The sequence below is a fragment of the Pseudomonas graminis genome, assembly GCF_900111735.1.
GTDB classification, from domain to species: domain Bacteria; phylum Pseudomonadota; class Gammaproteobacteria; order Pseudomonadales; family Pseudomonadaceae; genus Aquipseudomonas; species Aquipseudomonas graminis.
The window spans coordinates 1-57671 of sequence record NZ_FOHW01000020.1 but is presented as its reverse complement, the minus strand read 5'-3'; the positions used below and the strand labels follow the sequence as shown (position 1 = coordinate 57671).

General features: G+C 60.7%; 39 protein-coding genes and 1 pseudogene (1 of these 40 running past the window's edge). 25 read left to right on the top strand and 15 right to left on the bottom strand.

Translation table 11 applies throughout. The features are described from left to right. Positions 1–1208 carry the 5' portion of an arginine--tRNA ligase gene (argS, locus tag BMY98_RS15935; RefSeq protein WP_074890790.1) on the bottom strand. It extends 538 nt beyond the left edge of the window, so only the first 1208 of its 1746 coding nucleotides appear in the window; it begins with the start codon at positions 1206–1208; the stop codon falls past the left edge of the window. A 120-nt stretch (positions 1209–1328) separates the two neighbouring features. Beyond that, entirely contained in the window at positions 1329–3548 is a 2220-nt protein-coding gene (locus BMY98_RS15930) for a primosomal protein N' (protein WP_074890788.1), read from the bottom strand. A 168-nt stretch (positions 3549–3716) separates the two neighbouring features. Between BMY98_RS15930 and rpmE the strand changes: the two genes are divergently transcribed. The 3 genes from rpmE to BMY98_RS15915 all read left to right on the top strand — a co-directional run bounded on the left by rpmE (position 3717) and on the right by BMY98_RS15915 (position 6225). Further along, positions 3717–3950 carry a 50S ribosomal protein L31 gene (gene rpmE, locus BMY98_RS15925; protein WP_065986634.1) on the top strand — a complete coding sequence of 78 codons (234 nt, stop codon included), beginning with the start codon at positions 3717–3719 and terminating at the stop codon, positions 3948–3950. Between the two features lie 23 nt (positions 3951–3973). Next, on the top strand, positions 3974–4774 hold the full coding sequence (locus BMY98_RS15920; protein WP_074890787.1) for a thermonuclease family protein: 801 nt from the start codon (positions 3974–3976) through the stop codon (positions 4772–4774). 182 nt (positions 4775–4956) lie between these two features. Continuing rightward, entirely contained in the window at positions 4957–6225 is a 1269-nt protein-coding gene (locus tag BMY98_RS15915) for a malic enzyme-like NAD(P)-binding protein (RefSeq protein ID WP_074890785.1), read from the top strand. A gap of 124 nt (positions 6226–6349) precedes the next feature. On the opposite strand, the gene BMY98_RS15910 is transcribed toward BMY98_RS15915, so the two are convergent. Further along, a complete protein-coding gene (locus tag BMY98_RS15910; protein ID WP_425438883.1) occupies positions 6350–8824 on the bottom strand; it encodes a penicillin-binding protein 1A in 2475 nt (824 codons plus the stop codon). Positions 8825–9033: 209 nt separating this feature from the next. Between BMY98_RS15910 and BMY98_RS15905 the strand changes: the two genes are divergently transcribed. The 11 genes from BMY98_RS15905 (at position 9034) to hemE (ending at position 24984) form a co-directional block, all read left to right on the top strand. Beyond that, positions 9034–10098, top strand: a complete 1065-nt coding sequence (locus BMY98_RS15905; protein ID WP_074890782.1) for a pilus assembly protein PilM — start codon at positions 9034–9036, stop codon at positions 10096–10098. Continuing rightward, complete coding sequence (locus tag BMY98_RS15900) at positions 10098–10667, top strand: PilN domain-containing protein (protein ID WP_074890780.1); 570 nt, start codon at positions 10098–10100, stop codon at positions 10665–10667. The genes BMY98_RS15905 and BMY98_RS15900 overlap by 1 nt, the downstream gene beginning before the upstream one ends. Beyond that, positions 10664–11311, top strand: coding sequence for a type 4a pilus biogenesis protein PilO (gene pilO / locus BMY98_RS15895; protein ID WP_074890778.1), 648 nt, complete (start codon positions 10664–10666; stop codon positions 11309–11311). Before BMY98_RS15900 ends, pilO begins: the two co-directional genes overlap by 4 nt. Continuing rightward, on the top strand, positions 11308–11835 hold the full coding sequence (locus BMY98_RS15890) for a pilus assembly protein PilP (RefSeq protein WP_074890777.1): 528 nt from the start codon (positions 11308–11310) through the stop codon (positions 11833–11835). The genes pilO and BMY98_RS15890 overlap by 4 nt, the downstream gene beginning before the upstream one ends. Before the next feature lie 53 nt (positions 11836–11888). Then, a complete protein-coding gene (locus tag BMY98_RS15885; protein WP_074890847.1) occupies positions 11889–13973 on the top strand; it encodes a type IV pilus secretin PilQ in 2085 nt (694 codons plus the stop codon). Positions 13974–13977: 4 nt separating this feature from the next. Beyond that, entirely contained in the window at positions 13978–14496 is a 519-nt protein-coding gene (aroK, locus tag BMY98_RS15880; protein WP_065986620.1) for a shikimate kinase AroK, read from the top strand. A gap of 130 nt (positions 14497–14626) precedes the next feature. Continuing rightward, entirely contained in the window at positions 14627–15730 is a 1104-nt protein-coding gene (gene aroB / locus BMY98_RS15875; RefSeq protein ID WP_074890775.1) for a 3-dehydroquinate synthase, read from the top strand. 10 nt (positions 15731–15740) lie between these two features. Then, the gene (locus BMY98_RS15870) at positions 15741–17360 is read left to right on the top strand and encodes an SPOR domain-containing protein (RefSeq protein ID WP_074890773.1); all 1620 of its coding nucleotides are present in this window, start codon (positions 15741–15743) and stop codon (positions 17358–17360) included. A gap of 358 nt (positions 17361–17718) precedes the next feature. Further along, entirely contained in the window at positions 17719–22164 is a 4446-nt protein-coding gene (gltB, locus tag BMY98_RS15860) for a glutamate synthase large subunit (RefSeq protein WP_074890771.1), read from the top strand. 122 nt (positions 22165–22286) lie between these two features. After that, positions 22287–23705 (top strand): FAD-dependent oxidoreductase, encoded by a 1419-nt coding sequence (locus tag BMY98_RS15855; protein ID WP_065986613.1) that lies wholly within the window; start codon positions 22287–22289, stop codon positions 23703–23705. Positions 23706–23919: 214 nt separating this feature from the next. Next, the gene (hemE, locus tag BMY98_RS15850; protein ID WP_074890769.1) at positions 23920–24984 is read left to right on the top strand and encodes a uroporphyrinogen decarboxylase; all 1065 of its coding nucleotides are present in this window, start codon (positions 23920–23922) and stop codon (positions 24982–24984) included. A 271-nt stretch (positions 24985–25255) separates the two neighbouring features. Here hemE and BMY98_RS15845 read toward each other — a convergent pair whose 3' ends face one another. Then, positions 25256–26521 (bottom strand): MFS transporter, encoded by a 1266-nt coding sequence (locus BMY98_RS15845; RefSeq protein ID WP_074890767.1) that lies wholly within the window; start codon positions 26519–26521, stop codon positions 25256–25258. A 116-nt stretch (positions 26522–26637) separates the two neighbouring features. On the opposite strand from BMY98_RS15845, the gene BMY98_RS15840 reads away from it, so the two are divergent. After that, complete coding sequence (locus BMY98_RS15840) at positions 26638–27528, top strand: LysR family transcriptional regulator (RefSeq protein ID WP_074890764.1); 891 nt, start codon at positions 26638–26640, stop codon at positions 27526–27528. Between the two features lie 82 nt (positions 27529–27610). Here the strand turns inward: BMY98_RS15840 and BMY98_RS15835 are convergent, their stop codons facing one another. Further along, positions 27611–28099 (bottom strand): DUF3261 domain-containing protein, encoded by a 489-nt coding sequence (locus tag BMY98_RS15835; RefSeq protein ID WP_074890762.1) that lies wholly within the window; start codon positions 28097–28099, stop codon positions 27611–27613. 353 nt (positions 28100–28452) lie between these two features. Here BMY98_RS15835 and BMY98_RS15830 point away from each other — a divergent pair, with 353 nt between their 5' ends. Beyond that, a complete protein-coding gene (locus BMY98_RS15830; RefSeq protein WP_074890760.1) occupies positions 28453–29235 on the top strand; it encodes a ParA family protein in 783 nt (260 codons plus the stop codon). 3 nt (positions 29236–29238) lie between these two features. Here the strand turns inward: BMY98_RS15830 and BMY98_RS15825 are convergent, their stop codons facing one another. Continuing rightward, positions 29239–29616, bottom strand: a complete 378-nt coding sequence (locus BMY98_RS15825) for a PAAR domain-containing protein (protein ID WP_074890758.1) — start codon at positions 29614–29616, stop codon at positions 29239–29241. Between the two features lie 136 nt (positions 29617–29752). Continuing rightward, positions 29753–30187 carry a thioredoxin TrxC gene (gene trxC / locus BMY98_RS15820; protein ID WP_074890756.1) on the bottom strand — a complete coding sequence of 145 codons (435 nt, stop codon included), beginning with the start codon at positions 30185–30187 and terminating at the stop codon, positions 29753–29755. 399 nt (positions 30188–30586) lie between these two features. Between trxC and BMY98_RS15815 the strand changes: the two genes are divergently transcribed. The 3 genes and pseudogenes from BMY98_RS15815 (at position 30587) to BMY98_RS15805 (ending at position 32301) form a co-directional block, all read left to right on the top strand. After that, complete coding sequence (locus tag BMY98_RS15815) at positions 30587–31531, top strand: hypothetical protein (protein WP_074890754.1); 945 nt, start codon at positions 30587–30589, stop codon at positions 31529–31531. Positions 31532–31609: 78 nt separating this feature from the next. Then, a pseudogene (locus BMY98_RS15810) lies at positions 31610–31903 on the top strand (type II toxin-antitoxin system HigB family toxin). After that, positions 31900–32301: a helix-turn-helix domain-containing protein gene (locus tag BMY98_RS15805; protein ID WP_074890752.1), complete on the top strand. Its 402-nt coding sequence runs from the start codon at positions 31900–31902 to the stop codon at positions 32299–32301. Before BMY98_RS15810 ends, BMY98_RS15805 begins: the two are co-directional and overlap by 4 nt. Before the next feature lie 17 nt (positions 32302–32318). Here BMY98_RS15805 and selO read toward each other — a convergent pair whose 3' ends face one another. From selO to BMY98_RS15790, 3 genes are read right to left on the bottom strand one after another with little or no spacing between them, the layout of a single operon-like run. After that, entirely contained in the window at positions 32319–33782 is a 1464-nt protein-coding gene (gene selO, locus BMY98_RS15800; protein WP_074890750.1) for a protein adenylyltransferase SelO, read from the bottom strand. 48 nt (positions 33783–33830) lie between these two features. Beyond that, positions 33831–37199, bottom strand: a complete 3369-nt coding sequence (mscK, locus tag BMY98_RS15795) for a mechanosensitive channel MscK (RefSeq protein WP_074890748.1) — start codon at positions 37197–37199, stop codon at positions 33831–33833. A 36-nt stretch (positions 37200–37235) separates the two neighbouring features. Beyond that, positions 37236–38978: a potassium/proton antiporter gene (locus BMY98_RS15790; protein WP_074890747.1), complete on the bottom strand. Its 1743-nt coding sequence runs from the start codon at positions 38976–38978 to the stop codon at positions 37236–37238. A 232-nt stretch (positions 38979–39210) separates the two neighbouring features. Here BMY98_RS15790 and BMY98_RS15785 point away from each other — a divergent pair, with 232 nt between their 5' ends. After that, positions 39211–41835, top strand: coding sequence for a dermonecrotic toxin domain-containing protein (locus BMY98_RS15785; RefSeq protein WP_342742117.1), 2625 nt, complete (start codon positions 39211–39213; stop codon positions 41833–41835). A gap of 20 nt (positions 41836–41855) precedes the next feature. Here BMY98_RS15785 and BMY98_RS15780 read toward each other — a convergent pair whose 3' ends face one another. Together BMY98_RS15780 and putA are read right to left on the bottom strand one after the other, a co-directional pair. Further along, complete coding sequence (locus BMY98_RS15780) at positions 41856–43658, bottom strand: acyl-CoA dehydrogenase (RefSeq protein WP_074890744.1); 1803 nt, start codon at positions 43656–43658, stop codon at positions 41856–41858. A 218-nt stretch (positions 43659–43876) separates the two neighbouring features. Next, complete coding sequence (gene putA, locus BMY98_RS15775) at positions 43877–47830, bottom strand: trifunctional transcriptional regulator/proline dehydrogenase/L-glutamate gamma-semialdehyde dehydrogenase (RefSeq protein ID WP_074890742.1); 3954 nt, start codon at positions 47828–47830, stop codon at positions 43877–43879. Between the two features lie 432 nt (positions 47831–48262). Here putA and putP point away from each other — a divergent pair, with 432 nt between their 5' ends. Next, positions 48263–49747 carry a sodium/proline symporter PutP gene (putP, locus tag BMY98_RS15770; RefSeq protein ID WP_074890740.1) on the top strand — a complete coding sequence of 495 codons (1485 nt, stop codon included), beginning with the start codon at positions 48263–48265 and terminating at the stop codon, positions 49745–49747. 57 nt (positions 49748–49804) lie between these two features. On the opposite strand, the gene BMY98_RS15765 is transcribed toward putP, so the two are convergent. Continuing rightward, positions 49805–50476: a polysaccharide lyase family 7 protein gene (locus BMY98_RS15765; protein WP_074890738.1), complete on the bottom strand. Its 672-nt coding sequence runs from the start codon at positions 50474–50476 to the stop codon at positions 49805–49807. A gap of 301 nt (positions 50477–50777) precedes the next feature. On the opposite strand from BMY98_RS15765, the gene BMY98_RS15760 reads away from it, so the two are divergent. Genes BMY98_RS15760 through BMY98_RS15750 form a run of 3 tightly spaced genes read left to right on the top strand, consistent with a single transcriptional unit; the run spans position 50778 to position 53820 of the window. Continuing rightward, complete coding sequence (locus BMY98_RS15760; protein ID WP_425438880.1) at positions 50778–52934, top strand: putative bifunctional diguanylate cyclase/phosphodiesterase; 2157 nt, start codon at positions 50778–50780, stop codon at positions 52932–52934. A gap of 57 nt (positions 52935–52991) precedes the next feature. Next, positions 52992–53492, top strand: coding sequence for a YgjP-like metallopeptidase domain-containing protein (locus BMY98_RS15755; RefSeq protein WP_425438882.1), 501 nt, complete (start codon positions 52992–52994; stop codon positions 53490–53492). Between the two features lie 31 nt (positions 53493–53523). Further along, entirely contained in the window at positions 53524–53820 is a 297-nt protein-coding gene (locus BMY98_RS15750) for a winged helix-turn-helix domain-containing protein (RefSeq protein ID WP_074890732.1), read from the top strand. Between the two features lie 79 nt (positions 53821–53899). On the opposite strand, the gene BMY98_RS15745 is transcribed toward BMY98_RS15750, so the two are convergent. After that, complete coding sequence (locus BMY98_RS15745; protein ID WP_074890844.1) at positions 53900–54358, bottom strand: GNAT family N-acetyltransferase; 459 nt, start codon at positions 54356–54358, stop codon at positions 53900–53902. Positions 54359–54563: 205 nt separating this feature from the next. On the opposite strand from BMY98_RS15745, the gene BMY98_RS15740 reads away from it, so the two are divergent. Continuing rightward, a complete protein-coding gene (locus BMY98_RS15740; protein WP_074890730.1) occupies positions 54564–55301 on the top strand; it encodes a substrate-binding periplasmic protein in 738 nt (245 codons plus the stop codon). On the opposite strand, the gene yccS is transcribed toward BMY98_RS15740, so the two are convergent. Continuing rightward, positions 55282–57489, bottom strand: a complete 2208-nt coding sequence (gene yccS, locus BMY98_RS15735) for a YccS family putative transporter (RefSeq protein ID WP_074890728.1) — start codon at positions 57487–57489, stop codon at positions 55282–55284. The two genes, BMY98_RS15740 and yccS, sit on opposite strands and share 20 nt — an antisense overlap. Between the last annotated feature and the right edge of the window lie 182 nt (positions 57490–57671).

Here is a 57671-nt window from a genome sequence, read left to right as displayed (position 1 = left end):
GCGCGTTCTTGCGCTTCGTCGAGCAGGTCGACCAGCTTGACCGTGCCGCCATCGCGGGTCTTGAACGGACGGCCATCGGCGCCGTTCATGGTGCCGAAGCCCATGTGCTCCATTTGCATGTCGTTGGTGACGAAGCCTGCCCGGCGCGCCACTTCGAAGACCTGCTGGAAGTGCAGGGCCTGACGCTGATCGACGAAATACAGCGAGCGGTCGGCTTTCAGCACGTTGCTGCGGTAGCGAATGGCGGCGAGGTCGGTGGTGGCATACAGATAACCGCCACCGGCCTTTTGCACGATCACCGGCAGCGGCGTGCCTTCAGCGGTTTTGAATTCTTCGAGGAACACGCACTGCGCGCCGTTGCTCTCGACCAGCAGGCCGGCTTTCTTCAGATCGGCGACGACATTGGCGAGGTCGTCGTTGTAGGCGCTTTCGCCCATGACGTCCTTCGGCGTGAGTTTGACGTTCAGGCGCTCATACACTTCCTGGCAGTGAGACAGGGAGATGTCCTTGAAGCGCGTCCACAGGCTAAGGCACTCGGCGTCGCCTGCTTGCAGCTTGACCACCAGCCCACGTGCGCGCTCGGCGAACTCCTCGGACTCGTCGAAACGGCCTTTGGCGGCGCGGTAGAAGTTTTCGAGGTCAGCCAGCTCGTCGCTGGTCGCCGGGGTTTCCTGGAGATAGGCCAGCAGCATGCCGAACTGAGTGCCCCAGTCGCCGACGTGGTTCTGACGGATCACGGTGTCGCCAAGGAACTCAAGAACGCTGGCCACGCCGTCGCCAATGATGGTCGAGCGCAAGTGGCCGACGTGCATCTCTTTAGCCAGATTCGGTGCAGACAGGTCAACCACAACGCGTTGAGCGGGGCCGTTCTTGCGCACGGACAGGGTCGCGTCGGCGAGGGCTTCGTCAAGGCGCGAAGCCAGAGCCTGGGTGTTCTGGAAAAAGTTGAGGAAGCCGGGGCCGGCAATGTCGACCCGGGTGATTTGCTCGTCAGCGGGCAGCGCGGCGACGATTTTCTCGGCCAGATCGCGCGGTTTCATGCCTGCAGGCTTGGCCAGCATCATCGCGATATTGCTGGCGAAGTCGCCGTTTTTCTTGTCCTTGGCGTTCTCCACCTGAATCGCCGGCGTCAGCCCTTCCGGCAAGACGCCATCGGTGACGAGTTGGCTCAGAGCTTGTTGAATCAGCTGGCGGATGGTGTCTTTCATGGTGCTCTCTTTCGACCGCAAGCGCGGCCGCGCCTGGATGCGCGGGTGGAAAAACTGGGCATTATCCGTGGCCGGAGCCGCCTTGCCAACCGCGCTGGATGCGCGGTCAGCCGATGCGAATCAATAAAGGTCCACCGGATCCACGTCCAGCGACCATCTGACCTGGCGCCCGCTTGGCATGTTTTCCAGCGTCAGCAGCCAAGTCGCAAGCAGCTTGTGCAGCGGCGCGCGGGCGTTTGCCTGAACCAGCAATTGAGCGCGATAGCGTCCGGCGCGTCGTTCCATCGGTGCCGGAACCGGCCCCAGCAGCTCGATGCCGCCCAGCGCCATGTCCTTCAGCAATCGCTCGGCTTCGGTGCAGGCTTCATCCAGAAAGCCTTCGGCCTGACCCGGCTTGTGCGCTTCTGCGCGCAACAGCGCCAGGTGTGAAAACGGCGGCAGCCCGGCGGCGCGACGTTCGCTCAAGGCCTGCTCGGCAAAAGCGAAATAACCCTGCTCGGTGAGTTGAATCAATAAAGGATGGTCGGCCAGGTGGGTCTGGATGATTACCTTGCCCGGCTCTTCGGCGCGCCCGGCTCTGCCTGCGACCTGCACAATCAATTGCGCCATGCGCTCGCTGGCGCGGAAGTCGCCGGAGAACAGCCCGCCATCGGCGTCGAGAATCGACACCAGCGTCACGCGAGGGAAGTGATGCCCTTTGGCGAGCATCTGGGTGCCCACCAGAATGCACGGCTGGCCTTTCTGGATGGTCGCGAACAGCTGATTCATCGCGTCCTTGCGCGAGGTGCTGTCCCGATCGACGCGCAGCACCGGATAGTCGGGGAACAGAATCGCCAGCCGCTCCTCGGCACGCTCGGTCCCTGCACCGACCGGGCGCAGATCGACCTTGCCGCATGCCGGGCAATTGCGTGGCACGCGCTCGACATGGCCGCAATGATGGCAGCGCAGCTCACCCGAGCGTTGGTGAACGGTCATGCGCGCGTCGCAGCGAGGGCATTCCGACAGCCAGCCACAGTCGTGACACAACAGCGTCGGGGCAAAGCCGCGTCGGTTTAGGAACACCAACACCTGTTGACCCGCCGCCAGGGTCTGGCCGATGGCTTGCTGCATGGGGCCTGAAATGCCGCTGTCGAGGGGGCGGCTTTTCACGTCCAGCCGCAGGAAGCGGGGTTGCTGAGCGCCGCCCGCGCGCTGATTCAGGCGCAGGAGCGCGTATCGACCAGTGTGGGCGTTGTGCAGGCTTTCCAGTGAAGGCGTCGCCGAGCCGAGCACGATCGGGATGTCCTCCTGATGCGCCCTCACCAGCGCCAGGTCCCGTGCGTGGTAGCGCAGGCCTTCCTGCTGTTTATAGGAGCCGTCGTGCTCCTCGTCGATGATGATCAGCCCGGGGTTTTTCATCGGGGTGAACAGCGCCGAACGGGTGCCGATGATGATGTCGGCTTCGCCATCGCGTGCTGCCAGCCACGCGTCGAGCCGATCCCGATCGTTGACTGCCGAGTGCAGCAGCGCGATGCGTGCGTTGAATCTCTGCTCGAAACGCGCAAGGGTCTGTGGGCCCAGGTTGATCTCCGGAATCAGCACCAGCGCCTGCTTGCCCGCTTCCAGCGTTTCGCGGATGAGCTGCAGGTACACCTCGGTCTTGCCGCTGCCGGTGACCCCCGCCAGCAATGAGGCGTGAAAGCTGCCGAACCCCGAACGAATGGCTTCAAAGGCGGCCCGCTGTTCGGTGTTGAGCGGCAGTTCCGGCTGCGCCAGCCAGTGTTCGTGCCGCTCGACCGGTCCATGACCGCGCACCTCGACGGTCACCAGTCCCTTGGCGAGCAGCAGATTCAGGCTGTCCCGGTTAAGCATCAGCTTGCTCAGCAATTGATGAGCCACGCCGTGGGGGTGTTGGGCCAGCGTGCGCAGCGCTTCTTTTTGTTTCGGCGCCCGGGCGATGCGCGGGTCATCGATGCTGGCGTCAGGAGCCGCCTGCCAGAACCGCTCTTGTCGGGCTTCCGCCGGTTCGCCCTGGCGCAGCAGCACCGGTAACGCCCAGCTGAATGTGTCGCCCAGGCTGTGCTGGTAATACTGTGCAGTCCACAGGCACAGCTTGAACAATGCAGGCGGCAATGGCACGTCGGCGTCCAGCACCGCAATCGCCGGCTTGAGCTTGTCGGCCGGCACTTCGCTGTGGTCAACGACCTCCACCAGCACGCCAATCATCTCCCGACGGCCGAACGGCACGCGCAGGCGCATCCCTGGCTGCAAGGCACTGCGCGGCACACCTGCGGGGGCAAGGTAGTCGAACAGGCGGCGCAGCGGCGAGGGCAGGGCGAGGCGCAAGATGGCGTCGGACACGCGGGGGATATCCTGTTACGGAGTATGACGAAGGGCGCGATCTTAGCAGACGACCGGCGTTAACGTTCCCTTGCGTGATTGGCGTTGTCTGTTAATATGCGCGGCCTAATTCCGTGCGGTATTCAACAATAGTGTTGGGTGGCGGCACGATAGCCTGAGGAAATACCCATGAAAGCTGATATCCATCCAGTTTACGAAGCCATTGACGCAACCTGCAGCTGCGGCAATGTCATCAAAACCCGTTCCACACTGGCCAAGCCTCTGAGCCTGGACGTTTGCAACGAGTGCCACCCGTTCTACACCGGCAAGCAAAAAACTCTGGACGTCGGCGGTCGTGTCGACAAGTTCAAGTCGCGTTTCGGTGCGTTCGGTCCTACCAAAGCTCCTGCTGCTGCAGAGTAAGGTTGGCCGTTCTGGAGTCGCCGATGCGTTTCTCCAGGCTGCTTAAAAAGGCGTCCCTCGCGGGCGCCTTTTTTATGTCCGCGATTTGGCTTTCGGCGGCCCAGGCTTTGTGTCCGGCCCCGGCGTCGCTGCCTGTGGCTCAGGTGCAGCGAGTGGTCGACGGCGACACGGTGCGTCTGATCGATGGTCGCAGCGTTCGCATGATTGGCCTGAATACGCCAGAAACCGGCAAAAAGGGTCAGCCCGCCCAGCCGTTTGCCGAAACGGCCAAGCGTCGTTTGCAGGCGTTGGTGGAGGCCAGCGACGGGCAGGTCAGGCTGCGCGTCGGTGAAGAGCCGACCGATCACTACGGACGCACGCTCGCTAACGTCTATGGCCGCGATGGCGCCAATCTCGAGGCGCAACTGCTCGCCGAAGGCCTTGGCTATCTCGTCGCAGTCTCTCCGAACGTTGCGCTGGTCAGCTGCCTGCAGGCCGCAGAGAAGTCAGCTCGCCAGGCCGGCCTGGGCTTGTGGCGCAATTCGCCGGTTCAGCCGGTCGAGCAGATCAACGCCGGCGGGTTCGCGTTGGTCAGCGGGCGCGTGACCCGCGTGCAGCGCAATGGCGGCGGCCTGTGGATCGAATTCGGGGATTCGCTGGTGCTGCGCATTGCGCCCAAACTGCTCGGCCAGTTTGACACTTCCGCGTTGCAGCGCTTGAAGGGGCAGCGCATCGAAGCCCGTGGCTGGGTGGTTGATCGTTCTCGTCGGGGCGGCCTTAGAGCAGATCAGCCTCGCTGGATGATGCCGATCACTCATCCTGCAATGTTGAATACAATTAATTAATAAATTGTAGACATTTTATTGCGCAAACTGTCTCAGCTGGAGACCTTGTGTCCTACGGCTCTACGCTGAAAGTCGTAGATGCGGCCTCTTGACACAGGTGACCCGCCAGTCTTGTTAGGACTTTATGACTTGCGTATGCTCGGCGGTCCGTCTTTCCAACAGTAAAAAAGCGGAATGCCCCCATGTCAGATTTGAAAACTGCCGCTCTCGAATATCACGCTCATCCCCGTCCAGGGAAACTCAGCGTCGAGCTCACCAAAGCCACTGCAACCGCTCGCGATCTGTCGCTGGCTTACAGCCCGGGTGTGGCTGAGCCGGTCCGCGAAATCGGTCGCGATCCGGAGCTTGCCTACAAGTACACCGGCAAAGGCAACCTGGTAGCGGTCATCTCTGATGGCACCGCGATTCTGGGTCTGGGTAACCTCGGGCCTCTCGCGTCCAAGCCGGTCATGGAAGGCAAGGGCGTGCTGTTCAAGCGCTTTGCCGGTATCGACGTGTTCGATATCGAAGTCGACTCGGAGAGCCCGCAGGCCTTCATCGACACCGTGCGCCGCATCTCCATCACGTTCGGTGGCATCAACCTGGAAGACATCAAGGCGCCTGAGTGCTTTGAAATCGAAAAGGCGCTGATCGAGCAGTGCGACATTCCGGTTTTCCATGATGACCAGCACGGCACCGCGATCGTTACCGCAGCCGGCATGATCAACGCGCTGGAAATCGCTGGCAAAACCCTGGAAGCGGCGAAGATCGTCTGCCTGGGCGCTGGTGCTGCGGCCATCTCCTGCATGAAGTTGCTGGTGAGCATGGGCGCGAAGATCGAAAACATCTTCATGATCGACCGTAGCGGCGTGGTTCACGACGGGCGTACCGACCTGAACCAGTACAAGGCCCAATTCGCTCACTCCACCGACAAGCGCACGCTGGCCGACGCCCTGGAAGGCGCTGACGTGTTCGTTGGTCTGTCCGGTCCGAACCTGCTGAGCGCTGAAGGCCTGAAGTCGATGGCGGCCAACCCGATCGTGTTCGCTTGCTCGAACCCGGATCCGGAGATCTCGCCAGAACTGGCTCACGCTACCCGCGACGACGTGATCATGGCGACCGGCCGTTCGGACTACCCGAACCAGGTCAACAACGTGCTGGGCTTCCCGTTCATCTTCCGTGGCGCACTGGACGTCCGCGCCAAGCGCATCAACGAAGAGATGAAGATCGCCGCGGCCAACGCTCTGCGAGAACTGGCCAAGCTGCCGGTGCCTCAGGAAGTTTGCGATGCCTATGGCGGCATCGCCCTGGAATTCGGTCGCGAGTACATCATCCCGAAACCAATGGACGCGCGCCTGTTGGGCCTGATCTCCGATGCAGTTGCCAAGGCAGCCATCGAGAGCGGCGTCGCAACCCTGCCGTATCCGAAGCACTACCCGCTGAAGAGCGTGGATGAAGTGTTCAACGGCTGATACAAGCGCCCATAAAAAACCCAGCCAAGTGCTGGGTTTTTTTATGGCTGGAGGCTGCCAGCAGTGCAACTGATCGCCGCTGCTTTTACTTGGAGCTTGCCGCTTGAGGCTTGCGGCTGCTCCCCTAGAACAGATCGATCGGCGCTGATTCATCCGCCGGCAGCGGGCTGCCTGGAGGTGGGCTGCCGCCAAGTTCGTTCACGCTAGGCGGCGTATCTTCGCTCTTGAACAGCTCGAAGAACGCCCCTGGCGTACTCGGCGTGGCGGAGCGGCCGCTGACAGGGTCGATACGCAGGCTGAGGATGCCGTCCGGTTCGGCCTGAACGTGTGGCGGCTTGTCCTTCAGCGCGGCGCTCATGTACTTCATCCAGATCGGCAGCGCGACCGTGCCGCCGAACTCATGGCGACCGAGGCTTTCTGGCTGATCGAAACCGGTCCAGACCGTTGTCACGTAATCGGCGTTGTAACCCGTAAACCACGCATCTTTCGATTCGTTGGTGGTACCGGTTTTGCCTGCGATGTCCGGACGGTTCATCGCCAGGGCGCGGCGACCGGTGCCGCGTTTGATCACGTCCTGCAGCATGCTGTTGAGAATGTAAACCGTGCGACCGTCAACAATCCGCTCCGCGACCACAGGGGCCGGCGCTGCGCCCGAAGTATCCAGCGCGTTCGGCACGACATTGGCAGTCAACGGCGGGGCTTCTGGCGCTGCATAAGTCGATGCATTGCTGATGGCGGCCTCGCTGACCGCTTTCGGGTTCGGGTCGTTGGCAGGGACTGTCGGAGGGTTGGCGACGAAAAGGGTTTTCCCCTCACGGTCCTCAATCTTCTGGATCAGGTACGAGCTGACCTTGTAACCGCCGTTGGCAAATGCGCTCCAGCCGCTGACGATCTCCATCGGTGTCAGGGTTGCCGTGCCGAGGGCCAGGGACAGGTTTGGCGGCAAGTCCTGCTTGTTGAAGCCAAACCGAGTGATGTAGTTGATCGCGTTGTTCACGCCCAGGCTTTGCAGCAGGCGGATGGACACTAGGTTGCGCGACTTGTACAGCGCCTCGCGCAGCCGAATCGGACCGAGGAAGGTGCCCGTGTCGTTCTTCGGGCGCCAGACTTTGTCGATGGTTTCGTCGACGAATACGATCGGCGCGTCATTGACCAGGCTGGCGGCGGTGTAGCCGTTATCCAGCGCTGCCGAGTACAGGAACGGCTTGAAGCTGGAGCCTGGCTGACGCTTGGCCTGCATTGCCCGGTTGTAGTTGCTCTGCTCGAACGCGAAGCCGCCGACCAGCGCGCGAATCGCGCCGTTCTGCGGATCCAGCGAAACCAGCGCGCTTTGCGCCACCGGAAGCTGGCTGAACTTGAGCGAGTTGTCCGGCTGACGCTGCAAACGCACCAGATCGCCGACGTGGGCGACATCACCAGGCTGCTTGGGATTGGCGCCGACGCTGTTGGTGTTCAGGAACGCCTTGGCCCACTTCATGCTGTCCCAGGCGACGGTTTCTTCGTTCTCGCCGCTGCGGGTCAGCACGCGGATGCCGGTCTTGTCGACCTGGGTGACGATGGCCGGCTCCAGACCGCTGATCGGACGCTGTTTGCTCAGTTCCTGCACCCAGCCCTCGCGGGTCAGGCCTGGGAATCGGCTCTCAGGCCCGCGATAGCCATGGCGCTGGTCGTATTCGATCAGGCCGTCCTGCACAGCCTTGTTGGCGTCTTCCTGCAGGCCGCTCGGTACGGTAGTGGTGACGCGGAAACCTTCTGTGTAGGCTGCGCTGCCATAACGACCCACCATTTCGGCGCGCGCCATTTCAGCGATATACGGCGCGTTCACTTCAGGGCTCTGAACGTGGTAGCTGGCGTTGATCGGCTCGACAAGAGCGGTCTGGTAGGTGTTCTGGTCGATTTTTCCCAGCTTGAACATGCGGCCCAGAATCCAGTCGCGGCGCTCTTTGGCGCGCACCGGGTTGGCCAGTGGGTTGAATCGTGACGGCGCCTTGGGCAAACCGGCAATCATTGCCATCTGCGCGACGCTCAGGTCGCGGATGGATTTGCCGTAGTAAACCTGCGCTGCGGCCTCGATGCCGTAGGCGCGGTTACCCAGATAGATCTTGTTGACGTACAGCTCGAGAATTTCGTCCTTGGTAAGTTGGCGCTCGATTTGCAAGGCCAAGAGAATCTCGGTGGTTTTGCGCGAAAAACTGCGCTCGCTGGTCAGGAAGTAGTTTTTCGCGACCTGCATGGTGATGGTCGAGCCGCCGGACTGGATATGACCGCTCTTGACCAACTGGCTGGCCGCGCGCATCAGGCTGCTCGGGTCCACGCCATAGTGATTCTCGAAGTTATCGTCTTCGGCAGAGAGCAGGGCGTGAATGAAATTGGGGGGAATGTCGGCGAAACGGATGGGAGAGCGGCGCATTTCGCCAAACTCTGCGATCAGTTTGCCGTCGCTGCTGAACACCCGCAGCGGGATCTGCAGCTGGATGTTACGCAGCGCATCGACCGAGGGCAGGTTCGGAGCCAGGTAGAGAAAGGCGCCGCTCAGGCCGAGCAGCAGCCCGCAGACGACCGCGACGATGGACCACCAGACGAACTTCAGCAGGCGTATCAAGGCTTTTGGATTTCCAGAAAAAAGAATGAGTTAGACGCAGGCATTTACAAATGAACACGCCTTGAAGCTTCGCTACACGAAAAAAACGCTGGGCATTATAAGCATTTTTCGTCGTCGAGCGTTATTTGCGCTACTGTCAAGTCAGCCGACAGTGGCACTGGACTAGAAATCATCCGTAAGTGACGGAAACGCATAGGGAATCGGTTGTGTTCGAACTCTTCAGTAAGAAGGCCAACACCCTTCTAGGGATCGATATTAGCTCCACCTCGGTCAAGCTCCTGGAGCTAAGTCGGTCCGGCAACCGTTACAAGGTCGAGTCTTATGCGGTCGAGCCACTGCCCGCCAACGCAGTGGTCGAAAAGAACATCGCGGAGCTCGAAGGCGTCGGCAGTGCATTGACGCGTCTGCTGGTAAAAGCCAAGAGTAACGTCAAAATTGCGGCGGTTGCCGTCGCAGGTTCGGCGGTTATCACCAAGACCATCGAGATGGATGCAGGGCTTTCCGACGACGAGATGGAAAACCAGCTCAAGATCGAGGCCGATCAATACATTCCCTATCCGCTGGAAGAAGTGGCCATCGACTTCGAGGTTCAGGGGTATTCGGCGCGTAATCCCGAGCGCGTCGAAGTATTGCTGGCCGCGTGCCGCAAGGAAAACGTAGAAGTGCGCGAAGCCGCGCTGGCACTGGCCGGGCTCACCGCCCGCGTGGTCGATGTCGAAGCTTATGCCCTGGAGCGCTCGTTCGGTCTGCTGTCTGCCCAGTTGGGTCAGGACCACGAGCAGTTAACCGTCGCCGTCATCGACATCGGCGCGACCATGACCACCCTCAGCGTGCTGCACAATGGCCGCATCATCTATACCCGCGAACAATTATTTGGCGGTCGCCAGTTAACCGAAGAAATCCAGCGCCGTTATGGCTTGTCCGTTAGCGAGGCCGGGCTTGCGAAAAAGCAGGGCGGGCTCCCCGACGACTACGTCATGGAAGTGCTGCAGCCGTTCAAAGACGCTGTGGTGCAGCAGGTGTCCCGTTCGCTGCAGTTTTTCTTCGCGGCCGGCCAGTACAACCGCGTTGACTACATCATGCTGGCCGGTGGCACAGCTTCTATTTCCGGTCTTGATCGGCTGATCCAGGAACGCCTGGGCACGCCGACGCTGGTGGCTAACCCCTTTGCTGACATGGCGCTGAGCGTCAAGGTCAATGCTGGCGCGCTCGCCAGCGATGCTCCTGCACTGATGATCGCGTGCGGTCTGGCCCTGAGGAGCTTCGACTAATGGCACGGATCAACTTACTTCCCTGGCGCGAGCAGCAACGCGAAGAGCGAAAGAAGCGCTTCATCCTGGCGCTCGTCGGGGTGCTGGTGCTTGGCATCGGCGCCATTCTTTTGGCTGATCAATATTTGAGCAGTGCCATCGCGCATCAGAACAGCCGCAATCAATTCATCAGGACCGAAATCGTTCAGCTCGACGCGCGTATCAAAGAGATCAGCGAGCTCAAGGCGCGTCGCAAGCAATTGCTGGAGCGGATGAAGATCATTCAGGACCTGCAGGGCAACCGGCCGATCATCGGGCGCATCTTCGATCAAATGGCGCGCACCCTGCCCGATGGTGTCTATTTCAACGACGTGAAGATGACCGGGCAGATGATCAGCATTTCCGGCGCTGCCGAATCCAATAATCGGGTCTCGGATCTGCTGCGTAATCTGGATGCGTCTGACTGGCTGGAGTCGCCGAGTCTGACCGAGGTCAAGGCCAACACTGCGGCGGGTGGTGTGGATCAGACCAACACCTTCCAGTTGACGGTGCGTCAGACGCAGCCAGCAGTTGAGGGGGTCAAGCCATGAGCATGAATGATTGGCTCGATAGCCTGAAAAAGATCGACCTCAACGACCTGGACATCAATAACCTGGGTTCATGGCCCGCCGCAGTGAAGACCATTGCCGGCGCGCTACTGTTGGCACTGGTTCTGGCCGGCGGGTACTTCTTCTATATCCAGGACATGCAGGCTCAGCTGGATCAGGCCCGAGGCGAAGAGACGGCGCTGAAAGAGCAGTTCGCGACCAAGGCTTATCAGGCTGCCAACCTCGCGGCGTACAAGAGCCAGATGGTGGAGATGGAAAATACCTTTGGCGCGTTGCTGCGACAGTTGCCGAGCGACACCGAAGTCCCTGGCCTGCTTGAAGACATCACCCGCACCGGTCTGGGCAGTGGCCTGGAGTTCGAAGAGATCAAGCTACTCCCTGAAGAGGCCCAGCAGTTTTATATTGAATTGCCGATCCAGATTACCGTGACAGGCAGTTATCACGACCTCGCGACCTTCGCCAGCGGCGTCGCCAGCCTGCCGCGAATCGTGACGCTGCATGACTTCGAGATCAAACCGCTGGACGCCAAGTCCCCCGGAAAGCTGCGCATGAGCATCCTTGCCAAGACCTATCGCTATAACGACAAAGGTCTTCAGAACGTTGATACGAAAGGGCCGGCGAAATGAGGGCGATGCGTTGGTTGTGCGTCGGCGTCACGCTGATGGGGCTCGCGGGTTGCGACAGCTCGAATGAATTTGACGATCTCAAGCAGTTCATGGCCGAGGTACGCGCACGGCCGGTTGGCACCATCGAGCCGATGCCTAAATTCCGGCCGTATGAGGCCTTTACGTATGCGGCGGCCAGTTTGCGCAGTCCGTTTCAGCCGCCGATCAAGATTGATCTGGTCAACCGTCCAAAGGGCTCGCACCTGGTGCAGCCTGATCCGACGCGGGTGAAGCAGTTTCTCGAAGGCTTCAACATCGATTCCTTCGAGATGGTCGGCACGTTGAGCAATGAGACCGGCACGTTCGCGCTGCTTCGCGGGGCGGGTGGCGTGCATCGGGTGAAAGTGGGCGATTACCTGGGGCGTAACGATGGCCGGATTACGGCGATCAGCGACTCGGCGGTGCAAGTGATGGAAATCGTTCCGGATGGAGAGGGGGCCTGGCTTGAGCGTCCGCTCAGTATTTCCCTAAAGGAACGCTCATGAAGACGGCAAGCAAGCGAAGCACCTTCGGATCTGCACAGTGGTGGAATGTGAACATGAACAGGATTCTTTCGATTATCGGCCTGTCGCTAGGGATGGCGATGCTTTCACCGGTTGTCCAGGCGGCTAACCTCAAGACGCTGGATGTCGCCGCATTGCCGGGGGATCGAGTCGAACTGAAACTGTCCTTCGACGGTCCGGTGGCGGCGCCGCGCGGTTACACCACCGAGCAACCGGCGCGCATTGCGCTGGACCTCCCGGGGGTGACCAGCCAGCTGGCGATCAAAAGCCGTGATCTGGGTTCAGGTAACGCCCACAGCGTTGTGGTCGTCGAAGCCAAGGATCGCACGCGGGTGATCATCAACCTCACCACGCTCGCGCCTTACAGCTCGCGTGTCGACGGCAACAACCTGTTTGTGGTCGTGGGACAGGGCGCCGCTGCGGCTCAGGGCTCGCAGCCGAGCACCGCCACGGGCGCGGCGCGAGTGAGCGTGCCAAGCGGACCTGCCGCCCAATCGAAGCCCGTTGCCCGCTCGTATGCGCCAGGCCCACGGTCGGTGAAAAACGTCGACTTCCAGCGCGGCGAGTTGGGTGAAGGCAACGTCATCATCGAGCTGAGCGACACCGGCATTGCCCCGGACATTCAGGAGCAGGGCGGCAAGATCCGCGTCGACTTTGCCAAAACGCAATTGCCTGAGCCGCTGCGCGTGCGTCTGGACGTCAAGGATTTCGCCACCCCGGTGCAGTTCGTCAATTCCAGCGCCACGGGTGACAAGGCCAGTATCTCCATCGAACCGTCCGGTGCGTTCGATTACTCCGCCTACCAGACCGACAACAAGCTGACCATCAGCGTGCGTCCCCTGACCAACGAAGATCAGGAGCGGCGCAACTCGGAAAAACTGGTCTACACCGGCGAGAAGCTGTCGCTGAACTTCCAGGACATCGATGTGCGCTCGGTGCTGCAACTGATCGCTGATTTCACCAACCTCAATCTGGTGGCCAGCGACACCGTGCAAGGCGGCATCACCCTGCGCCTGCAGAACGTGCCGTGGGATCAGGCACTGGATCTGGTGCTCAAGACCAAGGGCCTGGACAAGCGCAAGATCGGCAACGTCTTGCTGGTCGGTCCGGCTGACGAGATCGCTGCGCGCGAGCGCCAGGAGCTGGAATCCCTCAAGCAGATTTCCGAACTGGCCCCGCTGCGTCGCGAGTTGCTGCAAGTGAACTACGCCAAGGCCGCTGACATCGCCAAGTTGTTTCAGTCGGTGACGAGCGCAGAATCCAAGACCGACGAGCGCGGTTCGATCACCGTCGATGAGCGAACCAACAACATCATTGCCTACCAGACCCAGGATCGTCTGGACGAGCTGCGCCGCATCGTTTCGCAGCTGGACATCCCGGTGCGCCAGGTGATGATCGAGGCACGCATCGTCGAGGCCAACGTCGATTACGACAAGTCTCTCGGCGTGCGCTGGGGCGGTTCGAGCAACAGGGGCAACTTCACCGCCGGCGGCAACGGCACCGTCTCGGGCGCCTCGGCAACCAATGGTCCCTACGTCGACATGGGCGTGACCAATGCTACCTCGTCGATCGGCCTGGGCTTCCTGACCAACAACACCATTCTCGACCTCGAGCTGACGGCGATGGAGAAGAGCGGCAACGGCGAAGTGGTCTCGCAGCCAAAGGTCGTTACGTCGGACAAGGAAACCGCGAAAATCCTGAAAGGTACGGAAGTGCCTTATCAGGAAGCGAGTTCCAGCGGCGCGACGTCGGTGTCGTTCAAAGAGGCCTCGCTGTCCCTGGAAGTGACCCCGCAGATCACGCCTGACAACCGCATCATCATGGAGGTCAAGGTCACCAAAGATGAGCCGGACTACGTGAACACGGTGCTGGGTGTGCCGCCGATCAAGAAAAACGAAGTCAACGCCAAGGTGCTGGTGGCCGACGGCGAGACCATCGTAATTGGTGGCGTGTTCTCGAATACGCAGAGTAAAGTCGTCGACAAGGTGCCATTTTTAGGCGATGTGCCGTATGTTGGCCGCCTTTTCCGGCGCGATGTGGTTTCGGAGTCAAAATCCGAGCTGTTGGTGTTTCTCACTCCGCGTATCATGAACAACCAGGCGATTGCTGTGAGTCGTTGATTCTGTGCGAAATTTAATTCTTGTGGGGCCGATGGGGGCTGGCAAAAGCACCATCGGTCGCTTGCTGGCCAAAGAGCTTCGACTGCCGTTCAAGGATTCCGACAAGGAAATCGAGCTGCGAACGGGCGCCAATATTCCCTGGATCTTCGACAAGGAAGGTGAAGCGGGCTTTCGCGACCGCGAACAGGCCATGATCGCCGAGCTCTCCGCACTGGACGGCGTAGTCGTAGCCACCGGCGGGGGCGCAGTCATGCGTGAAGAAAACCGTCGCGCCCTGCACGCCGGCGGTCGGGTGGTGTATCTGCATGCGTCGGTTGAGCAGCAAGTGGGCCGGACCTCGCGGGATCGTAACCGACCGTTGTTGCGCACGGCTGACCCGGCGCGCGTGCTGCGCGAACTGCTGGCGATCCGCGATCCGCTGTACCGCGAGATCGCCGATGTCATCATCGAAACCGATGAGCGGCCCCCGCGAATGGTGGTTATCGACATACTCGCCCTGCTGGCCGAGCTTCCTCCCCGTTAAAGCGCAGACGGAAATGCGCTATCCTCGGCGACCATAAAAAGTGGGGTCGCTACATGGCCTTGCGCCATAGCCGGTGTCGGCGTCTTTCAAGACGCGCACAGGCAACCAATTGTTAACAGCGTGGGGACACATGCAGACACTCAAGGTCGAGCTTGGCGAACGCAGCTACCCGATCCATATCGGCGAAGGCTTGCTGGATCAGCCCGAGTTGCTCAAGCCGTACATTGCCGGTAAACAGGTGGCGATCGTTTCCAACGCCACCGTTGCGCCGCTCTACATGGAACGCCTGACCCGATCCCTCGCCGGTTACAGCGTCTTGCCGATCGTGCTTCCCGACGGTGAAGCCTTCAAGAACTGGGAAACCCTGCAAACCATCTTCGACGCGCTGCTTACTGCACGCCATGATCGCCGCACCACTGTGATTGCGTTGGGCGGCGGCGTTATTGGCGACATGGCCGGCTTTGCCGCTGCCTGTTACCAGCGCGGCGTCGAATTCATTCAAGTGCCGACCACACTGCTCTCCCAGGTCGATTCCTCGGTCGGTGGCAAAACCGGCATCAATCACCCGCTGGGCAAAAACATGGTGGGCGCTTTCTATCAGCCCAATGCGGTGCTGATCGACACGTTATCGCTGAACACCCTGCCTGAACGCGAACTGTCCGCCGGTCTTGCCGAGGTTATCAAATACGGTTTGATCTGTGACGAACCGTTCCTGACGTGGCTCGAAGAGAATGTGGATAAGCTGCGCGGGCTGGATCAGGTCGCGCTGACCACGGCAATCGAGCGCTCGTGCGCCGCCAAGGCGGCGGTCGTCGGTGCCGATGAGCGAGAGTCTGGTGTGCGTGCCACGCTGAACCTCGGCCACACCTTCGGCCACGCCATCGAAACCCACATGGGTTACGGCGTATGGCTGCACGGCGAGGCGGTGGCGGCAGGTACGGTGATGGCGCTGGAAATGTCGGCGCGTCTGGGCTGGATCAGCGAGCAGGAACGTGACCGCGGCGTCCGTATTTTTCAGCGCGCCGGCTTGCCGGTGGTTCCGCCGCAAGACATGACACCCGAGCACTTCCTCGAGCACATGGCGGTGGACAAAAAGGTCATTGACGGTCGTTTGCGCCTGGTGCTGTTGCGTCGCATCGGTGAAGCAGTGGTAACAGACGAATATCCACAAGAAGTACTACAGGCCACACTGGTCGCGGACTACCGCGCCTTGGTGGATCAGCTTAGAGGTTAATGAGAAATCCATGACTAGTTTGCACGCCGATGAGGCCTTCCTCGGTCATTACCAGTTGAGTCATGACCCCTTTGCAACGCGGGTTCCCGGCTTCAAGTTCTTCCCCGCACAGCGCAAGCCCGTGCTGGGCCAGCTGCATCACCTTGCGCGCTACAGCCAGCTGTTGCTGGTCGTGACCGGGCCTCAGGGCAGCGGCAAAACGCTGTTGCGTCAGGCATTGGTGGCGAGTACCAACAAGCAGTCGGTGCAGAGCGTTGTGGTGTCGGCGCGTGGCGCCGGTGATGCGACGGGCGTGCTGCGCCAGGTTGCCCAGGCGCTGAACGTCGCTCAAGCGGAAATGCGCCCGATCCTGGCGCAGGTCGTGCAGTTGGCGCTGACCGGTCAGGAAGTCTACATCCTGGTGGACGATGCCGAACAACTGGGCGAATCCGCACTCGAAGCGTTGTTGGGATTGGCAGCAGGCACCCCGGAAGGGCGTCCGCATGTCTTCCTGTTCGGCGAGGCTTCGATCATTGATCGCCTGGATCAGCTGTGCGCCGAGAGCGGTACCGAGGAAGAACGCTTCCACGTTATCGAGCTGGCACCGTATACCGAAGAAGAAACCCGTGAGTATCTGGCTCAGCGTCTCGATGGCGCAGGGCAGGGCGTTGAGTTGTTCAGCGCCGCGCAGATCACTGATATCCACGAGCAGTCCGGTGGATGGCCAGGCGCGATCAACCAGGTCGCGCGCGATTCGATGATCGAAGCCATGATTGCCAGCCGCTCTGCGGTCAAGCGTCCAAGTATGGGGTTCAAAATGCCTAAGAAACACGTGTTGGCTTTGGGTGGGGTTGTTGTCGCAGCCGTTCTCGCGGCGTGGCTGATTCCAGGCCGCAGCAACGCACCGGCCACTGCGCCAGCCAACTCTCAGGCGCAACTGCCTCTGGGTCAGGGCCAGGCGCCCGCGCAACAATCGAACAACGGTGGCCCGGCCATCGAGTTCGCCGGTAATTCGCAACCGATGCCGCTGCCGATGAACGGCTCGCAACCGGCGACCCGCGCGCCGTTGGCGGAAGCGGCGGGATCGGGCGAGGGTGACGGCGAAGATGGCGGCCCTGCGGCTAATCAATCGCTGCAGCCGCCGACCGTGACCACCACTGCGCCACCGGCAGGCGCGACGGCAAGTCCTGCTCCGACCATGGCACAGCAACCGGTTCCGGCAACGCGTCCGGCCCCGGCCGCCAAGCCAGCGCCTGCTCCGGCCCCTGCCGCGAAACCTGCCCCAGCGCCGACTCAGGTGGCCACCGCCAAACCTGCCCCGGCGCCGGCGGCCAAACCAGCAGCTGCAGCGCCTGGCGCGGCGGGCAGCGGCTGGTACGCAGGTCAGGCACCCACGCATTACGTGGTGCAGATCCTCGGCACCAGCTCTGAAGCCACCGCTCAGAGCTACGTGAAAGAGCAGGGCGCCGAGTACCGTTACTTCAAGAAAACCCTGCAGGGCAAGCCTCTGTTCGTGGTGACTTACGGCAGCTTCGCTGACCGCAATGCGGCACTGACCGCTATCAAGGCCTTGCCAGAGAAGGTTCAGGCTGGTAAACCTTGGCCTCGTACTGTCGGCAGTATCCAACAGGAACTCGCCGCCGCCCGCTGATGACGCAGGGACCTTATCCAGGTCCCTCGCTTGGCCCTCCCGATATCATGCATGAGCGTGCTGCCAACGAGCAGCGCGCCTTGCGGTGTCTGCGTCTCAGGCGCGCATTGATCTTCGGGCTCTCATTGGTCAGACTCGCAAAAAAGCTCTGACTAGCACGAGAATCGATATAAAACCTTTCATGAATGCGACATAAATTTGCGACACTTCGTCGTCAAATTTGTGAGGACTTGTGTCGCTGTGTACAATGACCTCCCTTTTGCTCCCGCAAAGCCGGCATACGTTCGGCGTGGATGGTAAATGGTTGAATTGAAAAGAAATTTGCCTCGATAAGGGGCAGCCTGGTGAGAATGTGTCTATGAAAGCAGGTCTGTACCATCCAGAAGAATTCAAGGATAACTGTGGTTTCGGCCTGATCGCCCATATGCAAGGCGAGCCCAGTCATCACCTGTTGCAGACGGCTATCGAAGCCCTGACGTGCATGACCCACCGTGGTGGTATCAACGCCGACGGCAAGACCGGTGACGGCTGCGGGCTGTTGATGCAAAAACCTGACACCTTCCTGCGTGCGGTGGCCACCGAGCACTTCGGCGTCGAGCTTCCGCGCCAGTATTGTGTTGGCATGGTCTTCCTCAATCAGGACGACGCCAGGGCCGAAGCGGCCCGCGAAAACATGAACCGTGAAATCCTGGCGGCCGGCCTGACCCTGATCGGCTGGCGTCAGGTGCCGATCGACACCAGCGTATTGGGCCGTCTGGCCCTTGAGCGTCTGCCGAAGATCGAGCAGGTGTTCATCGGTGGCGAAGGCCTGACCGATCAGGAGTTCGCGATCAAGCTGTTCTGTGCACGTCGTCGCTCCTCGGTGGCCAACGCCGCTGACACCGACCACTACATCTGCAGCTTTTCCCACAAGACCATCATCTACAAAGGCCTGATGATGCCGCGTGACCTCACGGCATTCTTCCCGGACCTCAACGACGAGCGCCTGCAGACCGCGATCTGCGTATTCCACCAGCGCTTCTCGACCAACACCCTGCCGAAATGGCCGCTGGCTCAGCCATTCCGCTTCCTCGCCCACAACGGCGAGATCAACACCATCACCGGTAACCGCAACTGGGCCCAAGCCCGTCGCACCAAGTTCACCAACGACCTGATGGACCTCGACGAGCTGGGCCCGCTGGTCAACCGCGTGGGCTCCGACTCCTCCAGCATGGACAACATGCTCGAGCTGATGGTGACCGGCGGCATCGACCTGTTCCGTGGCGTACGTATGCTCGTGCCGCCGGCGTGGCAGAACGTCGAAACCATGGACCCGGATCTGCGCGCGTTCTACGAATTCAACTCCATGCACATGGAACCGTGGGACGGCCCGGCCGGCATCGTCATGACCGAAGGTCGTCACGCCGTCTGCCTGCTGGACCGCAACGGCCTGCGCCCTGCGCGCTGGGTGACTACCAAGAACGGCTACATCACCCTCGCGTCGGAAATCGGCGTTTGGAACTACAAGCCTGAAGACGTCATCGCCAAGGGCCGTGTCGGTCCGGGCCAGATCTTCGCCGTGGACACCGAAACCGGACAGATCCTCGACACCGACGCCATCGACAGCCGTTTGAAGTCGCGCCACCCGTACAAGCAGTGGCTGCGCAAGAACGCCCTGCGTATTCAGGCGACGCTGGAAGATCACGACCACGGTTCGGCGTTCTACAACCCGGATCAGCTCAAGCAGTACATGAAGATGTTCCAGGTCACGTTCGAAGAGCGTGATCAGATCCTGCGCCCGCTGGGTGAGCAGGGTCAGGAAGCGGTCGGCTCCATGGGTGATGACACGCCGATGGCGGTGCTGTCCCGTCGCGTCCGCACGCCGTACGACTATTTCCGTCAGCAGTTCGCGCAGGTCACAAACCCGCCGATCGACCCGCTGCGTGAAGCCATCGTCATGTCGCTGGAAGTCTGCCTCGGGGCCGAGCGAAACATTTTCCAGGAGTCGCCAGAGCACGCTTCCCGCGTGATCCTCAGCTCGCCGGTCATTTCCCCGGCCAAGTGGCGCTCGCTGATGACCCTGGATCGTCCGGGCTTTGATCGTCAGATCATCGACCTGAACTACGACGAAGCCATGGGCCTGGAAGCGGCCGTGCGCAACATCGCGGACCAGGCTGAAGAAGCCGTGCGTTCGGGCAAGACCCAGATCGTCTTGAGCGACCGCCATATCGCGCCGGGCAAACTGCCGATTCACGCGTCGCTGGCCACCGGTGCGGTGCATCACCGTCTGACCGAAAAAGGCCTGCGCTGCGACAGCAACATTCTGGTCGAGACAGCAACGGCTCGCGACCCGCACCATTTCGCCGTGTTGATCGGCTTCGGCGCCTCGGCGGTCTACCCGTTCCTGGCCTACGAAGTGCTGGGCGACCTGATCCGTACCGGCGAAGTGCTGGGCGATCTGTACGAAGTCTTCAAGAACTACCGCAAAGGCATCACCAAAGGCCTGCTGAAGATCCTGTCGAAGATGGGCATTTCGACCGTCGCGTCCTACCGTGGAGCGCAGCTTTTCGAAGCCATTGGTCTGTCCGAAGAAGTCTGCGACCTGAGTTTCCGTGGCGTGCCGAGCCGCATCAAGGGCGCGCGCTTCGTCGACATCGAAGCCGAGCAGAAAGCCCTGGCCTTCGAAGCCTGGAGCGCGCGCAAGCCGATCCAGCAGGGCGGGCTGCTGAAGTTCGTCTACGGCGGCGAATACCACGCGTACAACCCTGATGTGGTGGCGACGCTGCAAGCCGCCGTTCAACAGGGTGATTACGCGAAATTCAAGGAATACACAGCGCTGGTGGACAACCGTCCGGTGTCGATGATTCGTGACCTGCTCAAGGTCAAAGAGCTCGACACGCCGCTGGGCATCGATGAAATCGAGCCGCTGGAAGGCATTCTCAAGCGCTTCGACTCGGCGGGCATCTCGCTGGGCGCGCTCTCGCCGGAAGCACACGAAGCGCTGGCCGAGGCGATGAACCGCCTGGGGGCGCGCTCCAACTCCGGTGAGGGTGGCGAGGACCCGGCGCGGTACGGCACCATCCGTAGCTCCAAGATCAAACAGATCGCAACCGGCCGTTTTGGCGTGACGCCCGAGTACCTGGTCAACGCCGACGTACTGCAGATCAAAGTGGCGCAGGGCGCCAAGCCAGGTGAGGGCGGGCAACTGCCAGGCGGCAAGGTCAACGGCCTGATCGCCAAGCTGCGTTATGCAGTGCCTGGCGTGACGCTGATTTCGCCGCCGCCGCACCATGACATCTATTCCATCGAAGACTTGTCGCAGCTGATCTTTGACCTCAAGCAGGTCAACCCGGCCGCGCTGGTCTCGGTCAAGCTCGTAGCGGAAGCAGGCGTGGGCACGATTGCGGCCGGTGTGGCCAAGGCCTACGCCGACCTGATCACCATTTCCGGCTATGACGGCGGCACCGGTGCGTCGCCGCTGTCATCGATCAAATACGCGGGCTCGCCATGGGAAATCGGCTTGGCCGAAACCCACCAGACCTTGCGCGGCAACGACCTGCGCGGCAAGGTTCGGGTGCAGACCGACGGCGGCCTGAAAACCGGCCTGGACGTGATCAAGGCGGCCATCCTTGGCGCCGAAAGCTTCGGCTTCGGTACCGCGCCGATGATCGCGCTGGGCTGCAAATACCTGCGCATCTGCCACCTGAACAACTGCGCCACCGGCGTCGCCACTCAGAACGAAAAGCTGCGCAAGGACCACTACATCGGCACCGTCGACATGGTGATCAACTTCTTCACCTACGTGGCTGAAGAGACCCGCGAATGGCTGGCCAAGCTGGGCGTGCGTTCGCTGGAAGAACTGATCGGGCGTACCGACCTGCTGGAAATCCTGCCGGGTGAAACCGCCAAGCAGCAGCATTTGGATCTGACGCCGCTGCTGGGCAGCGACCACATTCCGGCTGACAAACCGCAGTTCAGCCAGGTCGAGCGCAACCCCCCGTTCGACAAGGGCCTGCTGGCCGAGAAAATGGTCGAACTGGCGATCTCCGCCATTCAGTCCAAGAGCAGCGGCGACTACGAACTGGACATCTGCAACTGCGACCGCTCCATCGGCGCGCGGATTTCCGGCGAAATCGCCAAGCTCCACGGCAACCAGGGCATGAACGATGCGCCGGTGACCTTCCGCTTCAAGGGCACGGCCGGGCAGAGCTTCGGTGTGTGGAATGCCGGCGGCTTGAACATGTACCTGGAAGGCGACGCCAACGACTACGTCGGCAAAGGCATGACCGCCGGCAAGCTGGTGATCGTGCCGCCGAAAGGCAGCCCGTTTAAAACCCAGGACAGCGCCATCATTGGCAACACCTGCCTGTACGGCGCGACCGGCGGCAAGCTGTTCGCAGCGGGCACGGCGGGCGAGCGTTTCGCGGTGCGTAACTCAGGCGCCCACACCGTTGTGGAAGGCACGGGCGACCACTGCTGCGAGTACATGACTGGCGGTTTCGTCTGTGTGCTGGGCAAGACCGGCTACAACTTCGGCTCAGGCATGACCGGCGGTTTCGCCTACGTGCTCGATCAGGACAACACCTTCGTTGACCGGGTCAATCACGAACTGGTCGAGATTCAGCGCATCAGCGGTGAAGCGATGGAAGCCTATCGCAGCCACCTGGAGCGCGTGCTGGCCGAATACGTGACCGAAACCGACAGCGAGTGGGGCCGCAATCTCTGGGAAAACCTCGACGACTACCTGCGCCGCTTCTGGCTGGTGAAGCCGAAGGCCGCGAGCTTGAAGTCGCTGTTGTCCAGCACCCGCGCGAATCCGCAATAACAGCAGCTGCGAGCGGCAAGCTTCAAGCCGCAAGTTAACGGCAGCGCGCGAGTGCCTGCGAACATGATTTTCTTGCAGCTTCAAGCGTGGCGCTTGGGGCTGTAGTCAGGAGTTCTAACACCATGGCTGAACGTCTCAGTAACGACTTCCAGTTCATCGAAGTCGGGCGTAAAGATCCGAAGAAGAAACTGCTGCGTCAGCGCAAGAAAGAGTTCGTGGAAATCTACGAACCTTTCAAGCCCCAGCAGTCCGCCGATCAGGCGCACCGTTGCCTGGGTTGCGGCAATCCGTACTGTGAATGGAAATGCCCTGTGCATAACTTCATTCCCAACTGGCTGAAGCTGGTGTCCGAGGGCAACATCCTCGCGGCGGCCGAGCTGTCGCACCAGACCAACACCCTGCCGGAAGTCTGCGGCCGCGTGTGCCCGCAGGATCGTCTGTGCGAGGGCGCGTGCACCCTCAACGACGGCTTCGGTGCGGTCACCATTGGTTCGGTCGAGAAGTACATCACCGACACGGCCTTCGCCATGGGCTGGCGCCCGGACATGTCCCGCGTCGTGCCCAACGGCAAGCGCGTGGCCATCATCGGCGCAGGCCCGGCCGGCCTGGGCTGCGCCGACGTTCTGGTGCGTGGCGGCGTAAAGCCGGTGGTGTTCGACAAGAACCCGGAAATCGGCGGTCTGCTGACCTTCGGTATCCCCGAGTTCAAGCTTGAAAAGAGCGTGCTGAGCAATCGCCGCGAAGTGTTCACCGGCATGGGCATCGAGTTCCGTCTCAACACCGAGATCGGCAAGGACATCACCGTCGAGCAGTTGCTGGAAGAGTACGACGCGGTGTTCATGGGCATGGGCACGTACACCTACATGAAGGGCGGCTTCCCCGGTGAAGACCTGCCGGGCGTGCATGACGCGCTGGATTTCCTGATCGCCAACGTCAACCGCAACATGGGCTTCGAAAAGTCGCCGGAAGATTTCGTCGACATGAAGGGCAAGAAGGTTGTGGTACTGGGCGGTGGCGATACGGCGATGGACTGCAACCGCACGTCGATCCGCCAGGGCGCCAAGTCAGTGACCTGCGCCTACCGCCGGGACGAAGAAAACATGCCGGGCTCGCGCAAGGAAGTGAAGAACGCCAAGGAAGAGGGCGTAAGGTTCCTCTACAACCGTCAGCCCATCGCCATCGTGGGCGAGGATCGGGTCGAAGGCGTGAAAGTCGTCGAAACGCGCCTGGGCGAGCCGGATGCGCGAGGCCGTCGCAGCCCCGAGCCGATCCCAGGCTCCGAAGAGATCATCCCGGCGGATGCCGTGGTTATCGCGTTCGGTTTCCGTCCGAGCCCGGCGTTGTGGTTCGATCCGCAGGGTATCCAGGTCGACAGCCAGGGCCGTGTCGTGGCGCCGGAGCAGGGCCAGTTCAAGCACCAGACCAGCAACCCGAAGATCTTCGCCGGTGGCGACATGGTGCGCGGGTCTGATCTGGTGGTGACGGCGATCTTTGAAGGCCGCAACGCGGCTGAAGGGATTCTGGATTACCTGGGCGTCTAGTTGACGCCTGCGGCAAGCTGCAAGCGGCAAGCGGCAAGCTCCAAGCCACAAGCTTAAGGCAGACGCTGATCTGCTTTTACTTGAAGCTTGCGGCTTGAAGCTCGCAGATGCATTGATGCAACAAATCGCCCCGATAAATAAAAGGCACGGCACCGACCGTGCCTTTTATGTTGGTGTCTGAGAAAATGCCCGCACTTTTTTTCCGGATGCCGACATGACTGCCCTGAAGAACGACCGTTTCCTTCGCGCCCTGCTCAAGCAGCCTGTTGACGTCACGCCTGTATGGATGATGCGCCAGGCCGGCCGCTATCTGCCGGAGTACCGCGCCAGTCGCGCCAAGGCCGGGGACTTCATGAGCTTGTGCATGAACCCGGCGTTTGCCTGTGAAGTCACCCTGCAGCCCCTTGAGCGCTATCCGCTCGACGCCGCCATTCTGTTCTCCGACATCCTCACCGTTCCCGACGCCATGGGCCTGGGCCTGTACTTCGAAACCGGCGAAGGCCCGCGCTTCCGCAAAACCGTCACCACACTGGCTGACATCGAAGCGTTGCCGATCCCTGACGCGCAGAAAGACCTCGGCTACGTCATGGACGCGGTCAGCACCATTCGCCGCGAGCTCAACGGCCGCGTGCCGCTGATCGGCTTCGCTGGCAGCCCGTGGACCCTGGCGACGTATATGGTTGAAGGCGGCTCGTCTAAGGACTTCCGTAAATCCAAGGCCATGCTCTACGACAACCCGCAGGCCATGCACTTGCTGCTCGACAAGCTCGCACAATCGGTCACGGCGTACCTGAACGGCCAGATTCTCGCAGGCGCCCAAGCGGTGCAGATCTTCGATAGCTGGGGCGGTAGCCTTTCTGCTGCGGCGTATCAGGAGTTTTCACTGGCCTACATGCGCAAGATCGTCAGCGGCCTGATCCGTGAGCATGACGGGCGCAAAGTGCCGGTCATTCTATTCACCAAGGGCGGCGGCATGTGGCTGGAAAGCATCGCTGACGCCGGCGCCGATGCGCTGGGCCTGGACTGGACCTGCGACATCGGCGAAGCCCGCCGTCGAGTCGGCAGCAAGGTCGCGCTGCAGGGCAACATGGACCCGACCGTGCTTTACGCCAATCCTCAAGCCATCCGCCAGGAAGTCTCCAACATCCTCGCCAGCTATGGCAGCGGTACCGGCCACGTCTTCAACCTCGGCCACGGCATCACCCCCGAAGTCGATCCGGCCAACGCCGGCGCCTTCATCGAAGCGGTGCATGAAATGTCGGCGAAGTATCACCAGTAAGCGGTTCGCAGACATGAAGACGCCCGGCTAATGCCGGGCGTTTTTGTGTGGGGTTAGGCACGCAAAGAGCACAGATCTATAGACTCTGAGCGTCGGGCGCCGGATAGCTTCTGCCGAAGGCGTAGGAGCGCGCTTGCCCGCGATCTGGCGCGAAGCGGCAGTGGCTGTACCTCTGTGGTAGATCAGCAAGTCCGTCCTCGAAGTTCTTGCGGCCGGTTCCCGCCCGATCGCGGGCAAGCGTGCTCCTACAGTTGCATGTGCGGCTGTTGGCTCAAACCTGCACATTCACCGCCAGCGGTTTAACCTTCGCCAGTTTCAGCGCTACGGCGAGGGCGATCAGCAGGAGGGTACCGATGAAGGCGCCGATGCCGTTCCAGCCGGCGTAGTGCCAGAACACGCCGCCGCCGGTGCCGGCAACGCTGGAGCCCACGTAATAGCTGAACAAGTACAGCGACGAGGCCTGGCCTTTGGCTTTGATGGCGCGGCGGCCGATCCAGCTGCTGGCGACGGAGTGGGCGCCGAAGAAGCCGAAGGTGAACATCAGCACGCCAACGATCACCACCACCAGCGGGGTGAGCATGGTTAGCGCCACGCCGACGAGCATCAGCACGATTACGGCCCACAACACGTTGCGTCGGCCTAGTTGGTCGGCCAGGGCGCCGATCTTCGCCGAGCTGTAGATGCCGGACAGGTACACCACCGAGAACAAACCGACCACGGCCTGGCTCAAGTTGTACGGGTCGGCCAGCAAGCGGTAGCCGATGTAGTTGAACAGCGTTACGAACGCGCCCATCAGCAGGAAGCCTTCCAGAAACAGCCACGGCAGCCCGGCATCACGGAACTGCAGGACAAAGCCTTCCAGCAGGCTGCGGCCATTGAGCGGTCTTGCGCGGAAATTGCGCGACGGTGGCAGGATTTTCCAGAACACGCCCGCCGCGCCCAGCGCGATGATGCCCATGATCAACAGTGCCGTGTGCCAGCTGACGTAATCGCTCAAGACCCCGGTGATCACCCGGCCACTCATGCCGCCGATGGCGTTACCACCGATGTACAAGCCCATTGCCAAGCCGATGTGCTGGGGATGGATTTCTTCGCTTAGGTAGGTCATGGCGACGGCGGCGAGTCCGCTCAACGACAACCCTACGAACGCCCGCGTGATGAGCACGCCCTCCCAGGTCGGCATCAATGCGCTGGCGATGGTGAAAAGAGCGGCGGAGAACAGCGAGAAGACCATCACCGACTTGCGCCCGAGGCGGTCGGAAATGGGCCCGGTGATGAGCAACCCGATCGCCAGCATCGCGGTGGACACCGACAGAATCATGCTGCTCTGGGCGGCGTTGATGGAGAAGTCTCGAGACAGCACCGGCATCATCGGTTGCACGCAGTACAGCAGCGCAAACGTGGCGAAGCCGCCGGAGAACAGCGCAAGTACGGTACGAATGAAAGCAGGCGTGTCCTTCTCGATGTAGGTATCGCCCAACGGGATGGCTGCTGTGACGAGCTCGGCAGGCGCGGAAGGGGATGCAGCAGTATTCACGGGTGACCTCAGACGGCAGAGCGGGGAGCAGTGGCAAAAGAATATAGCCGCCTAACGATTGCTTCCAATATATTGTTCGACCTGTTTGATAGGTTTGACGACCTACTGGAATAACCATGGAATTACGTCATCTGCGTTACTTCATTGCTGTCGCTGAAGAGCTGCATTTTGGTCGGGCCGCTCAGGCGCTCGGCATCTCGCAACCGCCGTTGAGCCAGCAGATTCAGGCGCTGGAGCAAGAACTCGGCGCCCGTCTCTTTGAGCGCACCAATCGACATGTGGCGCTGAGCGAAGCGGGCCGGTTGTTTCTCGATGAAGCGCGCCTGGTGCTGGCACAGGTCGAGAAGGCTTCTGATGTGGCGCGGCGCGCACAGTTGGGCGAACTGGGGGAGCTTAAGATCGGCTTCACAGCATCCGCGCCGTTCACCTCAAGCATCCCCCAGGCCATATTCGCGTTTCGCCAGCGCTATCCCGCTGTGCACCTGGCGCTTCAGGAAATGAGCAGTCGGGAAGTCGCCGAGCGGCTCGAGAATGAGTCGATGCAAGTGGGCATCATGCGACCGCTCCCGTTGCCGGATTCGTTGGTCGCCGTGGAGCTGCTGCACGAGCCGCTAGTGGCAATCCTGCGCTCGGACCATCCATTGGCGGAAGGCTCGGAACGCGGCATTCATTTGCGGGAACTGGCCAGCGAGCCGTTCGTGTTCTTTCCGCGCAGCTACGGCAGCGGGCTCTACGCGCAGTTGCTGGATCTGGCTCGGGAAGCAGGATTCAGCCCGTTGTTTACCCAGGAGGCGGGTGAGGCGATGACCATCATTGGCCTGGTAGCGGCAGGACTGGGCGTAACGGTGCTGCCGGCGTCCTATCAACGCATGCGCATCGACGGGGTGGTGTACCGGACGCTGCTGGATGCCCAGGCGACGTCAGCGGTGTGGCTGGTGCAACGCAAGGACCAGAAGTCGCCCATGGCCAAGGCGTTTGTCGAGCTGGTGACGCGCAAAGCGGGGTGAAGCGGAGGCGCTGCATAGAAATGCTGGCGTTGTTGCACGGTTCCAATGCGCAGACGCGTGCAACGGGGAGCGAGCTACCCCGTCATTTGCTCGCCTTGCCCTGGAGTGGACTGACCAAGTACTTCAGCTCGCCGCTTTCCATGCTGATCCGGAAGACACCTTCGGAGGCGTAATCGACGAACCAGCGATCGTCCAGGCTGCGACCGTAGGGACGCAGCTGCACGCCAGGATAGTCAAAGCGCACTTCTTCCAGGGACGTCAGGGCGAAAAGCACGGCCGCGAACAGCTCTCTTGCCTCATGGTTGGGTGGCAGTTGGCTGTCTGCCTTCCAGCGCTCCTCGCGAAGCTGCTGACGTGCCACCGGAGTACCGAGTGAGTCCAGCAACGAGAAGCGCAGGCCGTGGCGTTCCTTCTGGATCGTCATCATCCAATCTTCGCGCTGACCGGCTTGCTCACGCTGGACATGCAGCTGCACGGGAAATTTGATGTGAGGTATTTGCGCAGGCAGCGGCGCATGGCTCGCGCAGCCACTCACCAACAACACGCATAACAGCAAGAAAGCGCGAATCATGAAGCTTTACCTTCCAGGTGAGCCGACAATTTTTTATTCCGGGCTTCGAGTCGTCAAAATGACACCGGCTATAGCGCGGCGCCATCACCGGGTGACGGGCATTATCTCGATGCCGGCGCACTGAGGCAAACGTTGAAACAAATAGCGTGTTAACTGACGGTCTTTCTTGCGGGTATGGCGGCAGCCTCTGTCACTGTGTTGTAGGCGCGATCGGTCTTTCGATGACGTAGCCCTCATCCTAACGGTCAGATTTTTCCGAGAGGCTCGCCCTACTCATCGCGATTGCCTAGACTCGGACCCTTCACCGGGTCGCAGGCGATCCTTCACGGCTAGACAGCAACAGGGAGTCTTACATGCGGCGTGTGGTGTTCAATCAGAAGGGCGGCGTTGGCAAGTCCAGCATCGCCTGCAATCTGGCGGCTGTCAGTGCTCATGAGGGTTATCGGACGCTGTTGATCGATCTGGACGCTCAGGCCAACTCGACGCAGTACCTCACCGGTCTGACCGGTGAGGAGATTCCCATGGGGATCGCTGATTTCTTCAAGCAAACCTTGTCTTCCGGGCCTGGCGCCAAGAAGAATCAGGTCGACATCTATGAAACGCCCTTCGACAACCTTCATGTCGTGACTGCCACAGCGGAGTTGGCGGATCTGCAGCCCAAGCTGGAAGCCAAGCACAAGATCAACAAGCTCCGGAAACTGCTGGATGAGCTGAGCGAAGATTATGAACGCATCTACCTCGACACGCCCCCGGCGCTGAACTTTTACGCGGTATCGGCGTTGATCGCGGCGGATCGTGTGCTGATTCCGTTTGACTGCGACAGCTTCTCCCGTCAAGCGCTGTACGGGCTGCTCAAGGAAATCGAAGAGCTGAAGGAAGATCACAACGAAGATCTGCAGGTGGAAGGCATTATCGTCAACCAGTTCCAGGCGCGGGCGAGCCTGCCCCAGCAGATCCTTGATGAACTCATCGCCGAAGGGCTGCCGGTGTTGCCCGTCTACCTCACCAGTTCGATCAAGATGCGTGAATCTCATCAAGCCAATATGCCGCTGATCCATCTGGAGCCGCGGCATAAGCTGACTCAGCAATTTGTCGAGCTGCATCACTTGCTGGAAACGGGTGCGGGTAATCGCTGACGGCTAAGCGAGCGGTGCGTGGCTTTCCCGTCGGGCTCGGGTCATGTGTTTGGCTCGCTTGCGCGCCTTTTCAGCCATGTCCTTGGGAATGTCGATGGTCGCGTCCATGTCCGCTTGAAGCGCGGTCTGGCTGGCGATCAAACGATGGGTGCCTTCCGCGCAGCCGCAGCGCACTGTCTGCCCGTGCGTCGCCACCGCCACGAGTTCGTCGATGAAGGTCGGATTGCCTTGGGCAATGAAGCCGATCTGAGCGCACCGCTCGCACCAGACCGGATCACCCATGCGCGCCAGGCGCCTGTCCTCCCAAGTGTGCAAGCCTGTAGCACTCAAAACCATGCCGCCGGTTGTCGTTGAATCGCCCTCTCTGACCACGTATGTCATTGCTAACCACTCCAGGGTACCGATAGGAGTGGCGAAGCCTAGACGCAGAATTCGACGAGTTCGAGGCTAAAGAGTGCTTTCAGAACATGCCTACAGCGCTGGCTGTCACGCACTTCAATCGCTGAAGAAACGCCTTTCAGATTCCCTGACTGGTCAGCCAGGCCATCAGCTGTTGCAATGGCATTGCGCCACTTTGCCGGGCGACTTCACGGCCGTCCTTAAACAGGATCAGGCTCGGGATCGAGCGAATCCCCAATTGCGCGGAAAGCTGCTGATTGGCCTCACTGTCCAGCTTCGCCAGGCGAACCCGACCGCTCAGCTGAGTGGCCGCTTGCTCGAACGTCGGCGCGAAGGATTTGCACGGACCGCACCACTCCGCCCAGACGTCCACCAGCAGCGGCAGGTCGCCCTTGATCTGGCTGGCATAGTCGCCCTGCGTCAGATTGAACGGCGTGCTGAGCAAAACCGGCTGCTTGCAGCGCCCGCATCTCGGCTGGTCGGACAGCCGCCCGGCAGGGATGCGATTGAGCCCGTTGCAGTGTGGGCAGGGGATCAGCAGGGAATCGGACATGACAGAGGCCTAGGTGGGATTGATGACTATTAGGTGGAGTCAGGGAGGTGGGTTATCAAGCTTTGCGGCTGCCCCTTTAGCGACGGGATGTCATCAATGGCGGTCGGCTTTCATTTATCACCTGGAACGCCAGGTGGGAACTACCCCAAAGTTCGCCGTTCGCTAAGCATCCCACGTCTGAAAAATCTCGAACCTGAAGACGCAACAAATTCCCCTTTCACCCTTCGTCCCAACCCCCAACTGCGCGCGTTAAGCCCAATCTTCGACCGCTGATTATCCGAAAGCCCCCCCCGTTTGCCTAACTGTTCGCCCTGCCTGCCTGTCGCTAGTGTCGATGCGAGGAGGTGACTGACGACCATGCGCGTTGGCTCCTGCCATCTCATAGCCAGGGAGTTGCCCATGATCAGCCAGATCCAGGCCGCCGTTGCAGCGTTTGTCGCGAACAAAAAGCCAGCGGTTGACGCCGTCCCAAACAGCGAACCCAAAACCGTCGATAAACCTGCAGCGACCGCGACCGACAAAGCGACGTTTTCGACACTGGCGGCTCAGTTGAACGAGAGCGCAGCGCGAGCCGAGAAGAGGGACGCAGGGATGACCCACGCCGAGCTGCGGCAATACGGGCGTAATCGCATCAATGAGTTTTTGATCGAAGGCCGCACAGTCAATAGCGGCACCCGGGCCATGGAAGTGCCCAAGACAAACGACCCCGAACTGCTGGACCGGGCGCGCGAGGCTAGTGCGTTCGTGACCCGGACGTTGGCAGGTGACAAGAACGCCAAGAGCCCGTTCGAGAACCTCTCACGCGAGCAACTGAACCTGATTGCCTTCGACGACAGCGCAAGCTTCACCCTCAACGAGCGGCGCGCGGCCTGGCAGGGCGTGCAGAAGATGGACGAGGACTGGCGCAACGTTGCGATAAACGATGGGGTGATCGAGCAAGCCCGGACGGGCAAGGCCTCCCACTTCTATAACGACGCCCTGAGCTACCTCAAGTCGCTGCCTGCGATTGAAAAGGCAGTGAGTTATCCCAAAGGAGCAGAAGCGATCGTGGAAGCGCGGATCAAGAGCGACCTCACGCTGCCCGGTTTACCGGGCACTTTCGGACGCCAGGCGCCAGACCGCAAGCTGACCCTCTACGACATCCTCGCCGGCATCGTGGACACCACCAAAGACAAGAAAACCGACCCGAACAATATCGTTCACACGAAGAAGTTCTCGCCTCGAACTTCACCTGAGCCAGCTACGGCGGCTGCGCAGGGGGTTGAAAAGCCAGCGGCTGTGAATGCGGATGCGCGAGTTGAGCAAGCGGGTGCTGCGTCCAGGGATGAGAAGGCAGCGGGATAAAAGAATGCTTCGGCCATCGCAGTGTGTGATGGCCGTATGGTTGGCTAAGCTGGATATTGCACGCATAACGGTAGGGAAATGCACGTCATCACTGAAAAGCGAATCTGGGAGGCAAAGAAGAAATGGCCACAATCGGCAACGGCTCTAGACGCTTGGTACCGCTTAATCAAAGCATCCAGGCTGAACGACTTTAGTGCGAAGAGAGCGATGCTGCCTTCGACAGATAAAGTGGGAAAATTTCATGTTTTTGATATCGGCGGGAACAAGATCCGGTTGATTGCGTCGGTTAACTAATCAGCGCAGCGGCTGTACATAAAGCATGTGTTCGACCATCGTGAATACGACAAAGGTAAATGGAGGGATGAGCAATGAGCGCGCTCATTAAACAGGCTGCGGAGCACTGGCATCACTTGGCGCCATTACTTACTCGGCCTGAAACGGAAGCTGAATATGACCTGCTTGTCAGCGGGCTCGACGAACTGTTGGAGATCATCGGAGAGGATGAGCAGCACCCTCTGAATCGTCTCGCCATATTGGTCAGCGAAATGATTGAAGCCTATGACCATGAGCATCGGCCCATGCCTATGGCCTCAGGCTCCGAGACGCTGCGTTACCTGATGCACGAGCACAACCTTGGCCAAGGCGACTTGCCTGACGTGGGGACGCAGTCCGTCATTTCCGAAATACTCTCAGGCGAGCGCCAGTTGAGCCTCAATCAGATCCGCAAGATTTCGGAGCGTTTCGGCGTGCCGGTAGAGGTCTTTATCTGACCTCAACTTGCCCCCACTCACGACGAACAACTGATCTCCAGATGCTTGCCCCAATCCGGCGGACGCTGTGCATAACTCTCCATTCCGGGCTGTTCATCGTACGGCGTGCACAGCACCTGATGCAGGCGGCGGACTTCGCTGTCGTCGCCTTGTTCGGCCGCTTCGATGGCGCGCTGGGCCAAGTAGTTGCGCAGGATATACAGCGGATTGACGGCGTGCATGCGTGTGCGACGGTCCTGCTGACTGGATTCAGGCTCGCGGGCGATGCGGGCTTTGTAGGCGTCGGCCCAGGCGTCGAAGCCAAGCATGTCGACGAAGTTGTCGCGCAGTTTTCCCACAGCGGCGTCGGCTGACTCCTCGCCCAGATGGCGGAAAAACAGGGTGTAATCGACGCCGCTGTTCTGCATCAATTGCAGCAAGCGCGCGATCAGGTCAGCGTCATCTTCTTCCGCCGTTGTCAGGCCCAGACGTCGACGCATCAGGTCCAGGTAATGCGCCTGATACAGCGGCAGAAACAGGTCCAGCGCCTCACGCAATGCCTCGACACTGATGAAGGGTGTCAGCGCCTGAGCCAATGCGCTGAGGTTCCACTGGCCGATGGGCACCTGATTGCTGAAGGAGTAGCGGCCTTCGTGATCGGAATGGTTGCAGACGAAATGCTGGTCGAAGTCATCCAGAAACGCGAACGGGCCGAAGTCGAAAGTGATCCCGAGAATGGACATGTTGTCGGTGTTCATCACGCCATGACAGAAGCCATAAGCCTGCCATTTGGCGATCAGCTCGGCCTGCCGCTCGACGATCACGCGAAACATCGCCAGGTACGGCTCGGGCTGTTCCAGGCACTCGGGGTAATGCAGGGACAGCACGTGATCGGCCAGTTGCTTCAGCTGTTCCGGCTGTTTGGTGTAGAAGAAATACTCGAGGCTGCCGAAGCGCACGTGGCTTTGCGCAAGTCGCAGCACCATCGCCCCACGCTCCTGGGTTTCACGCCACACCGGTGTACTGGAGCCGATCACACAGGCCGCACGACTGGTCGGAATGCCCAAGGCATGCAGGGCCTCGGAGGCCAGAAACTCGCGGATTGACGAGCGCAATACAGCACGACCATCGCCCATGCGTGAATATGGTGTCTGCCCCGCGCCCTTCAGGTGCAGGTCCCAGTGTTCGCCAGCGTCGTTGTACACCTCGCCGAGCAGCAAACCGCGGCCATCACCCAGGCGCGGGTTGTACGAACCGAATTGATGCCCTGAATAAACCATCGCCCGCGGGTCGGCCTCGGCCCACAGTTTGTGGCCGCTGAAAATTTCAGCAAACAGAGGTTGTTCTGCCTGAGCGAGGTCCAGATCGAGTAACGCGAGGGCCGCTTCGCTGGCAACCACCAGCCGCGGGTCGGCGATGGGCTCGGGCAGCACGGTGGTGGAAAACGCATCGCCCAGACGGGCAAAACGATTATCGAAAGTCAGCTCGTCGAGGGCTTTCAAGGGATGCCTCCAGCAGAATGTCCGACCATTCTGCTGGGTTTTTCCGGGTCAGTCGAGCCTGACTTCCGGTGGCTCCGGTGCATCTTTTGGCGCCGGAGGCACAGCAGCGGGCGGCGTGATGGTTTTCTGCTCGGGTTCAACGGGCACCATCTTGTACTCCTGTCCCTGCATGTTTTTGAGGTAAACCTCCATCTGCCGGAACGAGATATTGATGTGCTGCTTCTTGAATTCCTTATTGATAAACCGGTTGATCTCGTCGAGCACCGGGTTGCGGTCGCCCAGGTCACGCACGTGCATACGCAGTTCGTGGTCGAGGGTGCTTTCGCCAAAATTGAGGAAGTAGACGATCGGCTCGGGCTCTTTCAACACCCGAGGATTTTCCCGAGCCGCCTGGAGTAGCAGGTTGCGCACCAGATCCAGATCCGAGCCGTAATCCACGCCCAGCTTGAGCGTGACGCGGGTGATGGTGTCCGTCAGCGACCAGTTGATCAACTGCCCGGTGATGAACGTCTTGTTCGGGACAATGATGTCCTTGCGGTCGAAGTCGGTGATGGTGGTCGCGCGAATGCGGATCTTGCTGACCGTACCTGACAGGGCGCCGATGGTGATGGTGTCGCCGATCCGCACCGGGCGCTCGAACAGGATCATGATCCCGGAGATGAAGTTGGCGAAGATCTCCTGCATGCCGAAACCCAGGCCGACCGACAGCGCTGCCACCAGCCATTGCAGCTTGTCCCAGCTCACGCCTAGGGCCGAGAGTGTCGAGACAAAACCCACGCCCGCGATGGTGTACGACAGCAACGTGGTGGTTGCGTACGAACTGCCCTGCTTGAGGTTGAGCTTCGACAGCACCAGCACTTCCAGCAGGCCCGGCAAGTTGCCGGCGAGCACGAAGGTAATGCCGATGATCACCAGCGCGCCGATCAAGTCGCCCAAGCTGATCGGCACCATGCTGATGTTGGCGCCGGTACCGCTGGTGTATTCGTACAGCGTGATGTTATCGAGGTACGAGAACACCGAAATCAGGTCGGCCCAGACGAAGTAGAGCGCGCCGATGAAGCCGGCGATCAGGGCCAGTCGAATCAATCGCAACGACTGCTGGTTGACCTGCTCGATGTCCAGCGTCGGCTCCTCGATCAGCGTCTCGCCTTCGCCGGCTTCTTTCGCGGCCTGACGCTTGCTCAGCGCACGCTGATACGCCAGACGGCGCGCGGCGACGCTTAGCCCGCGCACGAAAGCGGCTTCGATGACCAGCCACAGCATCAGCAGATACAGCGTGTCGATCAGGCGATCACTGAGTTTCAGCGCCGTGTAGTAATAGCCAAAGCACACGGCGACGAACAGCGCGACGGGCAGGGCGGTGAAGGCCAGACCCACGGCGCGGCGAAACAGCGATGCACTATGGTGGGTCGGGCTGGTGAGCAACAGGCGCGCGAGCAACCAGGCCATCAGGGCATAGCACGTCAGCACCACGGCGATGCCGATCACGTCGTCGGCCAGTGCCGAGGGCTCGTGCTCGGCCACAGCCACCACCGTCACCAGCGCCAGCACGACAAGACCCAGACGGCGGATCCAGCCGCGCAGGAACTCAACCTGCGGTTTTTCCCAGCGGAAGTGCAGTTGCGCCACGCCGCCCGGCGCAAGAATCCGGTATGCGGTGTAGAACACCAGCCAGGCCAGGGCCACTTGCAGCAGCGCAGAACCCAGATTGACGTTCTGCCCGCGGGCGTCGATCTGCAGGGCGAACGCACACACCGCGAGGGTCAGCGACAACGGCATCGCCAGCAGCACGTTGATGAAAATCGCCAGCGGCGTCTGCCACTGCCGGTCCCGCTTGAAGTGGCCGATGTCGGCGTGCAGGCGGTTGAGCTTGTCGTACAGCGCCTTGCGTTTCCACATCAGCGCGCCGATCACCAGAAACAGCGGCAGGAAGATCAGCGGACGTTGGGTCAGCCCGTCATACAGCTCGCTGACGCTGGACGTCCATGGCAGGGTGGTGACCTGTTTGACGAGTCGCGGCTGGACGCGCTCGAACCATTCCAGGTCCAGCGGCTTGTTGCTGGGAATCCAGAACATCTGCTCATCAAGGGTGGCCCGCAGGCTGTTGGCCGTACTGACCAGCTGTTTCTGATTGAGCTGCAGGGTGATGGATTCGTTGAGCAGCGCACTGAGCTCGCGATTCAGCCGCTCCAGCAGGTCGCTGCGCGTGGTAGCCAGATCGAGCAACGTCTTGCGCAGCGCGGGCGTCACGTCTTCGGGTTTCTGCGTCGCCAGCAATGTGTCGACGTAAGCGCTTGGGCTGCTCATCTGCTCGCGCTGCTGATTGACCTCGAATTGGTACAGGCGGATGTCGGCGATTTCGTCGGCCAGACCGCTGTCGAGCTTGAGTTTGGGTAAGGATTGCTTCTGTTTGTAGAGGATTTTCGACAGCAGCAGACTGCCGCTCAATACGTTGATCTGCTCGTCGAGCGCCTGATCGGTTTGCGTGATGGCATCCAGCTGGGTCTTGGTCTTGAGGTTCTGCTGGGTCAGCTCGTTGAGACGGTCGGTGCCACGCAGCAAGTAGTCGGAGAGCTTGAGGTTGGCGGCGCTTTCGGTCGCCAGCAGGCTGCTGCCGCCGGCTTTCTGCGCTTCAAGGGACAACTGCGTCACGGTTTCCTGTGACTGGGCGCGACGCTTCTCGTTGATCAGCGTCTGCAGGTCCTGGATTTCCTGATCCTGTCGATTGACCTTTTCCGTGAGCAGGTCGCGCTGGCTGCCGCCCAGGTCCTGCAACTGGCTGTTACCGGCAAGCTCCTGGCGACGCAGCGCAATCAATGCGTTCAATGAGGCCTGTTCAGCGTTCAACGCGTTGCGCTGGTCGGCGTTGATGGTTTTGCCGCCGTCCTTGCCTGACTTGAGGATGCCGTTGATGGCCTGAATGCGCGTCTGGCTGTTGCTGATCTCGGCCTGGGCACGCTCTGGCCGGGTCTGCGCGGTGATGGTCAGGCTGTTGGCGTCATTGAGGGCTTTTTGCAGATCAGCCTGCTGGGCGCTGCGCTGACTCAGGATTTGCTCAAGCTGCGGCACCTCAAGATTGGCGTAACGCTGCGCGACCGGAATGACTTTGCTGGCCTTGAGCTTGGTCAGCTCGCGCTGGTTCTCGGTGGTCTGACGGGGTGCGTCGGCGAGCTGCTTTTTAAGGTCTTCCAGCTTCTGCTGGTTGTCCTTCTGGCTGGACAGGAACGTCAGCGTCTGTTCAAGCACCTGTTGCAGCGCTTTCTGGTCGTCAGCGCTCAGTTTGCGGTCGGCGATCTTGTCCAGACTGTGCTGGACGGCCTCGCTGGACAGAGGAGGCGTATCGGCGGCATGCGCCGGTACGGACGACAGGCACAGCCCAAGCAGGGCCGAGGTGAAAAGGTTACGCAGCGTGGACATAGACACCGGGTCGAGCGAGCAGAAATGGGGGGCAGTTTAAAGGAACAGCCCGGGCCCCGGGCGGCTTCCTTCGGGGAATCTGACGCCCACTTTGAGGATCTTGTTCCCGTCCATAACCGCAACCGTCCAAATAGTTCCATTCCATTCGATCTGGTCGCCCACGATCGGCGCGCCTCGATTCTTCTGAATGATGAACTGACTCAGCGGCATACCCGGATCCAGCCCGTCCAGTTTCAGACCATAGAGTGCCGCGACAGCCCCCAACTCAGCGTCTCCCTCGAGTACGAAGTCACCGAAGAAGCGCAGATCCAGACCACGTTGCGGCGCCTGACTGAACAGCTTGCCGAGGGCGGGAAGGTCGTGTTCGTGGCCGATGACGCACAGCAGATCGCCGACTTCCAGCACCGTACTACCCGACGGGTGGAGCAGTTGCTGACCACGGAACAGCGCTGCGATCCGCGTGCCTTCGGGCATTTTCAGCTCGCGCAACGCGGCACCGATGCACCACTTTTCGGCACCAAGGCGATACACGAACAGCTCCCACTCGCTGGTGACATGCACCTCCAGCGCCGCGCGGGAGATCGGCGCCGGATCAGGCGGCACCGTCACTTTCAGCCATTTCGCAACCCACGGCAGGCTCGTGCCCTGAACCAAGAGCGACACCAGCACGATGAAGAACGCGAGATTGAAATACAGCTGCGCATGGGGCAGGCCAGCCATCAGCGGGAACACCGCCAGAATGATCGGTACCGCACCGCGCAAACCCACCCAGGCGATAAAGGCTTTTTCGCGACCGTGGAACACCCGGAAAGGCAGCAGGCCCGCCAGCACCGAGAGCGGCCGCGCCACCAGAATCATCCACAGCGCCAGGCCCAGGGCCGGAAGCGCGATCGGCAGCAAATCATGGGGCGTGACCAGCAGGCCCAGCACCAGGAACATGCCGATCTGCGCCAGCCAGGCCATGCCGTCGAGCATGTGCAGAATGCCGTGACGGCTGCGAATCGGCTTGTTGCCCAATACCAGACCGCACAAATAAACAGCTAGGAAGCCGCTGCCGTGAATGGCGTTGGTCAATGCGAAGACGACGAGACCGCCGGCCACCACCAGAATCGGGTACAGGCCGTTGGCCAGATTAATCCGGTTGACCAGCTGCAGCATGATCCAGCCGCCGCCCAGCCCGACGATGCCGCCGATGCCGAATTCCTGAACCAGATGGCCCAACAGGCTCCAGTGCAGGCCGGTCTGGCCGCTGGACAGCATGTCGATCAACGTGACCGTGAGAAACACCGCCATCGGGTCGTTGCTGCCGGATTCTATTTCAAGGCTGGCGGTCACCCGTTCGTTCAGGCCTTTGCCGCCCAGCAGCGAGAACACGGCGGCGGCGTCGGTGGAGCCAACGATTGCGCCGATCAACAGGCCTTGAATGATGTTCAGGTCAAATAGCCATGCGGCGACCATGCCGGTCAGACCCGTGGTGATCAGCACCCCGACTGTCGCCAGCGACAGGGCGGGCCAGAGAGCAACCCGGAAACTTGCCACCCGCGTGCGCAGGCCGCCGTCGAGCAGAATGACCGCCAGCGCGAGGTTGCCGACCAGATAGGCCGTTGGGTAATTATCAAAGATGATGCCGCCGCCATCGACGCCGGCCACCATGCCGACCGCCAGGATGATCACCAGAATGGGAATGCCGAGGCGGGAGGACAGCGAGCTGACCAGAATACTTGCACCCACCAGCAACGCGCCGATCAGGAACAGGCTGTTGATGGTCGTGGCATCCAAGGGCGGTACTCCAGAAACGAATTCGAACAAACGAGGGCGCGAACTGACCATGCAGTCCGCGTGCCAAGGGATTTAACCTGTTGAATTGGTTAGCTGTCAAAGCGTAATTCTTGACGGCCGGGCACTGGGGACTGCGCGGTCGACGTATATCAAGAGGCCGCTGGGCCACCGCTGGTCGACGGTTCAGTGCCGGCTTGCGGGGGTGAAGTCGCCTTGGCAACGATAAATATGTATGGCAGATGGCGCCGCGAAATCTGATCACGTCTGGCGTTCATTTCAGCAAGAAGCGATTCGCGCCATGCAGGTTTCAAACACAGCAGTAGCCGCCTTATCAGACGAGCGCCAACTCAAGCAGATAGCCAAGCGCTACGCTGCCGACTATCCCGATCCCCATGACCTCGCCAGGTCTGCCGCCCAGAGCATCCTCTTTCGGCACACGGGTAAGCACCTCGATCCCGACCATGTGTATTGGCATCGTTTTACGACGGCCAGTAGCAGCGAGTTGTCCTTCACTGGCTGGAAACACGCCGGCACACCGGTGCAGTCGATGACCATGATCGAGCTGTTGATCCATCGGTTCGAGGTAAGCGACCAATCATCTGCAGACGAGCTGGCTCTCTACGGCGGCTTCTACACGGACGGCCCCAGTCACGAGTTTTTCGACGAGCGCAATGAAGTTCGCCTGTTGCCTGAGGAAGTTCTTCGGGATTTCTGGGCGCTGGATTTCAGCGCGGGCTATCGCCGCAAAATGGACCGGTTCTGGACGCGACACAGTGATAACTGTTGCTTGCTCGCCAAGGCCAGCTACCTGGCGCGTGCCGGGGAAAGCGTTGCCAGGCGCCATCTTTCTCTTGCCGATTTCCAGACGGTGCGAAGCGTCATCAGCCAAGACCCGATGCCCCGATTGGAACAGCTGCGTACCGCAGCGCCAGCGTCGCCGGGTGTCTTGGTGTTTCCTTTAGAGCTCGGTGCATTCAAAGCTCGGGACATATTGCGCATTGTCGGGCCCGGGGAAAGGCAGATTCTGTACCTCGGCGGTGAGGCGAGGCCCTTTCGCAGCTTCGATACCCATCAGCACCTTTACCAATGGCTCAAGGGGCAGTTTCTTTCCTTGAGAACCCGAGCGTCCATCTGCGCCCGCTTTTTGCGTTCGTCGAACGACTGGCAAACACATCGCGATGCCTTTCAGCGCGATGTCGCGCAGCTTCTGAGCCGAGCGCAAGACCTTGAGGTCACGGATCGACTCGTCAATCGAACCGGCGAGCCGATTGCGGGTGATCCATTCGTTTATTTGCGCGAGGTCGCGCGCAGCGACATGACCAATGACGCAGACGCGTTGTTGACCAGCAACGCCGACCTGCGCAAACAGATCTGGCTGGGTTATCTGAACACTTTCCTTTCGGTGTTTGGCAACCTTGCGCCCCTGGGCTGGCCGATGGCGCTGGCGGTTGTGGGTGCCAGTGCCGCCAATGTCGGCCTGAGCATCGATCAGGCTGTGAACGCAAGAACCTCCGCGCAGCGTAGTCTCGGTGTTCAGAGCGCGATCAGCAGCGCGATCTACCTTTTTTTCAATTTACCTTTTCTGCTGCGCACGGGGGCGGGTGTCAACACTGCCTGGCCACGTGTGAGCCCGCCGCCGGGTGAGTTACCCGGCAACCCGCTGTCAGGCATGCCGGGCGACATCGTTCTTGAGTCTCAACTGCCTGCGGCCCAGGACGGGCGCTTTCAAGGCACCTATCCATTAGGGGATGGCGAGACGTGGGTGACGGTCGGACGCGAGGCCCATCGCGTAAGTTTCGATGGGCACCTCGGAAGCTGGGTGATTGTCGATGCAGACAATCCTTTCGCTTTCAACGGTCGCTGTCCGGTGGTGCTCAGCGCTGATGGCTACTGGCAACGCCTGCCTGCGCCGGGATTGGCGGGCGGCATGCCGATGGACAGCGTCGCAGCCGGCGCTTCAGATCAGCCACGGTTTACTCCCGTTCAGTCTGCGTTCTGGGATCGTTTCATGCAGTTGAATCTGTTCGACGAAAAGCTCTATTCCGAAGCCGCGGTTGCACGGCAGGAATCGGTAGTCGAGGTTTACCGAATGGAACCGCAGGAGGTCGTTACTTCCGACTCGGACGGTGAGGACGTCCACTTCGATGAGTGGGGGGCCAGGCATCGGGTATATCGCACTGCGGAGGGAGAGTATTTCGCGTCGAACATTACGGCCTACACCCACGATGATGAGGCGTACAACCAGTTTTTACGCACCGGTGTGCCGAAATATCCTGATCAGGTCGCAATGCTCAGTCGGTTTGTGGAGGACGTCATTACCGTGGGCAGCAACAACGATGTGGCGCTTTATCGAGGGGGCAGCGGCGCGAGAGGTACGTCGGGGGCTTTTTTTCGTACCGGCGACGTTCAGGCGGGGGATGTACTCGTGAACACCGATATCACCTCCTTCAGCGAGAACCCTTACATGGCGCGGACGTTCGCCAGTAGCCAGGGAGGGATGCACGCCAGCGCGACGGAGGAGCCGATTCGTTTCGATGACACCAGCGTAGTCTTCGTATTGCCCGAAAAAAGCTACCTGGGTGCCGCACCCATTGCTCCTTTTTCCGCCAGCCCGGAAGAGGCTGAAGCTGTTTTCCTGCCAGGCCATTACTTTCAGATCGACAGTATCGAGCACGTTCTCGGTACGTTTTATCAGTTCATGAAAGTGCAGTTGCGCGAGATAGGAGGACCTCTGGAGGGGCGCAAACTGCTTGACCTGCGTACCGGGGAGGCTTTCAGTCGCGAACAGTATGCCGCCCGACTGGGCAGTGACGCGAAGGCCTTGACGGACTTCTTCTTTCCCCTCTCAACCTCGTAATAACCCAAGGGGTCAGTCGCTTAAAACCACCCCTCCTGCATCGACAGACACGCATCATCCCGCCTTTCGAGAATCGCCAGTTCGTGATGGCAGCCCGGCACTTCCCAAGTAAGGAAGAGCCGGGCGGCCTGCAGTTTGCCTTGGTAAAAATCGTGATCAGCGGAGGTGTCGCGATTTAAACCTTCCTGCGCCCGAATCGCCTGTTCCAGCCAGCGCCAGCCAATCACCGCGTGTCCGAACGCCTTCATGTACAGCGCGGAGTTGGCCAGTGCCGCGTTGACCTTGCCCTGGCTCAGGTCGGTCAGCAGGCCGAGGGTCACCGCTTGCAGCCGGGCGACCAGTTGCTCCAGGGGTTGCCGCAATCCCGTCAGCGATTCATGGGCCTGCGCCCGCTCACAGGTATCAGCGATAAGCCGAATCAGCTGTTTGAGCCCGGCACCCCCGTTCTGCGCCAGTTTCCGGCCCAGCAGGTCCAGCGACTGAATGCCGTGGGTGCCTTCATGAATCGGGTTCAGGCGGTTGTCGCGGTAGTACTGCTCCACCGGGTACTCCCGGGTATAGCCGTGGCCGCCGAGAATCTGGATCGCCAGTTCGTTGGCCTTCAGGCAGAACTCCGAGGGCCAGGACTTGACGATGGGCGTCAGCAGATCGAGCAGCTCGTGGGCGTGTTTTCGCGCCTCCTCGCTCTCGCCCGTTTGGGTGTCGTCGAAAAGGCGAGCGGCGTACAGGCCCAGGTCAAACGAACCCTCGACGTAGGCTTTTTGCGTCAAGAGCATGCGTCTGACGTCAGCATGCTGAATGATGGACACCGGCGAGCCGTCCGGCGACTTGCTGTCAGGCAGTCGGCCTTGTGGGCGTTCGCGGGCGTATTCCAGTGAGTACAAGTAACCGGCGTAGCCCAGCATGACCGCCCCCATGCCGACGCCGATGCGAGCCTCGTTCATCATCTGGAACATGCAGCTCAGCCCCTGATGCGGCTTGCCCACGAGATAGCCGACGCAGTTGCCGTTGTCGCCGAAATTCAGTGCCGTGGAGGTGGTGCCGCGCCAGCCCATCTTGTGAAACAGGCCGGCCAGAATGACGTCGTTGCGCTCACCGAGGCTGCCGTCGTCGTTAACCAGAAACTTCGGAACGATGAACAGTGAAATACCTTTCACCCCCGCGGGTGCGTCGGGCAGTTTGGCGAGGACCAGATGGACGATGTTTTCGGAGAGTGGGTGATCGCCGCCCGAGATAAAAATCTTGTTGCCGCGCAGGCGATAGCTGCCGTCTTCGGCGGGCTCGGCGCGTGTGCGAATGTCTGACAGCGACGAGCCTGCGTGGGGCTCGGTCAAGGCCATGGTGCCGAAGAAACGACCCTCGATCATCGGTTGCAAAAAGCGCCGCTTTTGCGCGTCGGTCCCGAAGTTTTCAATGAGATTCGCCGCGCCCATCGTAAGGAAGGGGTAGGACGCCGTCGCGGCATTGGCGGACTGAAAATGGGCAAAACAGGCCTGGGACAGCAATGTCGGCAGTTGCATGCCGCCGACTTCGAAGTCCCGGGCGGCGTTGAGAAAACCTGCCTCCAGGAAAGCGTCCACGGCAGGTTTCACTTCCGGGATCAGCACCGCTGCGCCGTTCTCGTAGCGCGGCTCGTTCTCGTCGTTTTTGCGGTTGTGGGGTGCGAAGTATTTTTCCGCGATGTTGCGCGCCGTGCTGATCGCTGCGTCAAAGGTTTCCCGGCTGTGCTCGGCGAAACGTTCGCGTTGGGTAAGCGCCTCTGCGTCCAGCACTTCATACAGCTCGAAAGCCAGATTGCGGGAGCTGAGCAACGTCTCGGACATGGCGGCGTACCTTTCTTGGGAATGCCGTCGAGTCTAGGTGGGCGGGGAGGGGGTGAACAGGATGATTGATGCGGGTGATGGAGGTATCAAACGATCAAGGCAGGCTCGCCGAATTCGGTGCAGGAGCGCGCTTGCCCACGAACGCGTCAGGTCAAACACTGCTGTGGTGTCTGACCGAATGCATTCGCGGGCAAGCGCGCTCCTGCAACGGGGCTGGGTTATCCGATCGTCATGAGGCTCGCGTTACCGCCTGCTGCTGCGGTGTTGACGCTCAGCGCACGCTCGATCACCAGGCGCTCCAGCGCAATGTTGGTTTCGCCTTTGGACAAGCCGTGGACGCCGACAATGGCACCGCTGCGTTGAGCGACCTGTTCGCAGATGGCGCGCAGTTGATCGGAATCACCGTGGTGCAATACCGCGTCAATGGCGACCTCGTCCTTCTGCCAGTCGGCAACCAGCTTGATGCGCGACTGAACGTCCTTGGGCACACGGTTACGCAGCGACTTGCCCGGTTCCCCGTCCGGCATGATCGCCGTGCTGCCCACCGCCATCACGGCGGCCAGTTGCGCCAACAGATCCGTCTCGTCTTCGGCCAGGCACAACACGTGTTCACGGGGCAGGATGCTGTAGCTGTTGCGCTCGCCGGTCGGGCCCATGAGCATGCGGGTCACGCCGCTCTGGGATTCTTCGGCAAACTGGCTGCACAGAGCTTCAAGGTCGCTGAGTTGCTGGCTGCTTGCCCAGGCCTTGAGCGCATTCAGCGGCTTGAGCATCGCCTCTTGCATGCGGGTGTCCGGTGCCTGTTGCGCATCGCGGGCGGCAAAGGATTTCTGCACGGCGTCGGCGGGGCGGGTCGACAGCAAACGGTACAGGTAAAGCGGGCCACCGGCTTTCGGACCGGTGCCCGACAAGCCTTCGCCACCGAACGGCTGCACACCCACCACGGCGCCAACGATGTTGCGGTTGACGTACATGTTGCCGGCGTTGACGTTGTCGATCACCTTGGCGATGGTCTCGTCGATGCGCGTGTGTACACCTAATGTCAGGCCGTACCCGGATGCATTGATCTGGGTGATCAATTGATCCAGCTCACGGCGCTTGTAGCGCACGACATGCAGTACCGGGCCGAAGATTTCCCGTTGCAACTCGTCGAAGCTGTCCAGCTCGATCAGCGTCGGCATCACGTAGGTGCCGCGTTTGATTTCGTCGCTGTCGGCAATGGCGACCTGATACACATTACGGCCTTTGTCACGCATGGCCTGAATGTGTTTCTCGATGCCGGCTTTGGCTTCCTGATCGATTACCGGGCCGATGTCCACCGACAGGCACTCCGGGTTGCCGAGGCGGCTCTCAGCCATCGCCCCTTTGAGCATCTCGATGACGCGGTCCGCAGAATCTTCCTGCAAGCACAGCACGCGCAGCGCGGAGCAGCGTTGGCCGGCGCTGTCGAACGCCGAGGACACCACGTCGATGACCACTTGTTCGGTCAGGGCCGAGGAGTCGACGATCATCGCGTTCTGGCCGCCGGTTTCAGCGATCAGCGGAATCGGCCGGCCCTGGGCATCGAGACGGCCGGCGACGTTGCGTTGCAGCAAACGGGCAACTTCGGTGGAACCGGTGAACATGACGCCCTTGACGCGATCATCGCCGACCAGCCGCGCGCCGACCGTTTCACCCCGGCCCGGCAGCAGTTGCACCACGCCTTCGGGAATGCCGGCTTCGAGCAGAATGCGGACGGCCTGTGCGGCAATCAGCGGTGTCTGCTCCGCGGGTTTGGCGAGTACCGGGTTGCCGGCCGCCAGCGCTGCCGCGACCTGACCGCTGAAGATGGCCAGCGGGAAGTTCCACGGGCTGATGCACACCACGGGGCCCAGAGGGCGATGAGCGTCGTTGCTGAAATCGTTGCGCGTCTGCACCGCGTAGTAACGCAGGAAATCCACCGCCTCGCGCACTTCGGCAATGGCGTTGGCGAACGTCTTGCCGGCTTCGCGGGCCAGCAGGCCCATCAACGGTTGAATCTCGGCTTCCATCAGGTCGGCGGCACGCTCGAGGATCGCGGCACGTTCGGCGGGCGGTGTTGCTTGCCAGATCGGTCCGGCGCTGAGGGCGCTGAGCAGGGCATTATCGACGTCCTCCAGACTCGCTTCCTGCACGTGACCGACCACGTCACGCAGATCGGACGGGTTCAGGACAGGCACCTCAGTGCCGGCGCTGACCGGGCTGCCCAGCATCGGGCCGGCTTTCCAGTCGTTGTGCGCCGTGGCGAGCAAGGCGGAAGAGAGCGAGGCCAGACGATGTTCGTTGGCCATGTCGATGCCGGCGGAGTTTGCGCGCTCACTGCCGTACAGGTCGCGTGGCAACGGAATGCGCGGATGCGGCAGGCCGAAACCACCTTCCTGGGTCGCCATGCGCTCGATGCTGGACACTGGATCGGCCACCAATTCCTGTATCGAAATCGACTGGTCGGCAATGCGGTTGACGAAGGAGGTGTTGGCGCCGTTTTCCAGCAGTCGGCGCACCAGATATGCCAGCAGCGTTTCGTGGGTGCCGACCGGTGCGTACACGCGGCACGGCCGGTTCAACTTGCCGTCGGCGACTTTGCCCACGACCTGCTCATACAAGGGCTCGCCCATGCCGTGCAGGCATTGGAATTCGTACTGACCGGGGTAATAGTTCTGACCGGCGATGTGGTAAATGGCCGACAACGTGTGGGCGTTATGGGTCGCGAACTGCGGATAGATGACTTCCGGCACCGACAGCAGTTTGCGTGCGCACGCAATGTAGGAAACGTCGGTGTAAACCTTGCGGGTGTAGACCGGGTAGCCTTCCAGGCCTTCGACCTGAGCGCGCTTGATTTCACTGTCCCAGTACGCGCCTTTCACCAGACGGATCATCAGGCGATGGCGGCTGCGGCGTGCCAGGTCGATGACGTAATCGATCACATAAGGGCAGCGCTTCTGATACGCCTGAATGACAAAACCGATACCGTTCCAGCCGGTCAGTTGCGGCTCGAAGCACAGTCGTTCGAGCAGATCCAGCGACAGCTCCAGGCGATCGGCTTCTTCGGCGTCGATGTTCAGGCCGATGTCGTATTGCTTGGCCAGCAAGGTCAGCGACAGCAGGCGCGGGTACAACTCATCCATCACGCGCTCGTATTGCGCCCGGCTGTAACGCGGGTGCAGGGCGGACAACTTGATGGAGATGCCCGGACCTTCGTAGATACCACGGCCGTGGGACGCTTTGCCGATGGAGTGGATGGCTTGCTCGTAGGACGCCAGGTATTTCTGCGCGTCGTGCTCGGTCAGCGCTGCTTCGCCGAGCATGTCGTAGGAATAACGGAAGCCTTTCGCCTCGAACTTGCTGGCGTTGGCCAGGGCTTCGGCGATGGTTTCGCCGGTGACGAACTGCTCGCCCATCAGGCGCATGGCCATGTCCACGCCCTTGCGGATCATCGGCTCGCCGGACTTGCCGATGATGCGACTGAGCGAGGAGGTCAGGCCGGCCTCATTGTGGGTGCTGACCAGTTTGCCGGTCAGCAGCAGGCCCCACGTGGCGGCGTTGACGAACAGCGACGGGCTATTGCCCAGATGCGGGTGCCAGTTGCCGGTGCTGATCTTGTCGCGGATCAATGCGTCGCGGGTGCCTTTGTCGGGGATACGCAACAGGGCTTCGGCCAGGCACATCAACGCCACGCCTTCCTGGGATGACAGCGAGAATTCCTGCAGCAGGCCCTGGACGATGCCGGCGCGGCCACCCGCGCTCTTCTGGTTACGCAGCTTTTCAGCGATCGACGCCGCAAGCTTGTGGGTGGCATCGGCCATCGGCGCAGGGAGGCGCGCCTGCTCGATGAGCATGGGCACCACTTCAGGCTCGGGGCGGCGGTAGGCAGAGGTGATCGCGGCGCGCAGGACTGACTGGGGAAGGATGCTTTCGGCGAATTCAAGAAATGCCTGATGGCCGTTGTCGGCGAGCAAGTCACCCTGATCGTCGGCGTCTTTGCCACCCTGACCACTGAGTTCATTCAGGGTCGCACCGCCCTCGAGTTTCTCCAGATAATTGAAGATCGCCTGCTTGATCAGCCAGTGGGGCGTCCGGTCGATGGAGTGCGCCGCTGCTTTCAAGCGCTCACGGGTGGGGTCGTCGAGTTTGACACCGAGGGTGGTGGTGGCCATTTCTTATCCTCATGACAGCCACGATCATGTGGCTTAGCTGCGGCAAGATTAGCTGCCGGGCTGTAAGGGTGCAACCGGGTGCAACCGCTTTTTTCAAAGTGTTTCAGGAGTGCCCTGTAATGAGTCGATTCAGCGGTAGCCCGCCAGTTTCGGGTGCCGCGCACGGCAGGGCTCTATATGGCAGCTCCCCCTGCAAACAGGGTCTGTAGTGGCCAGTCAGCTAAATTGTAAAAAAGGCGGGGAATGGCGGTTTTCGGGTTGCACCTGCTCCGGGATGTCCTCTAGGATGCGCCGCTTTGGTGCATTCAAGCGGTGTGCAGCGGCGAACTTTTTGCCAGCCCGCGACATACGCGAGCGGCCGTGCGCGAACCTGATGCCTCAGGGGAAATTCGCTCTGCTCGCGCCTATAAAAACAACGCCGGAATCTAACCGATGAGTGTCAGCAACCCTACCTTGATCACCTTCGTGATCTACATCGCTGCAATGGTCCTCATAGGACTCATGGCCTACCGTTCCACCAATAATCTTTCGGACTACATTCTCGGCGGGCGCAGCCTCGGCAGTGTGGTCACGGCGCTTTCGGCCGGTGCATCGGACATGAGCGGCTGGCTGCTCATGGGCCTGCCGGGGGCAATCTACATGTCCGGCCTGTCGGAAAGCTGGATTGCCATCGGGCTCATCATCGGCGCCTACCTGAACTGGCTGTTCGTTGCCGGTCGCCTGCGGGTACAGACCGAGCACAATGGCGATGCGCTCACCTTGCCGGATTACTTTTCCAGCCGCTTCGAAGACAACAGCGGTTTGCTGCGGGTGATTTCGGCCATCGTGATTCTGGTGTTCTTCACGATCTACTGCGCTTCCGGCATCGTCGCCGGCGCGCGGCTGTTCGAGAGCACCTTCGGCATGTCCTACGAAACTGCCTTGTGGGCCGGCGCTGCGGCGACGATTGCCTACACCTTCATCGGCGGCTTCCTGGCCGTCAGCTGGACAGACACCGTACAAGCGACCCTGATGATCTTCGCGCTGATCCTCACGCCAATCATCGTGCTTCTGGCGACCGGAGGTATCGACACCACGTTCATGGCGATCGAGGCGCAGGACCCGAGCAACTTCGACATGCTCAAGAACACCACTTTCATCGGCATCATTTCGCTGATGGGCTGGGGTCTGGGCTACTTCGGTCAGCCGCACATCCTGGCGCGCTTCATGGCCGCTGACTCGGTCGGCTCGATCGCCAAGGCGCGTCGCATTTCCATGACCTGGATGATCCTCTGTCTGGGCGGCACCGTTGCCGTGGGCTTCTTCGGCATCGCGTACTTTTCGGCACATCCGGAGCTGGCGGGTCCGGTGACCGAAAACCACGAGCGCGTCTTCATCGAGCTGGCCAAGATCCTGTTCAACCCGTGGATCGCCGGCGTTCTGCTGTCGGCCATCCTTGCGGCGGTCATGAGCACGCTGAGCTGCCAGTTGCTGGTGTGTTCGAGTGCGCTGACCGAAGACTTCTACAAAGCCTTTCTACGCAAAAGCGCGTCCCAGACAGAGCTGGTGTGGGTCGGCCGAGCCATGGTTCTGCTGGTGGCGCTGATCGCGATCGCCTTGGCGGCGAATCCGGAAAACCGCGTGTTGGGTCTCGTCAGCTACGCGTGGGCCGGGTTCGGCGCGGCATTCGGGCCGGTGGTGCTGATCTCGGTGATCTGGAAAGGCATGACCCGCAACGGCGCGCTGGCGGGGATTCTGGTCGGCGCGATCACGGTCGTGGTGTGGAAGCATTTCGAACTGCTGGGTCTGTACGAAATCATCCCCGGCTTCATCTTCGCCAGTATCGCCATCGTGGTCTTCAGCGCGATCGGCAAAGGCCCGACGCCGGGCATGTTGACGCGCTTTGAAGCAGCAGAAAAAGAGTACCAGGCGGCGTAAGGGCTGCCTGCTCAAGAGCCCGGGCGACACTAACGCTCGGGCTCCCTCGCGAGCGCATCAGCTCTTGTTGTGGTCGGCGTCCAGGTTGAAGAACATGGTCTTGCCGCCTTCGCTGGTATAGCCCGTGTGGTCTTGGGTGTAGACCCCGGCCTTGAAGTAAAGCTGCTGTTTGCTCCAGGTGGCGCTGATCCGGTCGTTCCAGCCCATGCCGTGGGCGGTCACGCTGAGTAACCCGGCTTTATTGAGGTGGATGACGTAGTTGAACGTCTCGTTCAGGCTCACGTTTTCCGCAACCGTGATCACTCGCGCCTTCTTGTCGTCGGGGTGATAGCGAACCTTGGCGACGATGTTGCCCATGTGCGTCGCTTCCAGGTACTGATATTCGAGCTTCAGCAGTGGCTGCGTGCTGTCGTAGACATGGATCTGACCGATGACGACTCTGCCGGAGGACGGCACCTGAAGGACCTTGAGCTTGGCATTCAGGTAATTGTCAGCGTCCTGGTAGTACCAGTTGTGCAGCGTGCCGTTGGACCAGGTCTCGCGCAATTCCGTACGTGGGTAGATCGCGTTGGCGGTCTTGCTTCCGGTGACCGGCGCCCAGAATGTGACGTTCGATGAGCCGGATTTGAAATACTTGTCGTCGTAACCTTGAAGCAGTTGTTGTGTCTCGATAGTGGCGGGGGGCGAGCCCACTGGAATGCTCAGATTCCACGTTCCCAAATCAATCATGTCTAGTCGTCCGATATGTCTCATTGCCAGCAAAGTTGCGGGCGAAAGGGGGTTGGGGGCGGCTTTTTATACGGTTAGACGGCGCGTTTGTTAACGTGAATCTGTCGGATGGTTGACGTCAAAGTGCCGCTATTTGACCCGCAGCGCAGAGTCCTCCTGACATTCAGCGCCGTTACCGTTAGTCGGTTGGATGGCACTTTTCGGATGGCACTACTATCGGCGCCTTCTTTTTTCTCCAATCGAAGCTAGAGTAATGGGCTATCAGACCCTCAGCGGGGGCGTTCCCCGGGCAGTAAAGTGAATGATGAGTAGCAGCATGGAATGCGTGCAGTCCCTGCCCTTAAGTGGCAAATCAGTATTGTTGGTTGTGGATGATTACCCTGAGAATCTGGTGACCATGTGCGCGGTGCTACAGCGCCAGGACCGGGAAATCATCACCGCCGCCTCAGGCATGGAAGCGTTGGGCATTTTGCTGGACAGAGATGTTGATCTGGTGCTTCTCGATGTGCAGATGCCGGACATGGATGGCTTCGAAGTTGCCCGCCTTATGCGTGGCAGTCTGCGAACGCGATTGACGCCGATCATTTTCCTCACCGCCAACGAACAATCCCGCGACTCGGTGCACAAGGGCTATGCCAGCGGCGCAGTCGATTACCTGTTCAAGCCGTTCGATCCCAATATTCTCAGGCCCAAGGTTCAGGCGCTTCTGGAGCAGCAGCACAATCGGCGTGCCCTGCAGAAGCTGAGCCGCGAGCTCGAGTCGGCGCGGGCATTCAACGCATCGGTGCTGGCGAATGTGGCCGAAGGCATTCTTGTGGTCTCCGAAGACGGCGTCATCAGTTTTGCCAATCCGGCGATCTGCCGCTTGCTGGGCATGACCGACGGCGAACTGCGGGGTACCGCGTTGTGCACCTACCTGCACGAGCCCAGCGTCGGCGAATGGGCCGACTCCGGCTTTTATCACCACTATCGCCGTGCCGACACCTACCGCGTCCACGACGCCGTGCTGCGAACGCCCGAGGGGCGGCAGGTCCCGGTCGCCTTGTCGTGCGCGCCGCTGCCCGCCGAGCAACGCGCCATGGTGCTCAGCGTGCTCGACATGTCGGTGGTGCGTGACCTCTATAGTCAACTCGAACATCAGGCCGTGACGGATTCCCTCACCGGCCTGCTCAACCGCCGTGGTTTCTATCAGACGGTCGAAGGGATGCTGCTGCGCAATGAGCACGCGGGCAAATATCTGGTCGTGTTGTATCTGGATCTCGACGGCTTCAAGGATGTGAACGACTCCCTGGGTCACGACGCCGGCGATCAGGTATTGCAGTGGGTCGGCGCGCAATTGAAAGACTGCCTGCGTCCTTATGATGTGCTTGCGCGTATGGGTGGCGACGAGTTTGTCGTGGTTATCGACGGGCTGGACTTCCCCGAACATGCTGCCAAAGTCGCCGAAAAGCTAATCGAGCGTGTGTCCGCCCGGCGGCTGGTGGACGGGGTCGAAGCCACCCTGGGAGCCAGTATCGGCATCGCGGTGTACCCGGACTGCGGCACCAATCTGGATGGCCTACTGCGTGCGGCGGACATTGCGATGTACGAAGCCAAGCGGGCAGGGCGTCAGCAATACCGCTTTTTCGATCAGTACATGAACGGACGCGCGCGCTCGCGTCTGATGCTCGAAGAGAGCGTGCGCACGGCAATCGATGGCAAAGACTTTTCCATGGTCTACCAGCCGCAGGTCAACGTCGTCACCGGCAAGACGAGGGGCTTCGAGGCGCTGCTGCGCTGGCATCATCCGGACGCGGGCGACGTGCCGTCAGGCGTGTTCATTCCGCTGCTGGAAGAGACGCGGCTGATCAACAAGCTCGGCAGCTGGATTTTCGAACAGGGTGCGGCGCAACGCCAAAGCTGGAGCGACGTGTTCCCGGATGATCTGGTCATGAGCGTCAGCGTGAGCCCGGCGCAATTCAGCCTGCCCAATCTGGCGGCCGAGCTGCAGCGCGCGATGCAGATACACGGCCTGAAACCCCGGCAGCTGGAAGTCGAGATCACCGAGCCATCGCTGGTCCACAATCTGGTGCACAGCCGCAAGCAGCTGCAGAGTCTGCATGACATCGGCGTGCGCGTGTCGCTGGATGATTTCGGTGCGGGGGACAGCTCCCTTGCCCACTTGCGTAACCTCGATCTGGACACCCTGAAGCTTGATCGACACTTCATTGGCGGCATGCTGGGATCGTCCCGGGATCTGGCCGTCGCGCGGAGCATCATTGACCTGTGTCGCATGCTCAATATCGAGGTGATTGCCGAAGGAGTCGAAACCTACGAGCAATATGAGTGGCTGGTCGACAACGGCTGCCAGATCATTCAGGGCTTTCTCATTGCTCATCCGATGCCGCCGCTGGAGGCAGAGCGTTTTGTCGAACCTGTTGAAATGCCGATAGCGTCACAGCTGCTCGGGCAGGACTGACGCGGTAGACTCGCGCTTTTCCCGCGACCTGGTTCGACCATGACTGTCCCCACGCCCATGCCGCTCAAGTACCTGCAAGCCTATCCCGAAGGTCTGCAGGATCAGGTTCGGCAATTGATCTCGCAGAATCGGCTGACGGAGTACCTGCAGCAGCGCTATCCCGATCGGCACGAAATCCAGAGCGACAAAGCGCTGTACGCCTACGCGCTGGCGCTCAAGCAGGAATACCTGCGCAACGCGCCGAACATCGACAAAGTGCTGTTCGACAACCGTCTGGACCTGACCCACCGCGCGCTGGGCCTGCACACCACGGTGTCGCGGGTGCAGGGCGGCAAACTCAAGTCCAAGAAGGAAATCCGCGTGGCGGCGTTGTTCAAGGAGGCGGCGCCGCAGTTTCTGAAGATGATCGTGGTCCACGAACTGGCGCATTTTAAAGAGTCGGACCACAACAAGGCGTTCTATCAGCTGTGCGAACACATGCAGCCGGGTTATCACCAGTTGGAATTCGACCTGCGCATCTACCTGACCTGGCGAGACATGCAGACGGCCGTGCGCTGATCAGCCGCTAACGCTTTTCAAGGAAGTTTTGATGGAAGTCAGCAAGACCAAGAGCAGTTTCTACCGCCGCCTGTATGTGGCGTATCTGATCGACAGCGGCATCGCCAGCAGCGTACCGGCCCTGACCGACGTCACCGGCATGCCCCGCCGCACAGCCCAGGACACCATCGCGGCGCTGGCTGATCTGGATATTGTCTGCGAGTTCGAACAACTCGATGGCGCCCGCAATCATGCCGGCGGTTACCGGATTCGTGACTGGGGCGCGATTGACCGCCGCTGGATCGAGGTCAATCTGCAGACCATCAAGACGGTGCTGGGGTACCCGTGACGTGGTGTCAGGGGCGTTGATACAAGAGCTTCCCGGCTGAAGCCGGTCCTACCAGGACCAATGAAGTTCCCAAGCAGGATCAGTCCAGATCGCGACGCATGCTGATGTGAGGAATGCCGTCCTCGACGTACACCTCGCCCACCGGGTTAAAACCGTAGCGACTGTAGTAACCCTGCAAATGCGCCTGGGCCGAGAGAAATATCGGCTGGTCCGGCCATCGGAGTTCCGCGTGTTTCAGCGCCTGAACCATTAATTCATGGCCCATTCCCTTGTTGCGCATTGACGGTGCAGTCACCACGCGGCCGATGGTCACGTCACCGTTCTGCTGAATCGGGTCCAGCAGGCGCAGGTAAGCGACCAACTGATCATCCTGCCAGGCCATCAGATGGCAGGTATCGCCCAGCAAATCCTGGCCATCGACGTCCAGATACCAGCATTTCTGCTCCACCACGAACACCTGCGCCCTGAGTTGCAGAATGGCGTACAGCTGCTCTTTTCCAAGGTCGGTATGGTGTTTGCAAATCCAGTTGATAGACATGACGCCGGCCTGCGAGAAGAAGTTGATGCCGGATACTAAACGCATATCGGCGCAAGCCCAAATTCGCGGCAAGCCGGGCGAGACGATGGTTCAGTGAACGGTGTTTCATTTTGTTGAACTGCGGCACAAACATCACAGTGTTACGAGTTGTGCAAAGCTCAAAATGAGTCTTCACTGAAGGCCAGTTGCCACAAGGAAGCTGAGCATGTCGCGTTTGCAGTGCGCCGCAGGGCTGTTGGGAATGATGCTGATAGCCCAAGGCGCGGTCGCGCAGACATTGCGTCTCGCCGGCGATGCATGGGCGCCTTATGCCGACGTGTCATTGCTGCACGACGGGCTTTCGACTGACCTGATTCGTACGGCGCTGGGTCGCGCCGGTTACGACACCGAGTATGAACAAGTCCCGTGGGCGCGGGCGATTCACGGGCTGAGCGAAGGGCGGTATGACATCGTCATCAACGCCTGGTACAGCGAAGACCGCACGCGTATTGGCGTTTTCTCCGCACCCTACTTGATTAACCGCCTGCGCTTTCTGAAACGCAAAGACGCCTCCATCGAGTTTCAGAACCTGTCGCAGCTGCACGGCTATTCCATTGCCGTCGTGCGCGGTTACGCCTATTCGCCGGAATTCGACGCCGATGCCAACCTCGAAAAGGTGCCGGTGGCGAGTTTCTCGATCGCTGTCAGGATGCTCGCTGCGGGCAGAGTCGGCTTGACGGTGGAAGACGAGTACGCGGCACGGTTTGCCCTCAAGCGCGAGCCTGCAGACGTGCGGGCCGACGTCGAATTCCTGCCCAAATCACTCAGCGAAAACAGCCTGCATATGCTGGTGAGCCTCAAGCGGGCGGATCACCAGCAGATCGTTATGGATTTCGACAAGGCCATTGCTGACATGAAAGCCGACGGCACTTACGACAAGCTCATCAAGCTGCACGGTCTGTGATGTCGGCTTCTTTGACCGGTTCCTTGATCAGGTGCGCTGCCAAGGTGCGAAGTGGCCCTAATTGCCGGCAGATCAGCGCCAGTTGCGTCTGCACCAACCGCTGGCCTTCATCGATTTCTTCCGGCATCTGTTCCAGGCTCGTCGCCAGCGCTTCCTCGGTATCGCTTTGCACCGCCACCGGCTCACGCATCGCCAGGCTCTGGGCGATTTCATCAATGCTCGCGGCAAGGTTGGCTGCGGCGCCCTCGATCAGTTGCTCACGCACTTCGGGCGGCAGCGGTGCGTCCCGGTGCGCGCCCAGTCCCGACAGGTAACTGAGCAGGGTGTGTGACAGCACCAGGAAGCGGAAACCGACGTCGGCCTCTTTGCGGAAATGCCCCGGCTCCATCAGCATGTTGGCCAGTGTGGTGGACAGCGCCGCGTCAGCGTTATGGGCGTTGCGTCGGGCCAGTCGGTAGGCCAGGTCGTCGCTCTTGCCGTTCGCGTATTGCTGCATGATCTGGCGCAGATAAATGCTGTTGCACGACAGCGTGTTGGCCAGCACCTTGTTCAGTCGACGACCTTGCCAGTCCGGCAGGAACAGGAACACCGCCAGGCCCGCGATCAGGCTGCCCAGCAGCGTGTCCAGCAGACGCGGCAGGAACACACCGTAGCCGTCGCCGACCTGATTGAAGCAGAACAGAATCATCACCGTAATCGCTGCGGTAGACAGCGTATAGCGCGTGGTGCGGTTGACGAAGAACACCACGCCGGCCAGCACCGCGCACATCGATTGCAGGACGGGTGTGGTGATCAGGTCGAACAGAATCCAGCCCGCCGTCAGGCCAATGGCCGTGCCGATGATGCGCTGCCCGAGTTTGCGCCGCGTCGCGCCGTAGCTTGGCTGGCAGACAAACACCGTGGTGAGGATGATCCAGTACCCCTGGGACGGGTGAATCAGGTGAACCATGATGTAGCCGATGACCAGCGCCAACGGCAGGCGAAGGGCGTGACGGAACAACAGCGAGGTCGGCGTCAGTTGCAGGCGCAGGCGCGTCCAGACGTCCTTGAGGTTGTGCGGGGAGCGGTCGAGCAGGCTGCTGTCGGTGGCGTCGGCCAATGCGTCAGGGTTGCTCGCGTCGCTGAGCAGCCGGTCGAGGGTGCCGAGGTTATTGGCCAGCGCTCGCAGCGAACGCAGTAGCCCGCGCCACGCCGGATTGCTTTGAATGCGCAGGTGCTCAAGGGAGGCGCGCAGGTCATTCAGCGCATGGGCGAAGCTGTCGTCATAGATGAACGGCTGGCGCAGCTGGATCGACGCCGACAGGTCACGGCAGGCGCGACCTTGCTGGCGCAACAGGCGCTGGCAGCGGAACAGCACGTCGCTGTGGAAGAACGCCTCGGCCAGGGAGTTGTAGGGATAGTGCGACGAACTGGCGCGCTCGTGGATGTCCTGGGCCAGAAAGTACAGCTTCAGGTAGCGACTGACCTTCGAACCCGGGCGGCCACTGCCGACGCGGTTAAGGATGATTTCCTTGGTCACGTTGAGCGCGCCGACGACCTTGCCGTTCTGCTTGGCAAGCTCAAGGCGCTTGGCTTCGATGTCGAGGGTGCGGATCGGCTCGAACAGCTCGGATTTGAGCTTCAGGTACAGGCCCAGCTCGCGAAACAGTCGGGCGAGCGCCTGCTGCACCGGCTGATTGGAAAACAGCATCTGCCAGAGCACCGAGAGCAGGCCATACCACGCCGCGCCCGCAACCAGCAGCATGGGTTCGTGCCAGAAGTCGGTGACTTCGCCGCCGCGCTGATCGACCCCAATCATGGTGTAGACCGACAGAATCAGCGTTGCGTAGGCAATGGCGCCATAGCGCTCGCCCAGGGCGCCGAGCATCGTCAGGCAGAACGCCGCAAAGGCAAACGCGCAGATGAACACCACGGGGTAGGGGAAAAGCAACTCCACGGACAACGCCGCGATGCTGAAACACACCAGCGTCACGGCCAGCGCATTGAGGCGGCCTTGCCAGCTGTCATCGGTTTCCGACAGGGCGCTGGCGATAATCCCGAGGAACAGCGGGATCAACTGGGACATCTCGTTCTGGTACCAGCACAGCGCCATGCTGCCGGTCAGCGCGATGAAAACCCGCACGCTGTAGGAAAACTTGTCCAGCGCCCAGAGACGGCGGAATGTATTGCGCAACGATGTCGATGCCATGAACGCTGACGGCCTTGTTCGCGATTGATTTTGCTGAGGGATATGTACAGCGCCGGATGCGCGCTGTACATCCGGTTAGCAAAATTTATTCCGGGGCGGATGCCAATACCTCAAGACGCACCTTAACCCCAATGGTGCATCTCTCGATTGCGCCACGCACTTGTAGGAGCAATCGGAGGTCA

Bases quoted from the DNA above. Each gene is read 5' to 3' on its own strand.
- rpmE (WP_065986634.1), top strand. From the start codon at position 3,717: ATGAAAGCTGATATCCATCCAGTTTACGAAGCCATTGACGCAACCTGC.
- BMY98_RS15920 (WP_074890787.1), top strand. From the start codon at position 3,974: ATGCGTTTCTCCAGGCTGCTTAAAAAGGCGTCCCTCGCGGGCGCCTTT.
- BMY98_RS15915 (WP_074890785.1), top strand. From the start codon at position 4,957: ATGTCAGATTTGAAAACTGCCGCTCTCGAATATCACGCTCATCCCCGT.
- BMY98_RS15900 (WP_074890780.1), top strand. From the start codon at position 10,098: ATGGCACGGATCAACTTACTTCCCTGGCGCGAGCAGCAACGCGAAGAG.
- pilO (WP_074890778.1), top strand. From the start codon at position 10,664: ATGAGCATGAATGATTGGCTCGATAGCCTGAAAAAGATCGACCTCAAC.
- BMY98_RS15890 (WP_074890777.1), top strand. From the start codon at position 11,308: ATGAGGGCGATGCGTTGGTTGTGCGTCGGCGTCACGCTGATGGGGCTC.
- BMY98_RS15885 (WP_074890847.1), top strand. From the start codon at position 11,889: ATGAACAGGATTCTTTCGATTATCGGCCTGTCGCTAGGGATGGCGATG.
- aroB (WP_074890775.1), top strand. From the start codon at position 14,627: ATGCAGACACTCAAGGTCGAGCTTGGCGAACGCAGCTACCCGATCCAT.
- BMY98_RS15870 (WP_074890773.1), top strand. From the start codon at position 15,741: ATGACTAGTTTGCACGCCGATGAGGCCTTCCTCGGTCATTACCAGTTG.
- gltB (WP_074890771.1), top strand. From the start codon at position 17,719: ATGAAAGCAGGTCTGTACCATCCAGAAGAATTCAAGGATAACTGTGGT.
- BMY98_RS15855 (WP_065986613.1), top strand. From the start codon at position 22,287: ATGGCTGAACGTCTCAGTAACGACTTCCAGTTCATCGAAGTCGGGCGT.
- hemE (WP_074890769.1), top strand. From the start codon at position 23,920: ATGACTGCCCTGAAGAACGACCGTTTCCTTCGCGCCCTGCTCAAGCAG.
- BMY98_RS15840 (WP_074890764.1), top strand. From the start codon at position 26,638: ATGGAATTACGTCATCTGCGTTACTTCATTGCTGTCGCTGAAGAGCTG.
- BMY98_RS15835 (WP_074890762.1), bottom strand. From the start codon at position 28,099: ATGATTCGCGCTTTCTTGCTGTTATGCGTGTTGTTGGTGAGTGGCTGC.
- BMY98_RS15830 (WP_074890760.1), top strand. From the start codon at position 28,453: ATGCGGCGTGTGGTGTTCAATCAGAAGGGCGGCGTTGGCAAGTCCAGC.
- BMY98_RS15825 (WP_074890758.1), bottom strand. From the start codon at position 29,616: ATGACATACGTGGTCAGAGAGGGCGATTCAACGACAACCGGCGGCATG.
- trxC (WP_074890756.1), bottom strand. From the start codon at position 30,187: ATGTCCGATTCCCTGCTGATCCCCTGCCCACACTGCAACGGGCTCAAT.
- BMY98_RS15815 (WP_074890754.1), top strand. From the start codon at position 30,587: ATGATCAGCCAGATCCAGGCCGCCGTTGCAGCGTTTGTCGCGAACAAA.
- BMY98_RS15805 (WP_074890752.1), top strand. From the start codon at position 31,900: ATGAGCGCGCTCATTAAACAGGCTGCGGAGCACTGGCATCACTTGGCG.
- mscK (WP_074890748.1), bottom strand. From the start codon at position 37,199: ATGTCCACGCTGCGTAACCTTTTCACCTCGGCCCTGCTTGGGCTGTGC.
- BMY98_RS15785 (WP_342742117.1), top strand. From the start codon at position 39,211: ATGGCAGATGGCGCCGCGAAATCTGATCACGTCTGGCGTTCATTTCAG.
- BMY98_RS15780 (WP_074890744.1), bottom strand. From the start codon at position 43,658: ATGTCCGAGACGTTGCTCAGCTCCCGCAATCTGGCTTTCGAGCTGTAT.
- putA (WP_074890742.1), bottom strand. From the start codon at position 47,830: ATGGCCACCACCACCCTCGGTGTCAAACTCGACGACCCCACCCGTGAG.
- putP (WP_074890740.1), top strand. From the start codon at position 48,263: ATGAGTGTCAGCAACCCTACCTTGATCACCTTCGTGATCTACATCGCT.
- BMY98_RS15765 (WP_074890738.1), bottom strand. From the start codon at position 50,476: ATGATTGATTTGGGAACGTGGAATCTGAGCATTCCAGTGGGCTCGCCC.
- BMY98_RS15760 (WP_425438880.1), top strand. From the start codon at position 50,778: ATGATGAGTAGCAGCATGGAATGCGTGCAGTCCCTGCCCTTAAGTGGC.
- BMY98_RS15755 (WP_425438882.1), top strand. From the start codon at position 52,992: ATGCCGCTCAAGTACCTGCAAGCCTATCCCGAAGGTCTGCAGGATCAG.
- BMY98_RS15750 (WP_074890732.1), top strand. From the start codon at position 53,524: ATGGAAGTCAGCAAGACCAAGAGCAGTTTCTACCGCCGCCTGTATGTG.
- BMY98_RS15745 (WP_074890844.1), bottom strand. From the start codon at position 54,358: ATGTCTATCAACTGGATTTGCAAACACCATACCGACCTTGGAAAAGAG.
- BMY98_RS15740 (WP_074890730.1), top strand. From the start codon at position 54,564: ATGTCGCGTTTGCAGTGCGCCGCAGGGCTGTTGGGAATGATGCTGATA.
- yccS (WP_074890728.1), bottom strand. From the start codon at position 57,489: ATGGCATCGACATCGTTGCGCAATACATTCCGCCGTCTCTGGGCGCTG.